At 71.9% G+C, this 56,451-nt stretch carries 53 protein-coding genes and 2 pseudogenes (1 of these 55 cut by a window edge); 39 read left to right on the forward strand and 16 right to left on the reverse strand.

Annotated elements, in window-relative coordinates:
- Positions 1-239 precede the first annotated feature (239 nt).
- The 8 genes from infA to truA all read left to right on the forward strand — a co-directional run bounded on the left by infA (position 240) and on the right by truA (position 5,413).
- Positions 240-461: a translation initiation factor IF-1 gene (gene infA, locus ACRX5S_RS14340; protein ID WP_018382544.1), complete on the forward strand. Its 222-nt coding sequence runs from the start codon at positions 240-242 to the stop codon at positions 459-461.
- 99 nt (positions 462-560) lie between these two features.
- Positions 561-674, forward strand: a complete 114-nt coding sequence (rpmJ, locus tag ACRX5S_RS14345) for a 50S ribosomal protein L36 (RefSeq protein ID WP_009740505.1) — start codon at positions 561-563, stop codon at positions 672-674.
- Positions 675-885: 211 nt separating this feature from the next.
- Complete coding sequence (gene rpsM / locus ACRX5S_RS14350; protein WP_436773283.1) at positions 886-1,266, forward strand: 30S ribosomal protein S13; 381 nt, start codon at positions 886-888, stop codon at positions 1,264-1,266.
- A gap of 65 nt (positions 1,267-1,331) precedes the next feature.
- Entirely contained in the window at positions 1,332-1,733 is a 402-nt protein-coding gene (gene rpsK / locus ACRX5S_RS14355) for a 30S ribosomal protein S11 (protein WP_235054792.1), read from the forward strand.
- Between the two features lie 28 nt (positions 1,734-1,761).
- On the forward strand, positions 1,762-2,388 hold the full coding sequence (gene rpsD / locus ACRX5S_RS14360) for a 30S ribosomal protein S4 (protein ID WP_358360782.1): 627 nt from the start codon (positions 1,762-1,764) through the stop codon (positions 2,386-2,388).
- Between the two features lie 116 nt (positions 2,389-2,504).
- On the forward strand, positions 2,505-3,521 hold the full coding sequence (locus ACRX5S_RS14365; protein WP_235054790.1) for a DNA-directed RNA polymerase subunit alpha: 1,017 nt from the start codon (positions 2,505-2,507) through the stop codon (positions 3,519-3,521).
- Between the two features lie 240 nt (positions 3,522-3,761).
- A complete protein-coding gene (gene rplQ, locus ACRX5S_RS14370; protein ID WP_436773284.1) occupies positions 3,762-4,301 on the forward strand; it encodes a 50S ribosomal protein L17 in 540 nt (179 codons plus the stop codon).
- 230 nt (positions 4,302-4,531) lie between these two features.
- The gene (truA, locus tag ACRX5S_RS14375) at positions 4,532-5,413 is read left to right on the forward strand and encodes a tRNA pseudouridine(38-40) synthase TruA (protein WP_436773635.1); all 882 of its coding nucleotides are present in this window, start codon (positions 4,532-4,534) and stop codon (positions 5,411-5,413) included.
- 99 nt (positions 5,414-5,512) lie between these two features.
- On the opposite strand, the gene ACRX5S_RS14380 is transcribed toward truA, so the two are convergent.
- The gene (locus ACRX5S_RS14380) at positions 5,513-6,628 is read right to left on the reverse strand and encodes a hypothetical protein (RefSeq protein ID WP_436773285.1); all 1,116 of its coding nucleotides are present in this window, start codon (positions 6,626-6,628) and stop codon (positions 5,513-5,515) included.
- A 449-nt stretch (positions 6,629-7,077) separates the two neighbouring features.
- Here ACRX5S_RS14380 and rplM point away from each other — a divergent pair, with 449 nt between their 5' ends.
- The 3 genes from rplM to glmM all read left to right on the forward strand — a co-directional run bounded on the left by rplM (position 7,078) and on the right by glmM (position 9,688).
- A complete protein-coding gene (gene rplM / locus ACRX5S_RS14385) occupies positions 7,078-7,521 on the forward strand; it encodes a 50S ribosomal protein L13 (RefSeq protein WP_436773286.1) in 444 nt (147 codons plus the stop codon).
- A 54-nt stretch (positions 7,522-7,575) separates the two neighbouring features.
- Positions 7,576-8,064, forward strand: a complete 489-nt coding sequence (gene rpsI / locus ACRX5S_RS14390; protein ID WP_436773287.1) for a 30S ribosomal protein S9 — start codon at positions 7,576-7,578, stop codon at positions 8,062-8,064.
- Positions 8,065-8,335: 271 nt separating this feature from the next.
- A complete protein-coding gene (glmM, locus tag ACRX5S_RS14395) occupies positions 8,336-9,688 on the forward strand; it encodes a phosphoglucosamine mutase (RefSeq protein WP_436773288.1) in 1,353 nt (450 codons plus the stop codon).
- Between the two features lie 122 nt (positions 9,689-9,810).
- Here glmM and ACRX5S_RS14400 read toward each other — a convergent pair whose 3' ends face one another.
- On the reverse strand, positions 9,811-10,770 hold the full coding sequence (locus ACRX5S_RS14400; RefSeq protein WP_436773289.1) for a DUF389 domain-containing protein: 960 nt from the start codon (positions 10,768-10,770) through the stop codon (positions 9,811-9,813).
- 16 nt (positions 10,771-10,786) lie between these two features.
- The gene (coaA, locus tag ACRX5S_RS14405) at positions 10,787-11,764 is read right to left on the reverse strand and encodes a type I pantothenate kinase (RefSeq protein WP_436773290.1); all 978 of its coding nucleotides are present in this window, start codon (positions 11,762-11,764) and stop codon (positions 10,787-10,789) included.
- 77 nt (positions 11,765-11,841) lie between these two features.
- On the opposite strand from coaA, the gene glmS reads away from it, so the two are divergent.
- Together glmS and ACRX5S_RS14415 are read left to right on the forward strand one after the other, a co-directional pair.
- Complete coding sequence (gene glmS / locus ACRX5S_RS14410) at positions 11,842-13,692, forward strand: glutamine--fructose-6-phosphate transaminase (isomerizing) (protein ID WP_436773291.1); 1,851 nt, start codon at positions 11,842-11,844, stop codon at positions 13,690-13,692.
- A 68-nt stretch (positions 13,693-13,760) separates the two neighbouring features.
- Positions 13,761-14,324: a GNAT family N-acetyltransferase gene (locus ACRX5S_RS14415; RefSeq protein ID WP_436773292.1), complete on the forward strand. Its 564-nt coding sequence runs from the start codon at positions 13,761-13,763 to the stop codon at positions 14,322-14,324.
- A gap of 115 nt (positions 14,325-14,439) precedes the next feature.
- Here the strand turns inward: ACRX5S_RS14415 and ACRX5S_RS14420 are convergent, their stop codons facing one another.
- Positions 14,440-14,997 (reverse strand): MarR family winged helix-turn-helix transcriptional regulator, encoded by a 558-nt coding sequence (locus ACRX5S_RS14420; RefSeq protein ID WP_436773293.1) that lies wholly within the window; start codon positions 14,995-14,997, stop codon positions 14,440-14,442.
- Positions 14,998-15,184: 187 nt separating this feature from the next.
- Here ACRX5S_RS14420 and ACRX5S_RS14425 point away from each other — a divergent pair, with 187 nt between their 5' ends.
- The 6 genes from ACRX5S_RS14425 (at position 15,185) to tsaE (ending at position 21,542) form a co-directional block, all read left to right on the forward strand.
- A complete protein-coding gene (locus tag ACRX5S_RS14425; RefSeq protein WP_436773294.1) occupies positions 15,185-16,195 on the forward strand; it encodes an EamA family transporter in 1,011 nt (336 codons plus the stop codon).
- 124 nt (positions 16,196-16,319) lie between these two features.
- On the forward strand, positions 16,320-16,688 hold the full coding sequence (locus ACRX5S_RS14430) for a holo-ACP synthase (protein ID WP_436773295.1): 369 nt from the start codon (positions 16,320-16,322) through the stop codon (positions 16,686-16,688).
- 65 nt (positions 16,689-16,753) lie between these two features.
- Entirely contained in the window at positions 16,754-18,241 is a 1,488-nt protein-coding gene (locus ACRX5S_RS14435) for an NAD(P)H-hydrate dehydratase (protein WP_436773296.1), read from the forward strand.
- 260 nt (positions 18,242-18,501) lie between these two features.
- A complete protein-coding gene (gene alr, locus ACRX5S_RS14440) occupies positions 18,502-19,629 on the forward strand; it encodes an alanine racemase (RefSeq protein WP_436773297.1) in 1,128 nt (375 codons plus the stop codon).
- Positions 19,626-20,813, forward strand: a complete 1,188-nt coding sequence (locus tag ACRX5S_RS14445; protein ID WP_436773298.1) for an alpha/beta fold hydrolase — start codon at positions 19,626-19,628, stop codon at positions 20,811-20,813. Before alr ends, ACRX5S_RS14445 begins: the two co-directional genes overlap by 4 nt.
- A 129-nt stretch (positions 20,814-20,942) precedes the next feature.
- On the forward strand, positions 20,943-21,542 hold the full coding sequence (gene tsaE / locus ACRX5S_RS14450; protein WP_436773299.1) for a tRNA (adenosine(37)-N6)-threonylcarbamoyltransferase complex ATPase subunit type 1 TsaE: 600 nt from the start codon (positions 20,943-20,945) through the stop codon (positions 21,540-21,542).
- 15 nt (positions 21,543-21,557) lie between these two features.
- Here the strand turns inward: tsaE and ACRX5S_RS14455 are convergent, their stop codons facing one another.
- Entirely contained in the window at positions 21,558-23,981 is a 2,424-nt protein-coding gene (locus ACRX5S_RS14455) for a transglycosylase domain-containing protein (RefSeq protein WP_436773300.1), read from the reverse strand.
- A 270-nt stretch (positions 23,982-24,251) separates the two neighbouring features.
- Positions 24,252-24,911 carry a hypothetical protein gene (locus ACRX5S_RS14460; protein WP_436773301.1) on the reverse strand — a complete coding sequence of 220 codons (660 nt, stop codon included), beginning with the start codon at positions 24,909-24,911 and terminating at the stop codon, positions 24,252-24,254.
- Between the two features lie 245 nt (positions 24,912-25,156).
- Between ACRX5S_RS14460 and tsaB the strand changes: the two genes are divergently transcribed.
- Complete coding sequence (tsaB, locus tag ACRX5S_RS14465) at positions 25,157-25,810, forward strand: tRNA (adenosine(37)-N6)-threonylcarbamoyltransferase complex dimerization subunit type 1 TsaB (RefSeq protein WP_436773302.1); 654 nt, start codon at positions 25,157-25,159, stop codon at positions 25,808-25,810.
- A gap of 45 nt (positions 25,811-25,855) precedes the next feature.
- Here tsaB and ACRX5S_RS14470 read toward each other — a convergent pair whose 3' ends face one another.
- Positions 25,856-26,140: a hypothetical protein gene (locus tag ACRX5S_RS14470; protein ID WP_436773303.1), complete on the reverse strand. Its 285-nt coding sequence runs from the start codon at positions 26,138-26,140 to the stop codon at positions 25,856-25,858.
- A gap of 86 nt (positions 26,141-26,226) precedes the next feature.
- On the opposite strand from ACRX5S_RS14470, the pseudogene ACRX5S_RS14475 reads away from it, so the two are divergent.
- Positions 26,227-26,400, forward strand: a pseudogene (locus tag ACRX5S_RS14475) (ABC transporter permease); the annotation flags it as partial.
- 3 nt (positions 26,401-26,403) lie between these two features.
- Here ACRX5S_RS14475 and ACRX5S_RS14480 read toward each other — a convergent pair.
- The gene (locus ACRX5S_RS14480; RefSeq protein WP_436773304.1) at positions 26,404-28,902 is read right to left on the reverse strand and encodes an endonuclease/exonuclease/phosphatase family protein; all 2,499 of its coding nucleotides are present in this window, start codon (positions 28,900-28,902) and stop codon (positions 26,404-26,406) included.
- Between the two features lie 387 nt (positions 28,903-29,289).
- Between ACRX5S_RS14480 and rimI the strand changes: the two genes are divergently transcribed.
- From rimI to ACRX5S_RS14500, 4 genes are all read left to right on the forward strand, one after another.
- The gene (rimI, locus tag ACRX5S_RS14485; protein WP_436773305.1) at positions 29,290-29,880 is read left to right on the forward strand and encodes a ribosomal protein S18-alanine N-acetyltransferase; all 591 of its coding nucleotides are present in this window, start codon (positions 29,290-29,292) and stop codon (positions 29,878-29,880) included.
- Complete coding sequence (gene tsaD / locus ACRX5S_RS14490) at positions 29,870-30,910, forward strand: tRNA (adenosine(37)-N6)-threonylcarbamoyltransferase complex transferase subunit TsaD (RefSeq protein WP_436773306.1); 1,041 nt, start codon at positions 29,870-29,872, stop codon at positions 30,908-30,910. The genes rimI and tsaD overlap by 11 nt, the downstream gene beginning before the upstream one ends.
- Positions 30,911-31,000: 90 nt before the next feature.
- On the forward strand, positions 31,001-31,267 hold the full coding sequence (locus ACRX5S_RS14495) for a hypothetical protein (protein ID WP_436773307.1): 267 nt from the start codon (positions 31,001-31,003) through the stop codon (positions 31,265-31,267).
- Positions 31,268-31,846: 579 nt separating this feature from the next.
- Positions 31,847-32,806, forward strand: a complete 960-nt coding sequence (locus ACRX5S_RS14500; protein WP_436773308.1) for a polysaccharide deacetylase family protein — start codon at positions 31,847-31,849, stop codon at positions 32,804-32,806.
- On the opposite strand, the gene ACRX5S_RS14505 is transcribed toward ACRX5S_RS14500, so the two are convergent.
- The 3 genes from ACRX5S_RS14505 to ACRX5S_RS14515 form a co-directional block, all read right to left on the reverse strand.
- Complete coding sequence (locus ACRX5S_RS14505) at positions 32,797-34,071, reverse strand: class I SAM-dependent methyltransferase (RefSeq protein ID WP_436773309.1); 1,275 nt, start codon at positions 34,069-34,071, stop codon at positions 32,797-32,799. The genes ACRX5S_RS14500 and ACRX5S_RS14505 overlap by 10 nt on opposite strands.
- 1,273 nt (positions 34,072-35,344) lie before the next feature.
- The gene (locus tag ACRX5S_RS14510) at positions 35,345-35,908 is read right to left on the reverse strand and encodes a GIY-YIG nuclease family protein (RefSeq protein WP_436773310.1); all 564 of its coding nucleotides are present in this window, start codon (positions 35,906-35,908) and stop codon (positions 35,345-35,347) included.
- A 645-nt stretch (positions 35,909-36,553) separates the two neighbouring features.
- The gene (locus ACRX5S_RS14515) at positions 36,554-36,934 is read right to left on the reverse strand and encodes a hypothetical protein (protein WP_436773311.1); all 381 of its coding nucleotides are present in this window, start codon (positions 36,932-36,934) and stop codon (positions 36,554-36,556) included.
- Between the two features lie 438 nt (positions 36,935-37,372).
- Between ACRX5S_RS14515 and ACRX5S_RS14520 the strand changes: the two genes are divergently transcribed.
- The gene (locus tag ACRX5S_RS14520) at positions 37,373-37,789 is read left to right on the forward strand and encodes a hypothetical protein (RefSeq protein ID WP_436773312.1); all 417 of its coding nucleotides are present in this window, start codon (positions 37,373-37,375) and stop codon (positions 37,787-37,789) included.
- Positions 37,790-37,825: 36 nt separating this feature from the next.
- On the opposite strand, the gene ACRX5S_RS14525 is transcribed toward ACRX5S_RS14520, so the two are convergent.
- Together ACRX5S_RS14525 and ACRX5S_RS14530 are read right to left on the reverse strand one after the other, a co-directional pair.
- On the reverse strand, positions 37,826-38,305 hold the full coding sequence (locus tag ACRX5S_RS14525) for a hypothetical protein (protein ID WP_436773313.1): 480 nt from the start codon (positions 38,303-38,305) through the stop codon (positions 37,826-37,828).
- 354 nt (positions 38,306-38,659) lie between these two features.
- Positions 38,660-38,815 carry a hypothetical protein gene (locus ACRX5S_RS14530; protein WP_436773314.1) on the reverse strand — a complete coding sequence of 52 codons (156 nt, stop codon included), beginning with the start codon at positions 38,813-38,815 and terminating at the stop codon, positions 38,660-38,662.
- Between ACRX5S_RS14530 and ACRX5S_RS14535 the strand changes: the two genes are divergently transcribed.
- The 4 genes from ACRX5S_RS14535 to ACRX5S_RS14550 all read left to right on the forward strand — a co-directional run bounded on the left by ACRX5S_RS14535 (position 38,814) and on the right by ACRX5S_RS14550 (position 42,860).
- A complete protein-coding gene (locus tag ACRX5S_RS14535; RefSeq protein WP_436773315.1) occupies positions 38,814-39,545 on the forward strand; it encodes a tyrosine-type recombinase/integrase in 732 nt (243 codons plus the stop codon). The genes ACRX5S_RS14530 and ACRX5S_RS14535 overlap by 2 nt on opposite strands.
- 216 nt (positions 39,546-39,761) lie before the next feature.
- Positions 39,762-40,070 (forward strand): co-chaperone GroES, encoded by a 309-nt coding sequence (gene groES, locus ACRX5S_RS14540; protein WP_235054761.1) that lies wholly within the window; start codon positions 39,762-39,764, stop codon positions 40,068-40,070.
- Between the two features lie 161 nt (positions 40,071-40,231).
- Positions 40,232-41,866: a chaperonin GroEL gene (gene groL / locus ACRX5S_RS14545; protein ID WP_436773316.1), complete on the forward strand. Its 1,635-nt coding sequence runs from the start codon at positions 40,232-40,234 to the stop codon at positions 41,864-41,866.
- Positions 41,867-42,050: 184 nt separating this feature from the next.
- Positions 42,051-42,860: an SDR family oxidoreductase gene (locus tag ACRX5S_RS14550; RefSeq protein ID WP_436773317.1), complete on the forward strand. Its 810-nt coding sequence runs from the start codon at positions 42,051-42,053 to the stop codon at positions 42,858-42,860.
- Positions 42,861-43,065: 205 nt separating this feature from the next.
- Here ACRX5S_RS14550 and ACRX5S_RS14555 read toward each other — a convergent pair whose 3' ends face one another.
- Positions 43,066-43,377, reverse strand: a complete 312-nt coding sequence (locus ACRX5S_RS14555) for a WhiB family transcriptional regulator (protein ID WP_281468958.1) — start codon at positions 43,375-43,377, stop codon at positions 43,066-43,068.
- Between the two features lie 55 nt (positions 43,378-43,432).
- On the opposite strand from ACRX5S_RS14555, the gene ACRX5S_RS14560 reads away from it, so the two are divergent.
- From ACRX5S_RS14560 to ACRX5S_RS14585, 6 genes are all read left to right on the forward strand, one after another.
- Entirely contained in the window at positions 43,433-43,564 is a 132-nt protein-coding gene (locus ACRX5S_RS14560) for a hypothetical protein (protein WP_436773318.1), read from the forward strand.
- Positions 43,565-43,978: 414 nt separating this feature from the next.
- Positions 43,979-44,590: a response regulator transcription factor gene (locus ACRX5S_RS14565; RefSeq protein ID WP_231779541.1), complete on the forward strand. Its 612-nt coding sequence runs from the start codon at positions 43,979-43,981 to the stop codon at positions 44,588-44,590.
- A 106-nt stretch (positions 44,591-44,696) separates the two neighbouring features.
- Positions 44,697-45,290: an RNA polymerase sigma factor ShbA gene (gene shbA, locus ACRX5S_RS14570; protein ID WP_436773636.1), complete on the forward strand. Its 594-nt coding sequence runs from the start codon at positions 44,697-44,699 to the stop codon at positions 45,288-45,290.
- Positions 45,287-45,511 (forward strand): hypothetical protein, encoded by a 225-nt coding sequence (locus ACRX5S_RS14575; RefSeq protein WP_436773319.1) that lies wholly within the window; start codon positions 45,287-45,289, stop codon positions 45,509-45,511. The genes shbA and ACRX5S_RS14575 overlap by 4 nt, the downstream gene beginning before the upstream one ends.
- Positions 45,512-45,859: 348 nt before the next feature.
- Positions 45,860-47,362 carry an IMP dehydrogenase gene (guaB, locus tag ACRX5S_RS14580; RefSeq protein ID WP_436773320.1) on the forward strand — a complete coding sequence of 501 codons (1,503 nt, stop codon included), beginning with the start codon at positions 45,860-45,862 and terminating at the stop codon, positions 47,360-47,362.
- A gap of 258 nt (positions 47,363-47,620) precedes the next feature.
- The gene (locus ACRX5S_RS14585) at positions 47,621-48,736 is read left to right on the forward strand and encodes a GuaB3 family IMP dehydrogenase-related protein (RefSeq protein ID WP_436773321.1); all 1,116 of its coding nucleotides are present in this window, start codon (positions 47,621-47,623) and stop codon (positions 48,734-48,736) included.
- Between the two features lie 373 nt (positions 48,737-49,109).
- Here ACRX5S_RS14585 and ACRX5S_RS14590 read toward each other — a convergent pair whose 3' ends face one another.
- Positions 49,110-50,918: a serine/threonine-protein kinase gene (locus ACRX5S_RS14590; RefSeq protein ID WP_436773322.1), complete on the reverse strand. Its 1,809-nt coding sequence runs from the start codon at positions 50,916-50,918 to the stop codon at positions 49,110-49,112.
- Between the two features lie 248 nt (positions 50,919-51,166).
- On the reverse strand, positions 51,167-52,096 hold the full coding sequence (locus tag ACRX5S_RS14595; protein WP_436773323.1) for an HAD family hydrolase: 930 nt from the start codon (positions 52,094-52,096) through the stop codon (positions 51,167-51,169).
- Between the two features lie 236 nt (positions 52,097-52,332).
- Here ACRX5S_RS14595 and ACRX5S_RS14600 point away from each other — a divergent pair, with 236 nt between their 5' ends.
- The 3 genes and pseudogenes from ACRX5S_RS14600 to ACRX5S_RS14610 form a co-directional block, all read left to right on the forward strand.
- Positions 52,333-54,042: a glycerol-3-phosphate dehydrogenase/oxidase gene (locus ACRX5S_RS14600; RefSeq protein ID WP_436773324.1), complete on the forward strand. Its 1,710-nt coding sequence runs from the start codon at positions 52,333-52,335 to the stop codon at positions 54,040-54,042.
- Between the two features lie 228 nt (positions 54,043-54,270).
- Complete coding sequence (locus ACRX5S_RS14605; RefSeq protein ID WP_436773325.1) at positions 54,271-56,298, forward strand: serine/threonine-protein kinase; 2,028 nt, start codon at positions 54,271-54,273, stop codon at positions 56,296-56,298.
- 3 nt (positions 56,299-56,301) lie between these two features.
- A pseudogene (locus ACRX5S_RS14610) lies at positions 56,302-56,451 on the forward strand (protein kinase domain-containing protein); its annotated part runs 123 nt beyond the window's last position; the annotation flags it as partial.

The following is a 56,451-nucleotide window of genomic DNA, read 5'->3' on the forward strand; positions in this document are numbered from 1 at the left end:
CCGGACGGCGCGCGGCGGGGGCGTACTATTGACCGCTGAAGCCAGTTCATGCGGTAGGGTCCCCCGCCCCGGTTTCCCATCGGGTGGGTGCGTGCCTTAGACTGACTCGTCGGCTTATCTGTAGCCGTTTTTTGTCACGTCTCCGACTGACCGGTCACTTGTGGCCGTTGCGCGAGCGTGGCCGCGGTGACGCAGACAGCCGACGGTAGATGATCCCGAGTAGATGAAACGCGGAGGACATGCCCAAGAAGCAAGGGGCCATTGAGATCGAGGGCACTGTCATCGAGTCTCTCCCCAACGCCATGTTTCGCGTCGAGCTGCAAAACGGGCACAAGGTTCTCGCGCACATCAGCGGGAAGATGCGGATGCACTACATCCGGATCCTTCCGGACGACCGGGTTGTCGTCGAGCTGAGCCCGTACGACCTGACCCGCGGCCGAATCGTCTACCGCTACAAGTAGGCGAGCCCCGCGTCCACCGCGGACGAGTGGGCGAACCGATAACCGCCTCGGCGATGAGGGTGCCTCCGGGCGCCCTCGTCAGCACGTACCGGAGAGATCATGAAGGTCAAGCCGAGCGTCAAGAAGATCTGTGACAAGTGCAAGGTGATCCGCCGTCACGGCCGGGTCATGGTGATCTGCGAGAACCTGCGCCACAAGCAGCGCCAGGGCTGAGCCCCGGCCGCCGCCCACGGGCAGGCAGAGCACCGCGCACGCGGCACGAGATCGTCGCGCGACGCACCACGTAAGAGTCGTAGCACCCGACCCCCGCAGCGGAACACGCGGGACGCCACCCCCGGTTGGAGGCTGGGGACCGAAGGATCCAAGAGAGGGCCTTCCGGACCGGTGCTGCGCATGACCTCCGACGAACCCAGGAGCCACATACATGGCACGCCTTGTCGGCGTAGACCTGCCCCGTGAAAAGCGGGTCGAGGTCGCACTCACCTACATCTTCGGCGTCGGTCGCACCCGCGCGCTGGAGACCCTGAGCAACACCGGCGTCAACCCGGACACCCGCGTCCGCGACCTGACCGAGGACGAGCTCGTCAAGCTGCGCGACTGGATCGACGGCAACTACCGCGTCGAGGGCGACCTGCGCCGCGAGGTCCAGGCCGACATCCGCCGCAAGGTCGAGATCGGCTGCTACGAGGGTCTGCGGCACCGCCGCGGCCTTCCGGTCCGTGGCCAGCGCACGCACACCAACGCGCGTACCCGCAAGGGCCCGCGCCGCGCCATCGCCGGCAAGAAGAAGCCGGGCAAGAAGTAGTCCGCCGAGCCGGATCATGACGGTCCCCGCTCAGCCGGACCGACGACCTCAGGAGTTTCCAGCAGATGCCTCCCAAGAGCCGTACCGGCGCCAAGAAGGTGCGCCGCAAGGAAAAGAAGAACGTCGCTCACGGGCACGCCCACATCAAGAGCACGTTCAACAATACGATCGTGTCGATCACCGACCCGAACGGCAACGTGATCTCGTGGGCCTCCGCGGGCCACGTGGGCTTCAAGGGTTCGCGCAAGTCGACCCCGTTCGCCGCGCAGATGGCCGCCGAGTCGGCCGCCCGCCGTGCCCAGGAGCACGGCATGCGCAAGGTCGACGTCTTCGTCAAGGGCCCGGGTTCCGGTCGTGAGACCGCCATCCGCTCGCTCCAGGCGACCGGCCTTGAGGTGGGTTCCATCCAGGACGTCACCCCCGTGCCGCACAACGGCTGCCGCCCCCCCAAGCGCCGCCGCGTCTGACCTGAAGCCGAGTAGGAGTTAAAGAACCATGGCGCGTTACACCGGCGCTGACTGCAAGCGCTGCCGTCGCGAGAAGATGAAGCTGTTCCTCAAGGGCAGCAAGTGCGAAGGGCCGAAGTGCCCGATCGAGATCCGCCCGTACCCGCCGGGTGAGCACGGCCGCGGCCGTACCAAGGACAGCGAGTACCTGCTCCAGATGCGCGAGAAGCAGAAGTGCGCGCGCATCTACGGCGTCCTGGAGAAGCAGTTCCGCGGCTACTACGAGGAGGCGAACCGCAAGCAGGGCAAGACCGGCGAGAACCTGCTGCGCATCCTCGAGTCGCGTCTCGACAACGTGGTCTACCGCGCGGGCTTCGCCAAGTCGCGTGACCACGCCCGTCAGCTTGTCCGCCACGGCCACATCCAGGTCAACGGCGTCAAGACCGACATCCCGTCGGCTCGCGTCAGCGAGAACGACATCATCGAGGTCCGCAAGGACTCCGTCGAGCTGACCCCGTTCGTGGTCGCCCGCGCCGAGGCCGGCGAGCGCCCGGTTCCGGCCTGGCTGGAGGTCATCCCCGGCAAGATGCGGATCCTCGTGCACTCCCTGCCCGCGCGTCAGGTCATCGACACGCAGGTGCAGGAGCAGCTCATCGTCGAGCTCTACTCCAAGTAATTCCGGGGTAGCACGACAAATTGGGTCGGGCGGGGCGGTTTCCTACCGTTCCGCCCGTACCCTTGCCATAGCCGTCGGTGTCATATAGCGGGCACCGAAGACATGGAGGACAACCCATGCTGATCGCACAGCGTCCCACTCTGACCGAGGACGTCGTCGACGAATTCCGGTCCCGGTTCGTGATCGAGCCGCTGGAGCCGGGCTTCGGCTACACCCTCGGCAACTCGCTGCGCCGTACGCTCCTCTCCTCGATCCCGGGTGCCGCCGTCACGAGCATCCGCATCGACGGTGTCCTGCACGAGTTCACCACCGTGCCGGGCGTCAAGGAGGACGTCACCGACCTCATCCTGAACATCAAGCAGCTCGTGGTCTCCTCGGAGCACGACGAGCCGGTCGTGATGTACCTGCGCAAGCAGGGCCCGGGTGTGGTCACCGCCGGCGACATCGCGCCCCCGGCCGGTGTCGAGGTGCACAACCCCGAGCTGGTCCTGGCGACGCTGAACGCCAAGGGCAAGCTGGAGATGGAGCTGACCGTCGAGCGCGGTCGCGGCTACGTCTCCGCGGTGCAGAACAAGCAGGCGGGCCAGGAGATCGGCCGCATCCCGGTCGACTCGATCTACTCGCCGGTCATGAAGGTCACGTACAAGGTCGAGGCCACCCGTGTCGAGCAGCGCACGGACTTCGACAAGCTGATCGTGGACGTCGAGACCAAGCCGTCGATGCGTCCCCGCGACGCGATGGCCTCGGCGGGCAAGACCCTGGTCGAGCTGTTCGGCCTGGCGCGCGAGCTCAACGTCGACGCCGAGGGCATCGACATGGGCCCGTCGCCGACGGACGCCGCGCTCGCCGCCGATCTGGCGCTGCCGATCGAGGAGCTTGAGCTCACCGTCCGCTCGTACAACTGCCTCAAGCGCGAGGGCATCCACACCGTGGGCGAGCTGGTCGCGCGCAGCGAGGCGGACCTGCTGGACATCCGCAACTTCGGTGCGAAGTCCATCGACGAGGTCAAGGCGAAGCTGGCCGGCATGGGCCTCGCGCTCAAGGACAGCCCGCCCGGATTCGACCCGACCGCCGCCGCGGACAGCTTCGGCGACGAGGACGACCACGGGTTCGCGGAGACCGAGCAGTACTGAGCCGACTGCTCAGACGGGAGAAATCCCGAGGATCGCAACGCCGAGACCGAGCAGTACTGAGTCGCCCTTCCGCGCTGCGGGGGTCAGTACCGATCCACAGCACGTCGTGCGGGGGCCTTCGGGCCCTCGTACGGACCGCCCCCGGCGATCGCGCCGGGGGCTCGCGTCCGGGCCGACCGGCCCGGGCGGACTGACACCGGTACCTGACACGGCCGGTGCAGGGATACCAAGGAGAAAGCAATGCCCCGTCCCGCAAAGGGCGCCCGCCTCGGCGGCGGCCCGTCCCACGAGCGCCTGCTTCTTTCGGGCCTCGCGACGGCGCTGTTCGAGCACGGTCGGATCACCACGACCGAGGCGAAGGCCCGCCGGCTCCGTCCGGTCGCGGAGAAGCTGATCACCAAGGCGAAGCGCGGCGACCTGCACGCGCGCCGCCAGGTGCTCACCGTCATCCGCGACAAGGGCGTCGTGCACACGCTCTTCGAGGAGATCGGTCCCCGGTACGAGAACCGTCCCGGCGGCTACACCCGCATCACCAAGATCGGGAACCGCAAGGGCGACAACGCGCCGATGGCCGTGATCGAGCTGGTCGAGGCCCTGACGGTCGCGCAGACCGCCGTGGGTGAGGCCGAGGCCGCCACCAAGCGCTCCGTCAAGGAGCAGGCGGCGAAGGCGGACGAGACCAAGGTCGACACCAAGAAGGCCGACGCCGAGGACGCCGACGTCGAGGAGGCCCCCGAGGCCGCCGCCGACGACGCGGACAAGGTCGACACGGAGAAGTGATCCGTCCCCGCGCAAGCGGGGGTGATGCGGACACGTCGACTTCGTCGACATCTTCGTACGACGTGTGCGGGCCCGTTCACCACCTCCAGGGTGGCGAGCGGGCCCGTCCCTTTTGGCTCCCCGGGTCCGCCCCGGGCAGTCGATGACGGACATGCGGAGTGGGGAACAGCAGCGTGAGCACCGAGATCCCGGCGCCGGGAGGCGGTCCCGAGCGTGCGGCTGACGCCGTCGTGCACGGCCCCGAGGGCGCCGCCGCGGCGGCCGAGCCGATCCGGCTGCGGATCGATCTGGCGTACGACGGAACGGACTTCTCCGGCTGGGCCCGTCAGCCCGGCCTGCGGACCGTGCAGGGCACGCTGGAGCAGGCCCTGACGACCGTTCTGCGGCTGCCGGAGCCCGCGCAGCTCACCGTGGCCGGGCGGACCGACGCGGGCGTGCACGCGCGCGGCCAGGTGGCGCACGTGGACATCCCGGCGGAGACGTGGACGATGGACGGCCGCCAGCTCGTCCGGCGGTTGTCCGGAACGCTGCCGCGCGACGTCCGGATCCGCGAAGTCTCGTTCGCCCCCGAGGGGTTCGACGCGCGTTTCGCGGCCGAGTGGCGCCGGTACGCGTACCGCATCAGCGATGCTCCCGGCGGCGTCGACCCGCTGCGCCGCACGCACGTGGTGTGGCAGGACCGCCCGCTCGACGTCGGGCTGATGAACGAGGCCGCCGGCCTTCTGCTCGGCGACCACGACTTCGCCGCGTACTGCAAGCGTCGCGAGGGCGCGTCGACGGTGCGCTGCCTCAAGGAGTTCCGCTGGGCGCGCGAGACGCCGGGCGAGGCGGACGCCGGTCCCGGTTTCACGCCGCTGGTGATCGCCTCGGTGCGTGCCGACGCGTTCTGCCACAACATGGTCCGCTCGCTGGTCGGTGCGATGATCGCGGTCGGTACGGGGCGGCGGCCGGTGCGGTGGCCGGCGGAGGTGCTGGCGCGCGGCGTACGCGACTCGTCGGTGCATGTCGCACCGGCGCACGGGCTGGTGCTGGAGGAAGTGGCGTACCCCTCCGACGAGCGCCTCGCCGAACGAGCCGCCCGCGCCAAGCGGCCCCGCCTCGACATCGTCTAGGACGCCGCGTCGACGCCGTCGCGGGCGCCCCTCAGCCCCGCCGGGGCCGTCACGCCGAGGCCGTCACGCTGCCCGGGCCGTCCAGCCGCCTCACCCGCGCTACTTCCCTTCGAGGGCCTTCTCGGCCTCCGCCTTGGCCTGGTCGTAGATGGCCTGGGAGCGTTCCTCGCCGCGCTGCGTGAGCGCGTCGCGGACGATCTGGTCCAGGTCGTCGCCGGTCTGCTCGACCTTGGGGTCGCCCTTGGCCGGGTCGATGCGGTTGTCCGCGCCGGGATAGCCGCCCACCAGGAACAGGCCGTAGCGGCCCACGGAGTTGGTCTGGCGTATACACGTGACACCCGGCTTCTCCGGGGTGCTCTGCGGGCACAGTTCCTTGACCGCGCCGCCGGGCAGACCCAGCAGCGAGGCCTCGCGGTTGCCGTTGCCCTCGGCCGCGGCGCTCCTGGCGTCGTCCGCCGAATTGAACGCGGCGACCGCGACGGTGGCCGCGGTCCCGTCCGGCCCCGTGACGGTGGCGCGGATGAGCTGGACGCAGCCCTTGCCCCGCAGGATGCCGCCCAGAACGGGGTTGCCGGCGTCCGCGCAGGTGGTGTCGAGGCGCTTGGCGACGACGTTGTAGACGCGGCCGTCGACGCCGAGCCGTGCGGTGGGGAAGAGCGCTTCCGGCGTGAAGGGCCCGGTGTCGAGCTGCGGGTCGGCGAGGACGGCCTTGCTGCCGGGCGCCGGGGGCACGGTCGGCGCGGGCCGGAACGTGGGCTTGGCCCCGCCCGAGTCCGCCGGGTTCTCGGCGCCCTGGGTGGGCGCGGTCTGCGCCGCCGGGCCGGAGTCGTCGTCCGACGAGGCGGTCAGCCAGGCGGCGGTGACACCGACCGCGGCCAGGACGGTGAGCGCGGCGCCGATGCGCAATTTGAAGGTACGGGCCCGCTGACGCCGCCGGGCCTCGCGGTCGGCGAGCGCGCTCCAGTCCGGCGTCGCGGCGGATGTGTCCGGCGTCCCGCGGCCGGACCGCGCCCGGCGGGCGGCGGCTCGGCCCCCGGCTCGGCCCGGTCTGCCGCCGCCGGTGCCCGCGGGGCCGGACTGCGTTGCCCCGTAAGGGTCTTGGTGCTGCTCCCCGGTGTCGTCCAGGGGTGTTCCGGGTCGTATGGTCCACGGCGCCGGTTCGGCCGAGCCCGGGTGATCCCGGCCTCGCCCGTCGCCGTTGGTGTCCGCGCTCACCGCAGCCTCCCACCGATTTCCCGCGGCTTGGTCGGGCGCCGGGCCCGTGCCGGCCCGGTCCGGGCCTCGCTGCCAGGCCCCCGCCATGGGCCCGCAGCATACTGTCGGCCGGACGTGGTGCCCGCACGTGGTGCTGGTAGGCGGTCGGTACGTGGTCGGAAGCGCTCGTGCGGGCGGATACCATGGGACGGCAGGGGAGGGGGCTCGGGGAGCACAGTCCCCCGAGGCTCGTTTTGACCGGCGCCGCGTAAACCCGGTATTCTGCCGGTTCGTTGTGCGTATTGGCTTGCTTGAGTGAAGTCGGTACGCCGGGCGCCGCAAGAGACCCCCGGCAGCACCCCGCATGCTCTGAGATCGAGATCTGAGATCGACATCGCGTGGGAGCCGTCGGGCCCAGCCAAGCGCCATCCCGTCAGCACACACTCACGAAGAAGCGAAGGCTATCGACCGTGCGCACGTACAGCCCTAAGCCCGGCGACGTCCAGCGTCAGTGGCACGTCATCGACGCGACCGATGTCGTGCTCGGCCGTCTGTCCACCCAGGCCGCTGCCCTGCTCCGGGGCAAGCACAAGCCGGTGTACGCGCCGCACGTCGACACCGGCGATTTCGTCATCATTGTGAACGCGGACAAGGTTCACCTGTCCGGCAACAAGCGGACCCAGAAGATGGCGTACCGCCACTCTGGTCACCCGGGTGGTCTCCGCGCGGTCCGCTACGACGACCTTCTCTCCAAGAACCCGGAGAAGGCGGTCGAGAAGGCCATCAAGGGAATGCTCCCCAAGAACTCCCTGGGCCGGCAGATGCTGTCGAAGCTCAAGGTGTACGCGGGTCCGGAGCACCCGCACCAGGCGCAGCAGCCGGTGCCGTTCGAGATCACCCAGGTCGCGCAGTAGTCACGGCCACAACACAGCCGCGATGAGCGGTTGAGGATCGCAAAGAGGAGAATCGTGGCCGAGACCACCGCTGAGGCCCCCATCGAGGAGACGACCGAAGAGGTCACCCTCGAAAGCTACACGTCGGAGTCCCTGGCCGGTCGCTTCAGCGACCCGCAGCCGGGCGCCGCCACCGGCCGCCGCAAGGAGGCCATCGCCCGCGTCCGCATCGTGCCGGGCACCGGCAAGTGGAAGATCAACGGGCGCACGCTCGAGGTCTACTTCCCGAACAAGGTGCACCAGCAGCTCGTCAACGAGCCGTTCAAGATCCTTGAGCTGGACGAGAAGTACGACGTCATCGCCCGCATCTCGGGCGGCGGCGTCTCCGGCCAGGCCGGCGCGCTGCGCCTGGGCGTGGCCCGTGCGCTCAACGAGGCGGACGTCGAGCTGAACCGTCCGGCGCTCAAGAAGGCCGGCTTCCTGACCCGTGACGCGCGCGCCACCGAGCGCAAGAAGCCGGGTCTGAAGAAGGCCCGCAAGGCTCCGCAGTACAGCAAGCGCTAAATCCGGCGCGGGCAGCCTGCATTTTGCATCGGGGCCCGGGGCACAGAGTCTGTGCCCCGGGGCCCGATGCTTTTCCGGCATTACCGGTGGCCGCGCTCGACGCGCGCTTTTGCCTGGCGCGTTCGATGCGTGTTTAGTCCATGTGTCCGGTACTTGTGTTTGCTCCACGTCTTGTGCTCCACGTCTTGTGCTCAATGTCTTGTGATCCATGTCTGATGTGTCGACAGTTTCGACGGCCGCGTGCTCGCGGTGTGATGCGGGAGGTCCGAAGGTGGGACGACTCTTCGGTACGGACGGGGTTCGCGGTCTGGCCAACGGCCGGCTGACCGCCGAGCTGGCGTTGGACCTGGCGGTCTGCGCCGCCCGGGTACTGGGCTCGCAGGGCCGCGCCGCGGGCCACGGACGGCGCCCGTTCGCCGTGGTGGGCCGCGACCCGCGGGCCTCGGGCGAGTTCCTGGAGGCCGCCGTGGTCGCGGGCCTTGCGGGCGCCGGGGTGGACGTCTACCGGGCCGGTGTCCTGCCGACTCCCGCGGTCGCGCACCTGACCGGGCTGCTCGGCGCCGACCTGGGCGTCATGCTGTCGGCGAGCCACAACGCGATGCCGGACAACGGCGTCAAGTTCTTCGCGCGCGGCGGGCACAAGCTGCCCGACGAGGTCGAGAACAACATCGAGGCGCTGCTCGGCACCGAGTGGGACCGCCCGACCGGAGCGTCGGTCGGGCGCGTACAGGACCATCCGGAGGGCCACGCGCGATACGTCGACCATCTGCTCGCCACGCTGCCGCACCGGCTCGACGGCCTCAAGGTCGTGCTCGACTGCGCGAACGGCGCGTCGTCGCGGGTCGCCCCCGACGCGCTGCGCCAGGCGGGCGCCGAGGTGGTCACGATCCACGCGGAGCCGAACGGCCTCAACATCAACGAGGGCTGCGGCTCGACGCACCTGGACGACGTGAAGGCGGCCGTCGTCGAGCACGGCGCCGACGCCGGCATCGCGCACGACGGCGACGCGGACCGCTGCCTCGCGGTGGACGCGAACGGCGACGAGGTCGACGGCGACCAGATCCTCGCGGTGCTCGCGCTGGCGATGCGCGACGCGGGGACGTTGCGTGAGGACACCCTGGTCGCGACGGTGATGTCCAATCTCGGGCTCAAACTGGCGATGCAGTCGGCCGGCATCAAGATCGTCGAGACGGCGGTCGGCGACCGCTACGTCCTGGAGGCCATGCAGGCCGGCGGTCTGACGCTGGGCGGCGAGCAGTCCGGCCACGTGGTCATGCTGGACCACGCGACGACCGGCGACGGCACACTGACCGCGCTGCACCTGCTGTCGCGCGTCGCGCAGACCGGCCGCCCGCTGCACGAGCTGGCCGCGGTCATGACGCGCCTGCCGCAGGTGCTGATCAACGTGTCGGGGGTGGACCGGACGCGCGTGCAGGCGTCGGCCGGGCTGGCCGCGGCCGTCGCGGAGGCGGAGGCACGACTGGGCGGCGGCGGCCGGGTGCTGCTGCGTCCGTCGGGCACCGAGCCGCTGGTGCGGGTGATGGTCGAGGCGCAGACGCACGAGCAGGCCGAGCGGGAGGCCGGGACGCTCGCGGACGTCGTGCGCGCGGAGCTGGCGGTCTGACCGCAGGCCCGGTCCGGCGGTCCGGCCGTCGGGCCTGACCGCACGCCGTCCGATCGCCCGGCCCGGGCCCGGCGGCCCGGAGCGGCGGCGTGTCCCGGTCCCGGCGGCCAGGCCACCTGGGCTCAGCCGCGCTTCAGGCCGGGGACGCCGGGACGGTGCTTGCCGTGCGTGCGGTTCCAGGCGTACCGCTGGAGGAGCAGGGTGCTGGTCCCCGCCACCACGATGGCGACCAGGTTCAGGCCGAGCTGGCCGAGTGAGCCCCCGGCCTGGGTCAGGTCGCCGTACGCCAACGCCACCGCCGCGTTGGCCCCGGCCGGCACGGTGGTGACCGAGATCAGCACGCCGATCAGCGCCCCGGACTTCGACGACGTCAGCGACAGGATGCCCGCGACCCCGGCGAGGACGGCCACCCAGAAGGACAGCCAGTCCGGCTGGTAGATGAACGAGGTCTGCGGGCGGTCCGCCTCCAGCATGTCCTTGCTGAACTCCCCCGACCAGGTGAGCAGCCAGGTGAAGGCCATCGTGACCACCATCGCGATGGGGAAGCCCGCGACCAGGGCGAACGCGGACCGGGCGGCGAGGCCCCGGCGGCGCTGCACAGTGGCCACGCACAGCCCGGCCAGCGGCCCGAACTCCGGTCCCACGACCATCGCCCCGACGATCAGGATCGGGTTGTCGAGCAGCACGCCGCATGCGGCGATCATGCTGGCGATCGCCAGGAACGCGAGGAAGGTGACGGTGAACGTCGACTCCTCGGACGTGGCCTCGGTGATCTGCTCCCACACCACGGCGTCGGCGCCCTCGCCCGGCGCGTCCAACTCCGCCTCGCGGGCCGAGCGGGACAGCGCGACGTCGAGGTTCTCCAGCGCGATCGAGCCGTCCTCGTCGATGCCGAGCGCGCGCAGGTCGTCGAGCACGAGGTTCGCCGACTCGCGGGCGATGTCGCACGCGATCACGTCGCCGGGCGGCGACACGGCGACTCCCGGCCACACGACCAGATGGGTGACGCCCGGCTCCGCTTCGAGGAGGCGGCGCACGGCACCGGACTTCTCGCGCGGCACGATGGCCCTCAGATGCAGCATGCCCGGACGGTAAGCGTCAGAGCTTGCGCAGGCGCAGCCGACTCACCGTGTGGTCCGTGTCCTTGCGCAGAACGAGAGTTGCCCGGCCGCGCGTCGGCAGGACGTTCTGCACGAGGTTGAGCTCGTTGATGTCGCGCCAGATGTTCTCCGCGTAGGCGACGGCCTCGTCCTCGGTCATCGCGGCATAGCGGCGGAAGTACGAGGCAGGGTCGCGGAACGCGGTCTGCCGCAGCTTCAGGAACCGGTTCAGGTACCAGCGGCGGATGTCCGAGGTCCGGGCGTCGACGTACACGCTGAAGTCGAAGAAGTCCGAGACCGCCAGGCGCGGCCGCCCGTCCGCGCCGACGCGGGCGGGCTGGAGGACGTTGAGCCCTTCGACGATGAGGATGTCCGGCTGACGCACCACGAGGCGTTCGTCCGGGACGATGTCGTACGTCAGGTGCGAGTAGACCGGCGCGCCGACCTCCGGCTTCCCGGCCTTGACGTCGGCGACGAAGCGCACCAGGGCGCGCTGGTCGTACGACTCGGGGAAGCCCTTGCGGTGCATGATCCCGCGCCGCTCCAACTCGGCGTTGGGGTACAGGAATCCGTCGGTGGTCAGCAGGGCCACGTGGGGGTGGTCGGGCCAGCGGGCCAGCAGCTCGCGCAGGATGCGGGCCGTGGTGCTCTTGCCGACCGCGACACTCCCGGCGACGCCTATGACGAACGGCGTGGTGCGGCGCTCGTCGTTGCCGAGGAACGTGGTGAGGGCGGAGTTGAGGCCGCGCGTGGCGGCCACGTAGAGGTTGAGGAGTCGGGACAGGGGGAGGTAGACGTCGGTCACCTCGTCGAGGTCGACGACGTCGCCGAGGCCCCGCAACCGCTCCAGTTCGTCGGCGGTCAGGGGCAGCGGTGTATTTGCCCGGAGCCGGCTCCACGCCTCGCGGTCGAGTTCGACGTACGGGGACAGGTCGCGTGCCGTGCCGGGCGTCACGATGGTGTGCACACCACACATTGTCCCCGGGACCCCCGCGCGACCGCGCCCCGGGCTGCTCCGCACGGCGCCCGGGACGACCGTTTAAGCTGACCCCCATGTGCGGCATTGTTGGATACGCAGGTGGTCAGTCGGCGTTGGACGTCGTCATCGAGGGGCTGCGCCGCCTCGAATACCGGGGCTACGACTCCGCGGGCGTGGCAGTGCTCGCGGACGGCGTCCTGGTCAGCGACAAGAAGGCCGGCAAGCTGGCCAACCTGGAGAAGTCGCTGACGGAATCGCCGCTCGCGGTCGGTCCGACCGGCATCGGGCACACCCGATGGGCGACGCACGGCGCGCCCACCGACGCCAACGCGCACCCACACCTGGACAACGCCGACAAGGTCGCGGTCGTCCACAACGGCATCATCGAGAACTTCGCGGTGCTGCGTGCCGAGTTGGCCGAGCGCGGCCACACGCTGCTGTCCGAGACGGACACCGAGGTGGTCACGCACCTGCTGGCCGAGCAGTTCGAGCCGTCGGGCCGCGACCTGGCCGAGGCGATGCGCCGCGTGTGCCGCATGCTGGAGGGCGCGTTCACCCTCGTGGCCGTGCACGCGGACGCACCCGGCGTGGTGGTCGGCGCGCGCCGCAACTCGCCGCTGGTGGTCGGGCGCGGCGAGGGCGAGAACTTCCTCGCGTCGGACGTCGCGGCGTTCATCTCGCACACGCGCGAGGCGGTCGAGCTGGGCCAGGACCAGGTGGTCGAACTGCGCGCCGACGCCGTCACGATCACCGACTTCGAGGGCAACCCGGGCACGTTCCGCGAGTACCACGTGGACTGGGACGCGTCGGCCGCCGAGAAGGACGGCTACGACTACTTCATGCTCAAGGAGATCGCCGAGCAGCCCAAGGCGGTCGCCGACACGCTGCTGGGCCGGATCGGCACCGACGGGCGCCTGCGCCTGGACGAGGTGCGCATCCCGGACCAGGTGCTGCGCGAGGTCGACAAGGTCGTCATCATCGCGTGCGGCACGTCCTTCCACGCCGCGATGATCGCCAAGTACGCGATCGAGCACTGGACGCGCGTGCCCTGCGAAGTGGAGCTGGCCAGCGAGTTCCGCTACCGCGACCCGATCCTGGACCGGCAGACGCTGGTGATAACGATCTCGCAGTCCGGCGAGACCATGGACACCCTGATGGCGCAGCGCCACGCGCGCGAGCAGGGCGCCAAGGTGCTGGCCATCTGCAACACCAACGGCTCGACGATGCCGCGTGAGGCCGACGCCGTGCTCTACACGCACGCGGGCCCCGAGGTCGCGGTCGCCTCCACGAAGGCGTTCCTGACCCAGCTGGTCGCGTGCTACCTGGTCGCGCTGTACCTGGGCCAGGTGCGCGGCACCAAGTGGGGCGACGAGATCACCGAGGTGATCGAGCAGCTCGCCGCGATGCCGGAGCAGGTCGAGAAGGTCCTCGACACCATGGAGCCGGTACGCGACCTCGCGCGCTCGCTGCGGGAGGCCACCTCGGTGCTGTTCCTGGGCCGCCACGTCGGCTTCCCGGTGGCGCTGGAGGGTGCGCTGAAGCTCAAGGAGCTGGCGTACATGCACGCCGAGGGCTTCGCGGCCGGCGAGCTCAAGCACGGCCCGATCGCGCTGATCGAGGACGGCCTGCCGGTCGTGGTGGTCGTGCCGTCGCCGCGCGGGCGCAGCGTGCTGCACGACAAGATCGTGTCCAACATCCAGGAGATCCGGGCGCGCGGCGCGCGGACGATCGTGATCGCCGAGGAGGGCGACGAGGCGGTCGTGCCGTACGCCGACCACCTCATCCGCATCCCGGCCACACCGGTGCTGCTCCAGCCGCTGGTGGCGACGGTGCCGTTGCAGGTGTTCGCGTGCGAACTGGCGACGGCCAAGGGCCACGAGGTGGACCAGCCGCGCAACCTGGCCAAGTCGGTCACCGTCGAGTGACGGCAGGCACCTGACGGGTGCCCCGGGAGCGGCGTGTGCGGCTTCCGGGGCCCGGGGTTCCCGAGCTCATGGCACGGACATCATCACGCGCAGCGGCGCGGACATCGTGGGGCGTCGACCTGGTCGACCTGACGGTCGCGGACGCCGATGCAGAGGCTGAGCCGGGTGTCGCCCGGTTCCGGGACGCGGTGCGCGCCCTCGCGCCGCGGGCCGACCAGGAGGAGTTCTCCGGCCGGGCGGCGGACACGCTGCCGATCGCGGACCGGGATCCGTTCCGTACGCCGTATGCGGTGGTGCACGACGGCACGGCGGTCGGGTTCGGCGTCCTGGACGTGCAGGGGTACCTCGACGAGATCGCCGACGAGCCGGGGCGCGCGGTGCTGCTGCGCGGGTTCTACATCGGTGCGGAGTGGCAGCGGCGCGGGTTCGGCGGCGCGGCGATCCGCGCGCTGCCGGAGACCGCGCTGAAGCTCGCGCCGTGGGCGGAGGTGCTGCTGCTCACGGTGAACGTGCGGAACGCGGGCGCGGTACGGGCGTACCTGGCCGGCGGGTTCGTGGACGACGGGCGGCGCTACTACGGCGGCGATGCGGGGCCGCAGCACATATTGCGTTTGGAACTGGCGGCGTACTGAGGGGGCCAGGGGCGGCCCGGCGGGCACGGCTCGGCCCCGCTCGGCTCGGCCCCGCTCGGCTCGGCCCCGCTCGGCCCGGCCCCGCTCGGCCCGGCTCAGCCCCGCTCGGCCCGGCTCAGCTCGGTGAGCCCTCCTTCGCGATGAGCAGCTTGCGCAGGATGCCGTCGAGTTGGGTACGTTCCTCGTCGGTGAGCACGTCGACCATGCGCGCCTCGTTGGCCACGTGGCCCATCACGATGCCGTCGATGAGCTCCTTGCCGGCCGGGGTCAGCCGGATCATGACGGCGCGGCGGTCGGTGGCACAGGGATGGCGTTCGACCAGGCCCTTGCCGGAGAGCTTGTCCACGCGGTTGGTGATCGCGCCCGAGGTGACCATCGCGGACTTCAGGAGCGCGCGGGCGTTGAGTTCGTACGGTGCGCCCGAACGCCGCAGCGTGGCGAGCACGTCGAACTCGGAGAAGTCCAGGCCGTGTTGGGCGAAGTACTCGCGCAGGCCCGCCTCGACGTGTGCGTGGAACCGGTTGTAGCGGCCGACGAGGGCCATCGGAGCCAGGTCCATTTCGGGGCGCTCCCGGGCCCACTGGTCGACGATGTCGTCCACGGCGTCACGCTCCTCGGGCCGCAGAGGCGTCTGGGTGTACTGCTGCTGCTGTGCCGGCTGCTGCTCGGGCATGCGTTCCGCCTTCTACATGTCAGTGGTGTGGCGTGTATTTGGTCGTGTGCGGGGTGCTGCGGGTGAGGTGTTCCCCGGAAGTTCTACCAGCCTTCATTATCTCAACGTTCATATACTTGACGTTCTCGCTTTGACAGCGTACAACTTATCTCAGCGTTCAGATAGTCAACGTTGAGGGGATGGGGTCATGGGCGGCGTCATGGCAGGCAAGGGTTCGGCGGGGCGGATCGGCGTCGCGGCGGCGGCCGCGCTCGCACCGGCGGCGTGGGGCACGACGTACCTGGTGACGACGGAGCTGCTGCCGGACGGACGCCCGATGCTCCTCGCGGCGCTGCGCGCGCTGCCCGCCGGCCTGCTGCTGCTCCTGCTCGGTCGCAAGCTGCCGAGGGGCAGGTGGTGGGGGCGGGCCGCGATCCTCGGCATGCTCAACATCGGGTTCTTCTTCCCGCTGATCTTCGTCGGGGCGTACCACCTGCCCGGCGGCGTGGCCGCGACCATCGGGGCGATCCAGCCGCTGCTGGTGATCGGCTTCTCGGCGATGATCCTGGGCGCCCGGCCCAGCCGCCGTGCGGTGATCGCCGGTCTCGTGGGTGTCGTCGGCGTCGGGCTGCTGGTGCTCAAGGGCAGTGCGAAGCTCGACGGCGTCGGCATCGCGGCCATGCTGACCGCGATCGTGATCATGGCGCTGGGCACCGTGCTGACCCGCAAGTGGGGCAAGCCCGAAGGCGTCACCATGCTTGACCTGACGGCCTGGCAGCTCACCGCGGGCGGACTGTTCCTGGCGCCGCTGGCCCTGGTCACCGAGGGTGCGCCCCCGGCGTTCACCGGCGAGAACTGGATCGGGTTCGTGTACCTGGGCCTGTTCGGCACGGCGCTGGCGTACGTCCTGTGGTTCCGCGGCATCGACCGCCTCGGCGCCGGGCCGGTGTCGTTCCTGGCGCTGGTCAACCCGGCGGTCGCGACGATCGGCGGCATCGTGGTGCTGGACCAGACCCTGACGGTGTGGCAGGTCCTGGGCCTGCTGCTGGCGCTCGGCGCGATGTTCGCGGGCCAGGCGCCCGCCAGGCCGAAGGGTGAGCCGAGCACGGTCGTGCGGCAGGGCGGCACGGCGGTCGAGGGCGACGGCGTCGAAGGCGAGCGCGTTGAAGCCGAGGAGGCGGACGGTGCGCCCCGCGAGCCGGTGGCGGCCCGCGGCTGAGCCCGGGTGAGGGAAGACGGGGGAAGGCGACGCACTGCCCGAAGGCGGGGTCCACCGGACCCCGCCTTCGCCGTGTGCGGGGACGTGCGGACGGCGGCGGGCGAGGGCGTGCCATGCTGGCGCGGTGATTGTGGGTGTGGGGATCGACGTCGCAGACATCGGGCGGTTCGGGCTGTCGCTGGAGCGTACGCCGGGGCTCGCCGACCGCCTGTTCACCGAGGCGGAGCGGTACGTCCGGCCCGGGCAGGAGCGCGGGGTCGCCTCGCTCGCCGCGCGCTTCGCGGCCAAGGAGGCGCTGGCGAAGGCGCTCGGCGCACCGAGCGGATTGCAGTGGCAGGACGCGGAGATCCGCACCGAGGACTCCGGGCGCCCGGTGCTCACCGTCCGCGGCACGGTCGCCGAGCGGGCGGCCGAACTCGGGGTCACCGGCTGGCATGTGTCGCTGAGCCACGACGCGGGCATCGCTTCGGCTGTCGTGATCGCGGAGGGCTGAGAGGTGTCCGCCGCCGCCAGTACTGCCGGATCCGCCAGACACGAGACAGCCGGGAGGGCAGTCGGGTGCGCGAAGCCCACAGCGTCGAACAGGTCCGGGCGGCCGAGGCCGCGCTCATGGCCGTCCTGCCGGACGGAACGCTCATGCAGCGTGCCGCCGCCGGTCTCGCGGCGACGTGCGCGGGCCTCCTCGGCCGCGTCTACGGGAGTCGCGTCGTACTGCTCGTCGGCAGCGGCGACAACGGCGGCGACGCGCTCTACGCCGGGGCCAGGCTGGCCCGCCGCGGCGCACGCGTCGACGCCCTCCTGCTGAGCCCGCAGAAGGCGCACACGGGGGGTCTGGCGGCCTTGCGAGCCGCCGGGGGGCGGGTGGCGCCCCCCGACGACACGGCGGGCTTTGCGGCGGCCGCAGAGCGCCTCGTCGCCGCGGCCGACCTCGTCATGGACGGCATCGTCGGAATCGGCGGCCGAGGCGGCCTGCGGCCGCCCGCCGCCGAACTCGCCCGGGCCGTCGGAGCGAGCCGCGCGGTCGTGGTCGCGGTCGACCTGCCGAGCGGCGTCGACGCCGACACCGGCGGCGTACCCGCGTCGGCCGACGGCCTCCCGGCGGCTCTGCGCGCGGACGTGACCGTCACGTTCGGCACCCACAAGCCGGGGCTGCTGGTCGACCCGGGCGCGGGCCACGCCGGGGTCGTGGAACTGGTCGACATCGGCCTCGACCCGCCCGAGCCGGTGCTGCGTGCCGCGCAACACGCCGACGTCGCGCGGCTGTTGCCGCGGCCCGCCCGCGAGACCGACAAGTACGCGCGCGGCGTCCTCGGTCTGGCCGCCGGGTCCGAGCGCTACCCGGGCGCCGCGGTGCTCGCGACCGGCGCGGCCCTGCACGGCGGCGCGGGCGCGTTGCGCTACCTCGGCCCGCGCGCGGTCGGCGACGCCGTCCTGGCCGCCCACCCGGAAGTGATGGTGGGTCCGGGCCGCGTCCAGGCGTACGCCGTCGGCCCGGGCATCGACACGGACGACGAGGCCCGCGAGCGCCTGGCGACGGCCTTGGCCTCCGAAGTCCCGGTTCTGGTCGACGCCGACGGGCTCACCCTTCTGGCGCAATCGGGTCCGAAGGCGTTGCGCGGCACCCCGGGCGCACTGCTCACCCCGCACGCCGGGGAGGCGGTCCGTCTCCTCGCCGGACTAGGCGAGGAGGCGGCGCGCGACCAGGTCGAGACGGACCGGATCGCGTACGCCCGGCGGCTCGCGTCCGGCTACGGCGCCACCGTGCTGCTCAAGGGCAGCACGACGGTGATCGCCGACCCCGGCGGCACCGTATGGGTGAACCCGACCGGCACGCCCTACCTGGCCACGGCCGGGAGCGGCGACGTGCTGACCGGCCTGTCCGGCGCGCTGCTGGCCGCCGGGCTGTCGCCCACGGACGCGGCGGTGTGCGGGGCGTACCTGCACGGTCTGGCGGGACGTCTCGCGGCCGAGGACGGCGGGCCGTGCGCGGCGTCCGACGTCCTGCGGGCCCTGCCGGACGCGTGGCGGGAGGTGTGCGGGGGCTGACCGGCACCGGGTCCGACCTGCGCCGAGACGCGCCGCCTGGGGGATCCGGCGGAACCGCGCGGGCGTGCGGGCGCGTGTCGTGTTCCGTCTCGCGGGCGTCCGCGCGCCCGCCGCGCGCTCCCGGGCTTCAACCGGTCGGTCGGGCGGCCGCGTCCCCGCCAGCGTGATCCATGCGGGCCTGCCACACTGGGATACCGATCGCCGCCGGCATCGGGTGCCGATCAGCAGTCCGACCGCCGAACGAGGGGATCCACCGCCCTATGCGTGCCGAAGCCCGGATCGACCTCGACGCGCTCCGGCACAACGTCGCCGCGGTGCGCGAGCGGGTCGGGTCGGCGCAGGTCATGGCCGTGGTGAAGGCCGACGCGTACGGCCACGGCATGGTCCAGTGCGCGCGCGCCGCCCGGCAGGCCGGGGCCGCGTGGCTGGGCACCGCGCTGCCGACCGAGGGTCTGGAGCTGCGCCGGACGGGGGACACCGGGCGGGTGCTGAGCTGGCTGTGGGTGCCCGGCGACCCGTTCGAGGAGGCGGTCGCGGCGGACATCGACATCTCCGTGAGCGGCCTGTGGGCGCTGGCCGAGGTCGAGGAGGCGGCGCGCGCGACCGGGCGTACCGCACGCGTGCACCTGAAGGCCGACACCGGCCTGGGCCGCAACGGGTGCCAGCCGCACGACTGGGACGCCCTGGTCGAGGCCGCCCTGAAGGCGCAGGCCGACGAGCTGGTGCAGGTCGTGGGGCTGTGGTCGCACTTCGCATGCGCCGACGAGCCCGGACACCCGTCGATCGCCGCCCAGTTGGCGGTGTTCCGGGACGCCGTCGCGGCCGCCGAGCAGTGCGGGGTCACGCCCGAGGTGCGGCACATCGCCAACTCCCCGGCGACGCTGACGCTGCCCGAGTCGCACTTCGACCTCGTGCGGAGCGGGTTGGCGACGTACGGCCTCTCGCCGGTGCCCGACGTGTCCGACTCTGCCGCCCTCGGGCTGCGGCCGGTGATGACGCTCGCCGCGTCGGTGGCCTCGGTCAAGCGGGTGCCGGACGGGCACGGGGTCAGCTACGGGCACACGTGGCACGCCGAGGGCGACACCGCGCTCGCGCTCGTCCCTCTGGGGTACGCCGACGGCGTCCCGCGGCATGCCGGCGGCGCGGGCCCGGTGCTGGTCGGCGGGGCCCGGCGCACCGTCGTGGGCCGCGTCGCGATGGACCAGTTCGTCGTGGACCTCGGCGACGACGAGGCGGTCGCGCCGGGCGACGAGGTGCTGCTGTTCGGCCCCGGCGACGGCGGCGAGCCGACCGCGGAGGACTGGGCCCGGGCGGCCGGGACCATCGCGTACGAGATCGTCACGCGGATCGGGTCGCGCGTGCCGCGGGTGTTCCTGGGGGCCCGATGAGCGACCCGACGGGAGTGCCGGCCACCGAGGTGGCGGCGATTGTGGCCGGCGGTTCGAGCGTCGGCAAGCGCGCCGGGATCTTCGGGGCCGCAGTCGGCGTGCTCGCGGTAGGCGCCGCGGCCGGGGTCGCCATCGAGCGCATGACCGTGGGCCGGGTGCGGCGGCGCGCCGAGGCGGAGATGGACGCGATCGCGGAGTACGGCACGCTGCGCGGCGCACCGCACATCGTGACCGCCGCCGACGGCGTCGAACTGTTCGCCGAGGTCGACGAAGCCGCGGACGCGCCGCTGACGGTGGTGCTGTGCCACGGATACACGCTCAACATGGACTGCTGGCACTTCCAGCGGGCCGAACTGCGCGGCGAACACCGTCTGGTGCTGTTCGACCAGCGCAGCCACGGCCGGTCCGGGCGCGGCGCGCCGGAGACATCCACCATCGACCAGCTCGGGGACGACCTGTACGCCGTCATCCAGGAGCTGGCGCCGCGCGGGCCGATCGTGCTGCTGGGTCACTCCATGGGCGGCATGACGATCATGGCGCTCGCCGACCGGCATCCCGAGCTGTTCGGCAAGCGGATCGTCGGCGTGGGCCTGCTCAACACGTCGGCCGGCAAGTGGGCGACCGTCACGCTGGGCATCCCGGCGGCGGGTGCGCGGCTCGTGCACCGGATCGCCCCGGGCGTCATGCGCACGCTCGGGCGGCGGGCCGCGATCGTCGAGGCGGGCCGCCGCGCCGCGCGCGACCTGGTCTACATGTTCACCGAGCGGTACGCCTTCGACTCCGACGTGGACCCGGTCCTCGTGCGGTTCACCGACCGGATGATCTCGGCGACGCCGATCGATGTCATCGCGGAGTTCTTCCCGGCGTTCGAGACGCACGACAAGCTGGCCGCGCTGCCGGTCATCGACCGCGTGCCTACCCTGGTGGTGGGCGGCCAGGGGGATCTGATGACCCCGGCGTCGCACAGCGAGGCGATCCACGAGGCGCTGTCGGGTTCGGAGTTGGTCGTCGTCCCGGAGTCGGGCCACCTGACGCCGCTGGAGCATCCGGAGGTGGTCAATGCGGCGCTGCGCGGGCTCCTCGCGCGTGCCGCGCGCGAACCGTCCCGGCGCGGCGGCGCGCCCGGTGGCTCGCGGCGAAACGGATCGTTGGGCTCCGGCGCCGGACGTGACGCGGCGGGTTAGCGCGTCGTTGGACGTAGGTTCGGGGCGCGGGGGCGCGGTGCCCCGGGCGGCGGCCGGTGCCGCCGGGGCAGCGGGAGCCGGAGCGGAGACAGCTGGATCGGCGCGGCGGATCGGCCGCCGGGTTTGGGGATGGCGTACGTGCAGGGGCAGGAAGCGGTGAACGGGACAGTGCCGGAAGCCCGCGTGGTGGTGGCCACCGGCGGGGAGATGCGCGACCTCGGGCGGCGGCTCGCGGCACTGCTGCGCGGCGGCGACCTGCTGGTGCTGTCCGGCGGGCTGGGCGCGGGCAAGACCACGATGACGCAGGGCCTGGGCTCGGGCCTCGGGGTGCGCGGGGCGGTGACGTCGCCGACGTTCGTGATCGCGCGCGTGCACCCGTCGCTGGTGGGCGGGCCCGCGCTCGTGCACGTGGACGCGTACCGCCTGGGCGCCACCGACGACGTCGCGGGCGAGGTCGACGACCTGGACCTGGACGCCTCGCTGGACGAGTCGGTCACGGTCGTGGAGTGGGGCGAGGGCAAGGTCGAGGACCTGACCGAGGACCGGCTCGCGGTGTTCATCGAACGGGCGGAAGGCGGCGCGGAGGCCGGTCCCGGGCCGGGGGCCGAGTTTGCGGACGCCGGCGCCGAGTCGGTGGAAGAGGTCGGCGACGACCCGCGCGTGGTGACCGTGCGCGCGTTCGGGGAACGCTGGGCGGGCGTCGACCTCACGGCCGCGCTGAAGGCGTAGCCGGTAGGCGGCGCCTCAGTGGGCGGCGGTTTCCCTGGGCGCGCCCGTTCGGGCGGCGGCGTTGTCGCGGGGTGGGGGAACGGTGGTTCCTCCGGTGCCGCCGCCTGTGTTGTCGCCGCCCGTGCTGCCGTCTGAGTCGTCGCCGCCGGTGCTTCCGCCGGTTGTCCCGTCGTCGTCGCCCTCGGTGGGCGGCTGCGAGGTCGTGGGCCCGGGGCCGGATGAGCCGCCGGTGGACGGGGTGCCCGACGTCGGCGGGCCGCTCGACGTCGCGGGTGGGGGAGACGTCGTGCCCGGCGCCGGCGTCCCCGTGCCCGTGCTCGGCGGGGGCGTGGTGGGCGTGCCGGTCGTGGGAGCGGGGACCTCGTCCGAGTTGTCGTCGGCCGGGAGCCGGAAGTCCACGACGGGCTGCCCGGCCGTCGCCGACCGCATGTACGTCGTCCACATCCGCGTCGGCAGGTTGCCGCCGTCGACGCGCGCGAGGCCCGCCGTTCCGTACATGTCCTCGAACTCGTGGCTCGTCGGGTTCTGCCGGAACATCCCGATCGCCGTCGACAACTGCGGCGTGTAGCCCACGAACCAGGCCGACTTGTTGTCGTCGGTCGTGCCCGTCTTGCCCGCGGCCGGCCGTCCCAGTGCCTGTGCGCGCGTCGCCGTGCCCGACTCCACGACCGACTGGAGCACCTGGTTGACGTTGTCCGCCTGGCCCTCGGTGTAGACCTGCTCGTGGTCGTGGTCGGGCAGCCCGACGTGGTCGCCGTTGTGCGTCAGCTCCTCGACCGAGTACGCGTCCACGTGCGACCCGCGCCCCGCGAAGCTCGCGTAGGAGTTGGCCATGTCCAGCGCGCTCGGCGTCGCCGTGCCCAGAGCCAGCGACGGATTGGGCTCCAGGCCCGGGGTGTCGGGTGCGAGGCCGCTGCGGATCGAGTCCTCGACCACCTTGTCGGGGCCGACGTCCATGTTGAGCTGCGCGTACACCGTGTTCGCGGAGACGTCCATGGCCCGCGACAGCGTGATCGTGCCGAAGTCGCGGCCGTCCTCGTTGCCCGGCTGCCACGGCTTGCCGTTCTCCATGACCGGCTTGCCGTTCGGGTACGTGATCACCACGTCGTCGTCGCCGTCGTACCGCGTCTGCGGGGTGATCGGCACGCGCTTCTTGTTCTTCTGCACCCCGTCCCGCAGCCCGGCCGCCAGCACGTACGGCTTGAACGTCGACCCGACCTGCACGTCCCGCCGCGTCGCGCTGTTCACGTACTGCTTCACGTAGTCGGGCCCGCCGTAGATCGCCACGATGCGCCCGGTGGCCACGTCCACCGACGCCCCGCCGACGCGCACGCCCACGTCCTCGGGCCGCGCGTCGGGGTCGAGGTTGTCCTTGAGCGTGTCCTGCACCGTCTTGTACATGGCCTGCGTCTTGGCCTTGTCGAAGGTCGTGCGGATTGTGTAGCCGCCCGCCGCGAGTTCCTGCTCGTCGACGACCTTGTTGTCCAGCAGGTACCGCTTGGCGGTCTCGACGAGGTAGCCGTTCATGCCCTCAAGGCCCGGCTGCGTCTTCGGGTCCAGCGGCTCGGGGAACACCATCGACGCGCGCTCGCCGGGTGTCAGCCACTTGGACTTCACCATGCCGTCGAGCACGTAGTTCCAGCGCGCGAGGGCGTTGGCCCGACCGCGCTCGGTGGTGCTCTTGACGTCGTACACCCCGGGCGCGTTGATGAGCACCGCGAGGTAGGCGCCCTGCTCGACGGTGAGCTGGGACGCGTTCACCCCGTAGTACGCCTGGGCCGCGGCCTGGATGCCGTACGCCCCGCGTCCGAAGTACACCGTGTTCAGGTAGCCCTCAAGGATGTCGTCCTTGGACTCCTCGCGGTCCATCTTGACCGCGATGATCGCCTCCTTGAACTTCCGGGAGACGGTCTGCTCCTGCGTCAGGTACAGGTTCTTGACGTACTGCTGCGTGATCGTCGAGCCGCCCTGGAGCGACGACCCGCCGCTGGTCACCGACTTGAAAAGGCCGCGCACGGTGCCGGTCAGGGAGATGCCTGAGTCGGTGTAGAAGCTGCGGTTCTCCGCGGCCAGGAAGGCTTCCTGCACCTGCTTGGGCACGTCCGACAGCGGGACGTTCTGCCGGTTCGTCGCGCCGGTCCGCACGATCTCGCTGCCGTCGCTCCACTGCCAGATGTTGCTCTGCTTGGTGGCGTCCGCGTTCGCGTGCGAGGGGATCGGGGTGAGCGCGTAGACGACGCCGACGCCGAGGAACAGCAGACCGAGGACGAACACGAACGCCGTCGCGAAGTGCTTGAAGGAGGGGATCCAGCGCCGCACGCCGGACTTGTTCGAGCGCGGGTAGTCGACGAAGCGGCGTCGGCGCGGGACCGTGACCGCGGGCGCGGAGGGCGGCGGGCCGCCGGCGTGCGCGCCGGGGCGGGGGTTGTGCGTCGCCACTCGTCACCACTTCCGCTGTACCCGGTGTCCCGGACCCGAAGCACCGGTCGACCTGCCGTCACTCTGAGGGTGATGGTATGTCGACAAATCGGAAAAAGTGACGTCGCGGTGGTGCGAACACGCGTGCCGAGATGCCGTACGGCCTGGTCACTGAGCCGTACGGGGCATGCCGGGGAGAGCTACTTCACAACATCCGCGGCGCGGCACGGCGGGGTCGGGACCTCGGGGCACGACGACCACGAGCGTGCCGATGAGGTGCGGTGCGGGGCGTCAGGGCACGACGACCACGAGCGTGCCGATGTCGACGAACTCGAACAGGGCCTTGCCGTCCGCGGGCGTCTCGCGCACCCCCGCGTTCTTCGGCCGCGCCGTCGCCGTGGGGCTCTTGGTCGCGGTCGCCCGCCCGGTCGGTCTGCGCGTCGTCGTGGCCGACGGGCTCGACGGCGGCACGCTCCCCGCCGCGACCTGGTCCAGCGGCGTGTCGGTCGCGCTGAAGCCCAGCGTCATCCCGTTGAAGCTCCCAATGGCCACGGTGTTCTCGATCCGCAGCCCGTCGCCGCCGCGCTGCGGGCCCACCGTCTTGCCCTTGACCCGGTACTCGTCCGGTGGTGTCAGCACCGAGCCCGCGACCACGGGGTACGTGCGCAGCGCCTCTTCCTTGCCGTTCACGGTGTCGATCAGCCACACCCGGCTCTGACCGACCGAGTAGACGACGCGCTTGCCACTGCCCGAGTTCGCCGGAATCGCCGCCGGGGGCGGCTCCTGCACCGGCGCCTGCGAGGAACCCGGCGACGCGACCGGCGCGGTCGAACTCGTCACGTCGGCCTTGCGGTCCTTCGGTGCGGTGTCCGCGGCCTTCCAGGCCAGCGCCCCCACGCCGACCAGCGCCACGAGCGTGATGCCCGCGACCGTCGTCCCCGGATTCGCCATGACTTCGCCTCTCGCCCGACCGCTCTGCCCACCCGAACCACGCGTACCGACGGGGCACACCGCACCTCGTGCCGCGCACCCGCCGGCGCCGCCTGCCGCACAGCCGCCACGCGGCCCGCCGTCCCCGACGCGGCCTCGCGCGCAACGCGGCGGCGCGGTACCCCACGGCACACATCGTGCCAGCACCGCGGGCGCGTCCGTGCGAGGCGGTCGGCCGCGCCACGCCGTGGGGATAGCCTTGGGCGGTGCTTCTGCTCGCTTTCGACACCGCCACCCCCGCCGTGACCGTCGCACTCCACGACGGGTCCCGGGTCGTATCCGGTTGCACGCAGATCGACGCGCGACGGCACGGCGAACTGCTGGTCCCCGGAATCGTGGCCGCGCTCGCCGACGCCGGCCGCGGCCGCGCGGAGCTGACCGACATCGCCGTGGGGGTCGGCCCGGGGCCGTACACCGGCCTGCGCGTCGGCCTGATGACTGCCCGGGCTCTCGGCGACGCCCTCGGCATCCCCGTGCACGGCATCTGCACGCTGGACGCGCTGGCGTACGCGGCGGGCGGCGAGACGCCTTTCGTCGCGGCGACCGACGCCCGGCGCAAGGAGGTCTACTGGGCGCGGTACGCGGATGCCCGCACGCGCATCGAGGGCCCGTCCGTCGACCGCGCCGCCGACATCGCCGCCTCGGTCGCGGGGCTGCCGGCCGTCGGTGCGGGCGCCGCGCTGTACGCCGACGCGTTCACGTCCGTGGGCGGCCCCGAGCACGTCGACGCCGCCGCCCTGGCCCGCCTCGCCGTCGAGCGCCTCAAGGACGGCGGCGAACTGCTCCCGCCCGAACCCCTCTACCTGCGCCGCCCCGACGCGAAGGTCCCGGCGAACTACAAGCCGGTCACGCCGTCCTGACCGGGCCCGAAGGCCGAAGGACGGACGGCGTGACCGGCTGCCCGGTCAGACCTGCGGGGTGATTTCCTCCGCGACGCGCATGCTCGTGTCGATGGCCTTGCGGACCTCTTCGAGCTTCTCGGAGTTCGCCTCGATCTCCCGCTTCTGGTAAGCGGATTCGACCGCGAACCAGACACCGGCCACGTTGTTCGCGGCCATGCACTCGGTGTCCGCGACCGCGGTGGCGATCTCCTCGGGGCTCGCGGCCTCCGCCGCCTCCCACCGGGGTTGTCGGCCGGTGGCCTTCCCGCCCGACGCCGACGCACGCGTCGCCGGGCTCCACGGCGTCACCGCCGCCGAGCTGAACTGGGGGCCGCCCGACCCCGGGGCCCGGGCGGCGATGCTCGCCTCGACGGGATGGGCGCCGCACAGCAGACCTCGGCACGGCGACGGTGGTGGCCACCGCCGCCGCCCGGGACTGGACGCCGATCGTCCATCCGCTGATGGTCTTCGCGGCGCCGCTCGTCGGTCTGGTCACCGGCCTGGTGGCCGGCCTCTACCCGTCCTGGCGCGCCGCCCGCATCGAACCGGTCGAGGCGTTGCGGCGCTGAGCGCTACTGCCGGTCGAGCCACGGTTCCAGCAACTGGTCGAGCCAGTCGAGGAGATCGCTGCCGGTGCTCGGCCGGACGCGCAGCACCTGCGGGTCGTGGTCGCTCGCCTGGTCCGCGAACTCCGCGTTGACGTGCACGATGTCGTACTCGAAGCGGGTGATCCGCGGGCTGGTGAGGATGTGGTCGAGCATCTGGCTGTTGCCGTTGAAGACGTAGCCGTACTGCTCGTTCGCGGGCAGTGTCTCGACCAGGGCGCGCAGCGAGCCGTCGCCGGTGAGCGTCTTCAGGGTCGGCGAGAAGGCGAAGTCGTTCAGGTCGCCGAGCACGACCACGTTGGCGCGCGGGTCGGCCTTGAGGATGTCGCCCACGAACCCGTGCAGCACGGCGGCCTGCTTGAGGCGCTGGACCTCGGACGTCCGGTTCGGCGGCTGTGTGCGGCTGTCCAGGGCCTGGTCGCCGCCCTTCGACGCGAAGTGGTTCGCGACCACGAACACCGTGCGCCCGCGGAAGCGGAACTCGGCGGCGAGCGGCTTGCGGCTGTCCTCCCACGCCTCGTCGGTCGGGGCCACCCGGCCCGGGGACAGCGTCAGTTGCGCCTGCCCGAGCCACGTCTTGCGGACGCCGACCGGCGTCGTCGCGTCGCCGCCCGAACGGTCGACGAACTGCACGCGCGCCGGGTCGAACAGGAAGGCGTTGCGGATGTTGCCGCCGGGCTGACCGCCGTCCGCGCCGTCCTGCGGGTCGATCGTGCGCCATTGGTAGCGCGGCCCGCCCGCGGCGGCGACGGCGTCCACGAGCCTGGTGAGCGTCTGGTCGGACGCCACCGTGCCGTCGTTCACCGGGCCGTTGTTGTCCTGGATCTCCTCCAGCGCCACGATGTCCGGCGTCGCGAGGGCGGTGACGATGCCGCGCGCGAGGCGGTCGAACTTGGCCTGCGCGTCTACCGGGGACAGGTTCTCGACGTTGTACGTCGCGACCGCGAGCTCGGTGTTCTTCTGGTCCCGCGTCGCCTCCGGAGTGCGGCCGGACGAGGTGAGCGCGCCCAGGGTCGTGGCGGCGACGCCGTACCCGCCGAAGCTGTCGTACGTCATCGGGCCGGACGTCGGGCCGGTGAGGGTGTCGCCGACATTCGCCTCGGGGAACGGGCGTTCGGCGAACGGGATCAGCGAGGAGACCTTGACGCGGCCGCCGTTCTGCGCCTCGTACGAGCCGTAGAGCGTGCCGCCGGCGGCCGTCGGGTTCCGGGTCGGCTCGACGGTCACCCACAGCTCGTTGAAGTTGTTGGTGGCGCCGACCACGCGGGTGTCGGCGACCTGCACGCGCTGGCTCTCGACCGACTCGTACAGGTCGAGGGCGTAGGCGTCCGGTTGCAGGGGCCGGGTCTCCAGGTTGCCGTTCGCGGTGTACGCGTCGGGCACGGTGGCGGCGTCGAGCGTGACCGGGGCCGGGAGTGCGTTGCCGGACGAGGCGACCGTCCAGGTGGCGCCGGTGAGTTCGGTCAGCGACTGGCCGTTGGTGTCGGCGTTGCCCGGGTAGAACTCCTCGACCTTGCCGCTGACGGTCACCGCGTCGCCGATCGCGACGCCCTGCGGCGTGGTGGACCCGGTGAAGACGAACAGGCCCTCGGAGGTGCGGGGGTCGGCGTCGGGCTGGGCGTCCTGGAACCAGAAGCCGCGGGCGGAGCCGAAGGCGCGGATCGCGGTGACGACGCCGGGGACGGCCGACACCTGCTGCCCGTTCCTGGGGGAGAGCCGCCCGGTGCCCTGGATCTCGTGGATGCGCGCGGGGGACCCCGGGTTGGTGCCCGGGTCGCGCGGACCCTCGCCGAGCGAGTTCAGGGGCGTCGGGGTGCCGGCCGCGAAGTCGGCGGCGTTGTCGTCGGTGTCGGCGAGCGCCGAACCGCGCGCCACGCCCGCGGTGTTGGATGCGCCGGGGACGGGCGAGCCCTCGCGTACCGCGGCGCTGCCGTAGCCGACGAGGTCCCGGATGCGGTCGTCCGCGGCGCAGTCGGCCGCGGTCAGGCAGGTGAGCGCCTCGGTCGAGGCCACCAGCGCGATCGTGCCGCCGGTCGCGGACATGGCGATGGTGCCGGTGGCGTCCGGCGTCGGCAGTGCGAGTGTGCCGCCGGCGCCCTTGGCCTCCGCCACGACGTAGCGGCCGTCCGGGGCGAGGCTCCCGGTCAGGGGAGTGACCTGCCAGCGGCTGGTCGGGCTCGGCACCGCGGGCAGGTACTGGACGGACCATCCGGCGAGGGAGACGGCGTCCGCGGCGCGGTTGCCGAGTTCGACGAAGTCCTGTTGGAGCGTGGCGCCGGAGTTGCCGCCGCCTCCGTAGACCTCGGCGATGACCGCGCTCGGCGACGGGGCGGCCGCGGCGGTCGCGGGCGCGAGCAGCGCGGGTGTCGCGGCGACAACGGCGGCGACCGTGGCCGCGACGGCGCCGGACGTACGCCGGACCCGCCGGGTGCGCGGCGGCAGCGGCGACAACTGACGTGGTGTCACCCGAGACCTCCTGGTGTGGACTGGTGTGGGGGAATCCTGCGGACCGCCGGTGAACGCCGCTCGTCGCGCGGGAGTCCTGCGGTGTGTGGGCGGCGGAACAGCTTGCGGCGGCCGGTGGGCGCGGCGGGCGTTCGCCGGACGGCGCGGGGCTTTTCGGCGGCGTCGGGCACGGGGCGACGTCGGGCACGGGGCGGCGTCGGACCGGGCGATGGACCGGGCGATGGACCTGGGCGTCGGAGCGGGTGTGGGGGCGGATCTTCGCGCGTAGAACCGTTGCGCAGACAGTAGGGCGTCCGCGGCGTCCGGCGGAAGTGGCGCACCGGAGACGGGCGCGCGGTCCTGCGGCGCATTTCGGGCGCATCCGGCGGTTGGCCCTACACTCGCGGCATGACGAGCGCCCCGGTGGTTCGCGCGCTGCGCTGGTGGGACATCGAGCAACTGCTCGCGCTGGAACACGACCTGTTCGCCGAAGACGCCTGGTCGCCGGGCATGTTCTGGTCCGAGCTCGCCGATCCGGAGACGCGGCACTACGTCGTCGCGGAGGACGCCGCGGGAGCCATCGCCGGGTACGCAGGGCTCGCGTGCGCGGGCGGCGAGGGCGACGTACAGACCATCGGCGTACGCCGCGACCAGTGGGGCACCGGCCTCGGCGCCACGCTGCTCACCGACCTGCTGGACGAGGCCCGCCGGCGCGGCTGCCACCACGTCCTGCTGGAGGTGCGCGTCGACAACACGCGCGCGCAACGGCTGTACGAGCGCTTCGGGTTCGTCCCGCTGGGCGTGCGCCGCGGCTACTACCAGCCCGCCAACGTCGACGCCCTGGTGATGCGCTGCGACCTCACGCGCGGGGTGTCGTCCGGTGAGGTGTCACTCGCAGAAGCGTCACCCGCAGAAGCGTCACTCGCAGAAGCGTCACCCGCAGAAGCGTCACCCGCGGCGGCGCTGCCCGTAGAGGAGGCCGGTCGCCGTGACCGCTGACGAACCGCTCGTCCTCGGCATCGAGACCTCGTGCGACGAGACCGGTATCGGCATCGTCCGCGGCACCACGCTGCTCGCCGACGCGGTGGCGTCGAGCGTGGACGAACACGCGCGCTACGGCGGCGTCGTCCCCGAAGTCGCCAGCCGGGCGCACCTGGAGGCCATGGTCCCGACCGTGCACCGCGCGCTGAAGGACGCGGGCGTGGCGATGTCCGACATCGACGCCATCGCCGTCACCTCCGGACCCGGCCTCGCGGGCGCGCTGCTCGTCGGCGTCGCGGCGGCCAAGGGCTATGCGATGGCCCTCGACAAGCCGGTGTACGGCGTCAACCACCTCGCCGCGCACGTCTGCGTCGACCAGCTCGAACACGGCCGCCTCCCGGAGCCGTGCATGGCCCTGCTGGTGTCCGGCGGGCACTCGTCGCTGCTGATGGTGCCCGATGTGACCAGCGACGTACGGCCGTTGGGGGCGACGATCGACGACGCCGCGGGCGAGGCGTTCGACAAGGTCGCGCGCGTGCTGGGGCTTGGCTTCCCGGGCGGGCCGGTGATCGACCGGCGGGCGCGCGAGGGCGACGCGGACGCGATCGCGTTCCCGCGTGGGCTCACGGGGCCGCGCGACGCGGCGTACGACTTCTCCTTCTCGGGCCTCAAGACGGCGGTCGCGCGCTGGGTCGAGGCGCGCGGGCGCGACGGTCGGCCGGTGCCGGTCGCGGACGTCGCGGCGTCCTTCCAGGAGGCCGTGGTCGACGTCCTGACCCGCAAGGCCGTGCGCGCGTGCCGCGAGAACGGCGTCGAGCACCTGCTGATCGGCGGCGGCGTCGCGGCCAATTCGCGGCTGCGGGCAATGGCGGCGGAACGGTGTGCGGCGGCGGGCATCACGCTGCGCGTACCGCGGCCGGGCCTGTGCACCGACAACGGCGCGATGGTCGCGGCGCTGGGTGCGGAGATGGTGCGCCGCGACCGGCCGCCGTCGACACTCGGCATCCCGGCGGATTCGTCGATGCCGGTGACGGTGACGCAGGCTTGATCCGTGGTGGTCCGTGTCCCGGGTCGGCGTGCGAGCGGCGGCGTGGGTGCGGGTGAACGTACCGACCGGAACGACAGGGAGGGGCGGTCCATGACCGCGCGCATCACGGCCGCGATGTGGGAGGCCAAGGCGAACCCGGGCAGCGGCGACGCGCTGGTGGACTGGGTGTACGCGACGGCCCTGCCGTCCCTGGAAGGGGTCCCGGGCCTGGAGCGGGTCGAGGTCTTCCGCAGCGCGGACAGCAGGGTGGTGGTCGTGAGCCTGTGGACGGGCGAGCCGTCGGGCCTGCCCGACCCGCCCCGCGAACTGGTCGCGCGGCCGCCGCACGAATGGGACTTCGAGCAGGTGCAGCGCTGAGGCGCCGCCGACCCCGCGCCCCGTCGTTGGGCGCGGGGTGTCCTCGTCTTCCCGTGGTGCCGTGAAGGTGGTCGGCGGCCGCCGCACTTGGCGGGGTCGGTCCGGAATCCCGGACTCCGGCCCGCCCCCGGCGAGGAGGCCGAATCACAAGCCGGGAGCGGGACGGCCGCACTCATGGCATCGCGCCGCCGCACGAGCCATGCCTTCAGGACTTGAGTCTGCCCCGGTCACCCCGTTGTTTACACCCGTATCGACATTCCCGTGCCTGTCATATGGGTGATGGTGTATGCGCGTCGCGTAGCTTAAGGCGGCATCTTTCGGACGGATCGCCGCAAGCGGGTGCGGCGGTCGAGGCAACCGAAGCGCGGGCGGGGCGCGTACCGAGTGTGTGCGCCGGAGCGTGCGCGGGGCTTCAGGTGCGCGGCGGGAGTGCGGCGGGAGTGCGGCAGGCGTGCTGCGGGTGTGCTGCGGGTGTGCCGCGGGTGTGCAGGGTGGTCGGAGCGGCCGCCGGGACGACGGAAGGGCGCGGGAACGGTGGCGGTGCGTACAGGAGTTCGGTCGGACGGTCGGGCCGGCGGCTTGGCGGGTGGTCGGTCGGACGGCCGCGACGGGGGGCGTACGCGAGGCCGCGCAGCGTCCGGGGCCGCGGGACGGATCGGCGTCCGGCGTACGGCCGCGGTCCTGGCCGTCGCGTCCGCTCTCCTGCTCTCCGCGTGCGGTGGCGGGTCGGGGGAGCGGAAGCCGTTCGGGCCGGACGGGGCCGCGCCCGGCCCGGGCACCGGCGGCGGTACGACCCAGGCCGCACCCGTCCCGGGCCCGCAGGGCACGCAGGCCGCCGTACCGCCTGCTCCCGGCGACGCCGCCGCGAAGGCCGCCCGCTGGGGCCTCCAGCCGCTCCTGCCCGCCCCCGCGCCGCCCGCCGTCAAGCCGGTCAAGGCGAACCCCGCCGCCCCGCCGGTGATCAAGAGCGTGCCGACCGACCAGAAGATCGTCTTCATCACGATCGACGACGGCGCCGAGAAGGACCCGAAGTTCCTGGAGATGGCACGGGACATGAACGTGCCGTTCACGATGTTCCTGAACGACAGCTACGTTCGCGAGGACCCGGAGTACTTCCGGAAGTTGCAGGACATGGGCCACAGCGTGCAGAACCACACGCTCGACCACCCGAACCTCAGGACGCTCGACGCCGAGGCGCAGCGGCGCGAGATCTGCGGGAACCAGGACCGCATCGAGCAGGAGTACGGCGTGCGCCCGTACCTGTTCCGCCCGCCGTTCGGCAACTACAACGCGACCACCGAGCAGGTCGCGGGCCAGTGCGGGGTCGGCGCGATCGTGCTGTGGCGCGAGTCGATGCAGATCGCCGACATGCAGTACCTCGACGCCGACAAGAAGCTGAAGCCCGGCGACATCATTCTCGCGCACTTCCGCGGGCCGTCGGATCTCAAGGGCAAGACGATGACGCAGATGATGGCCAACCTGCTCCGCAAGATCCAGGAGCAGGGCTTCGCTGTGGCGCGCCTGGAGAACTACGTCTGATCGTGCGGCGCTGCGGGCTGCGTCTGATCGTGCGGCGCTGCGGGCTGCGTCCGACCGTAACGTGCCGCGGGTTGCGTCAGACCGTCCCGCGCCGCCGGTTGCCCGACCAGCATGGTCGGCGCCCCGGCGACGCGCGTCAGGAACACCGTTGCGGAGCCGGGGCCGCTCGGCTTCACGCGCTTGCGCACCTCCTCCGGCTCCACGGCCGAACCGCGCTTCTTGACGGTGAGGTTGCCGATCCCGCGCTCGCGCACGAGGGCCTTGAGCCGCTTGAGGTTGAACGGCATGACGTCGGTCAGCTCGTACGCGGTCGCGAACGGCGTCGACACCAGCTTGTCGGCGGTGATGTACGCGATGGTCGGGTCGACCAGCGTTCCGCCGACCTCCTCCGCGACCTCGGCGACGAGGTGGGCGCGGATGACGGCGCCGTCCGGCTCGTACAGATAGCGCCCGACGGGCCCGTCAGGCGCCTGGCGGGCGGCGTCCGCGGCGAGGGAGGCACCGCCCGGAAGCAGGGTCGCGCGCAGCCGCCCGAGGCCGTCCGCGAGCCCGCGGCCCCACCACAGCACCGCTTCCTTCACATCGCCGCCGTACGAGACCCACTCGGCGGCCATCCCGTCCGGCACCACCTCGTGCGGGATGCCGGGCGCGACCTTCGCCGCCCCGTACGGCACGCGCGCGGCCAACTCGTCCAGGAACGAAAGCGGCGGCGAGTACGCCTCCGGGTCGAACACCCGCCCCCGCGCGGTCCGCCGGGCGGGATCCAGGAACGCCGCGTCGAATCCGTCCAGTTCGACCCCCGTGACGTCCGCGCACCGCACCTCGACCAGCTCGGCCAGCCCCAGCGCATCCGCATTGGCCCGCGCCACCGCGCACGTCAGCGGATCGATGTCCACCGCGACAACACGCACCCCGGCCCTCGCCAACGCCAGGGCGTCCCCGCCGATCCCGCAGCACAGATCAGCCGCCCGCGTGACCCCCGTGTCCGCGATCCGCGCCGCCCGGTGCGCCGCGACCTCCGCGCGCGTGGACTGCTCCACCCCGTTCGGCGTGAAGAACATCCGCGCCGCGTCGTCCCCGAACTTCGCCCGTGCCCGCTGCCGCAGCCGAGCCTGCGTCAACGCCGCGGCGACCAACTCCGGCGCGTGCTCCCGCCGCAGCCGGGTCGCCCAGGCCAACTCGTCGGCGACCCGGTACTCCGCCAGCGCCTCAAGCAGCCCGCGTCCCTCGGCCGACCGCAACCGCGCAAATCCCTCGACGTCCACCCGCACATTCTCCGCACCCCGCCCCCGGGGACCCAACCGTCAGAACTGGTCCCTCCACCACGGAAGGTCCATCGACGGCGCGGGAACGGTCATCGCACGCGACAGGATCTTCTCGTCGAGCCGCCGGACCATGGCCCGCAACTCCCGTGCCGCATCCCGCGGCAGGGCATGGAGTACCTCCTCCAGCCGATCCCGAGAGTGCCCGGGGTCGCAGCCGCACTCGGCGATGCCACACCGTGTAGCCGTGTTCCGCGGGTGCAGCCACGCGACGGGTCCATGCGCGAGCCTGGCCCACTGGGCAAGGCTCGCCTCCACCGCCCCGGGCCAGAACCGCACCCGCTCAAGCCGCTCCACCGCATCCTGCGACTTCCGCGACAACCCGGGAACCTCACGCACCCCTCTCCCGGACCGCCCGCCCCCGACCCCGCCCCGCACAGCCGCCGGCGCCCTACGCCCCATAGCCCTTCCGCACCCAAGTCATCCCACAACCCTGCCAGCCCCGCGGCGATGGGGACAGCAGAGGCGGGGGTGGCGGCGGGCGCGGCACCAGGTTCGGGGCCGGGTGCGGCGAGGAGGCGAGCGCGGGACCGTGGTCCGGCGGGACCCCCACCACCAGCCAATACCCCGGGCAGGCAGGACGCGCAGGTCCTCCGACTCCCAGGCAAATCCCACGGCGGCCGCACCCACTCAGACGAGCCAAACCCCCAGCAGTCGCACACCCAGAAGTTCCCCCATAGGAAGGACCAAGACGGCAAGCGTTGGCACTCTAAGTTGACGGAGCGTTAGATCCCCGGTTCCCCCACCTGCACCGGAACCCCCGCCCCACCCCCTGACCTGTGCAAACGCAGTCAACGCCTGTCAGCCCCTGTCGCCCCGACCAACCTCCCACGACCCAGAGACGGCCCAGGATCGATCACCCTCTCGGGACGTCTCCGCACGCCCAAGCCTCGGCAACCACCCCGGGACCGCAACGCACCACGCCCAAGTTCTCGGCAACGCCACCCGCCAGCGGCTCGCCACTCCGACCCGGTCCACGCCATGCCGGGGACCGGGTGGCATGCCGTGGGTCCGCGCGCAGGGCAGCGCAACCCCACCCCAAATCGAGCCACACAGAACGCACGCCAACGGACCCCACTGACCCCAACCCCCACCCCGCTGGAACAAGCGCGCCCCGGCCGCGACCAACGGTCGCGCGGCCGTCCCCAGGCGCCTCGCAGCGCAGCTGCGACCTTCAGAAACACCGGCCGCATGGCCCTGGAAGATGGGCGCTACTTCACAGGACCGGCAGCTCGCGTGCGCTTTTGCGCGCATCCGCCCGCAGTTTCGTCAGCCGTGCGTAGAACGGGTGGTCTTGGTTGTGCTGCAAGTTCAGGGGGAGGTCGAGCTGCTTGATCAACTCAGGTTCCGGAACCCACGGTTCGGTGTGCTCGACCCAACACACACGGGCATTTTCCGCCATCCAGGCGCTGAGTTTGCCCTCACCGGTCGGTCCGAAGTGCTCTCTTTCGCTGACTCCGAAGCGCCGTAGCTCCAGTCCAAGGAGGCAGCCGAGGGTTCGCCGGAGCGTCGAGCCGGAGGCGTTGCCGCGGAAGTGGGTGCTTATCCGCGTCCGCAGGTTCTGAGTGCTGGTTGTCCGGCTTGGCGCAATGCCTACGTAGAGGAGTTGCCCCGACGGCAGTTTGGCGTCTGGAGCGACCTTGAAGTGCCAACCGTAGATGCCGGGCGCAGCCGGAACGGGACTGGGGCGCACGAGTATTTCGCTGGCAGACCGCAGGTTTTCGGGGGAGACGAGCGCTGTGCTCTCGGCGGATGGCTCTTGCGCTTCATCGGTCGTCATGGCCGCACAAGCTACTGGACGGAGACGACATGGCCCGCTGTGTATGTGGTCGACCGCCGTGTAGGACGGGCCACGTCGGGACCTACGGTCGTGCCGAATTCCTGACGGGCCTCTATTACAGCTGGTCGTCGCGGTAGCCTGCGGTGCCGCGGCAGAGTGCTTGGGAAGAGGCGGCTCGTGTTCGTTGCGAAGAGCCAAGCGCCTAAATGCAGTTGCTGCCCACGTGGCCGACCGTCCTAGCACCATCACTGCCGGTGTCGCGAATGGCACCTGACGGAGTCGAGCAGATATCCGTGCACCTGTACCACGGTCGGTGAGGTTGTCGATGATCTGGCTGTCGCCGAGTTGGACGAGGCAGGAACCGCGCCAGCGTGCGAGATGCACGAGGTTGAGCGCTAGGTAGGGGAGATCGGGATCCTCGGGGTCTGCTGGGAGCGCGGAGGCTGCCAGGCCCATGCAGCGGAGTGAGTCGAGTTCCTGGCCGAGTGCGGCGTGTGTCGCGGCCTCGGCGGCGTGCAGCCAGCTGTGCATGAGCTGGGGAGGCTGCTTCGGTTCGCTCCGTGGGCGAACTCGATGAGCTGGAGGGCGCTTTCGGTCTGGAGCACGTACGCCTATTCCGCGGTGGCGAAAGGCTGAATTCTTGGGTCATTGGCTAATCAAGGCGGCGGCCTTGGCGCGTTCGAAGTGCTCCCAGGATTGGTGGAGCGCGCCGGTGTCGATGCCTTGCCACCCTGCGAGGGCGGAGGCGTCGGCCAGGACGTGGGCGAGTCCGGCCCGTTGGGTGGGCGGCATCGCGTGTTTGAGGAGTTGGTCTATCTGGCCGATGTGGGCTGGCATTTCGTCGGCGACGGTGGCGGCTCCGAGCCGGCGGACCTTGAGGCGGATGGCGTTCGTCTGGAAGCGGAAGACGTCCAACAGTTCGTCGTCGAGTTCGCGGGCGCTGTCGAGGCGCGACATGAGTTCGAAGAACTTGGGGGTCTGGCGTGCCCCAGGCCGGTTCGTCCGGTGTGTTGAAGCCCAAGTCATCGGGGTCCCTCGTCGTGGGAAAGGGACGTCGCTTCGACGTCGTCGCGCTGCCCATAGATCCTTGGCCTGGCGGTGCTTGACCGGATGCAGCGGGACGAGCGCTGCATGGTCGGATCCGTCGTGGTGAGCCTGCTACCTCGTGGGCCCTGGGTCGGCGCCCGTCTGCGCGGACTGCGTGTCTGATGCGGGCGGGGGAATCTCGGGGACCGGGTGTTCGGCAGGGGCGGATAACTGCTGGCTCCGGGCCCCTCGGCCACGTCGGAGGCCCAAGCCTGGTGGCAGCGCGGTCCTGCCGACGACCCCGACGACCCCGACGACCTGACCACCCTGACAAGCCTCGCTGATGCGTTGGCGGCGGTCGGCCGTCGTTCGGACTTGAACATCGCCGCCCTGATGTCGGTCGTCGGCATTTCTGGCGGACGTTGAGGTGCAGGGGACATGGCGGATAAGGATCCCGAGCGTTCTCACGCGGCGGACGGCGATGCCTGGCACGACGCGCGGCAGGCCGTAGTGGAGCTGCGTGACGTGCTGATCGCGGCGGGGATGGAGACGGAGTTCAAGACCCTGACCACGGATGTGGATGCGTTCGGGCGCGGCATCGTCAGCCTCGGCAAGGTCATGGTTGGCATGGCTGCTTGGTTCGCGGATGCGCTTGCTCTGGGGCCATGCGTGGAGATCGCCGAATTGCCCTGCGTGGACCAGTCTGCCCCCGAGCGATCAGCGCGGTTCTGGCTGGAGTCTTGGGCGTCGGCCAGTGGCAAACCTGCTGGGCCGGAACGGCGGACCCCACCTCGACCGCCATCGAGATGGGGTCCGTCTGCGCGAGAGGGCTGGTTGTTTTATCGGGTGAAGTAGAGCCATCTCCGGTTCATCGGGGAGCCGACCGATGGTTCAGTGCTGGAGAGCACAGTCATCCGCTGCGAGGTGCAGGCGACGAAGGGTTTCCAGTTCAGTGGTGGGGAAGGCGTGCAGGCGCCACTTGTGGAGATAGCCGTCCTCGCCGTGGATCCGCAGCACCTGCTCGGCAGCTGCCAGGACCGCGTGAGCCAGAGAAGCGCGAGGACGCGTGGACGTCCACACGGGGGTGCCCTTCCCGTCCGGTGTGTCGACGCTCGTCGACATGTCCGGGAAGCGACGGATCGTGATGTGCACGTCGCTGTTGCGGCGACGAAGAATCCACCGTGCCTCTGCTGGTTCGAGATCGAACGAGAACCGCTGGACGTCATCGGGGCCATAGAGGCCCGTCACGCCTTTCAGCAAGTCGGCGAGCGCGTTCGTGCAGTAGCTGACGATGTCCCGGTGCTTCGTCGAACCGTCCCAGATTTTGCACGTCGCCCAGCCGGAGCCGCTCAGCTCCCAGCTGAAGTGCAAGGACCTCGACACTGAATCCCCCCGGTCGTTTATGGAGGACGTTATAGCGGTGCTGTAGACGTGTGACAGCCGGGCACGCCACTGAGTCGGAGGGCTCTCGCTTCGCGAGGAGCGGGCCCTGGCTACGACACGTCAGGGACGCGACCCGGGCCCGCGACCACGCGGTACCGACGACACCGCCGCGGTCTCTTCGGACACTCCCGCCCAGCCTGCCGGGTCACCCGACCGGTGGCCCCCGAACTCGCTGAGGAACACCCCGCCACGGTCGAGGGCGTCGCCAACACGAACGGCCTACGCGTGGCTCCCATTCACGCAGAAATATTGGCTCTCATACGACCGACAAAATCAGGCTGATCATCCACTGACGGCGTAGGGGATCGCCAGGTCGTCCCCAGGGATCTTGAACTCCTCCAATACGAGGGGGCGTTCGTTCTGGTCGAGGGTGACCGGCAGGACTTGGAACAACGGGACCCCTTCGGCGAGACGCAATGTCGTTGCCTCGTCAGGCATGGGTATGAGGGTACGGACGTGCACGACCAAGCGGTTCGTGCCCTGGACCCCCGAGCGGGTGTTCGCCGTACGCGCAGGGCTGCCCGAGCGCTATCAGGCCATGCCCGATGTGGGCGCCGGGTGCGGGCTGCGGCAAGGCGAGATCTTCGGGCTCGGTCCTGACGGCTTCGACTTCGACACGGACACGCTCCACGTGATTCGGCAAATCAAGCTCGTCAAGAACGTCCCTGTGTTCGCTCCGCCGAAGGCCGGCAAGCTGCGCGACGTGCCGTTGCCGCGGGCGGTGGCCAACTCGGCGAAGATCCACATGGAGACGTTCACGCCAGTGAAGATCACCCTGCCGTGGCTGGAGCCGGGCGGGAAGCTCGTGACTCACGAGGTGCTGTTCACGACCGGCGAAGGTACGGCCGTCCGGCGCGAGAACTTCAACGTCTATGCCTGGAAACCGGCCCTCGTCAGTGCCGGTGTCATCCCGCCCAGGCAGCGCGGGCAGCGACACACCGCGTCGCGCGAGGACGGGATGCACGCGCTGAGGCACTTCTACGCGTCGTTGCTGCTGCACGCGGGGGAGTCGATCAAGGCGGTCAGTGAGTATCTCGGACACGCGGATCCGGGGTTCACTTTGCGGGTGTACGCGCACCTCATGCCGCAGAGTAGGGAGCGTACGAGCCGGGCCGTGGACGAGCTGTTCGCCCATGATCACGGCCCAGGGACGGCCCAGGCGGCGTGAACCGGGGGAGGGGTCCGGTTCCCCCGCAGGTGGGATTGGGGTGGCGCGCGTTGGCACTCTAGTTGACGGAGTGCTAAGCGAACCTTAGGGTCTGCATTGGCACTCTCCCTATGAGTGTGCCAATGCGACGGGCAGGTCCGGCACCCGCGACGACGGGCTTACCTGGTCGCCACCTGACAATTACCCCGTGAGATCTCCGAAGGGGGAGGTCGGATCGTGACGACCGCCAGCACCAAGGTTGCCATCAAGCCGCTTGAGGACCGCATCGTGGTCCAGACGCTCGAGGCCGAGCAGACCACGGCCTCGGGCCTGGTCATCCCGGACACGGCGAAGGAGAAGCCCCAGGAGGGCGTCGTCCTGGCCGTGGGCCCCGGCCGCTTCGAGGACGGGCAGCGCCTGCCGCTCGACGTGAAGGTCGGCGATGTCGTCCTGTACAGCAAGTACGGCGGCACCGAGGTGAAGTACAACGGCGAGGAGTACCTCGTCCTCTCGGCGCGCGACGTTCTCGCGATCATCGAGAAGTGACATCGCGGCCCAGGTACGGACGTGCCCAGGCACTGACGTAGGGCCGCCGATTCATCGACCCGCCCCGGGTACCCCGACTGGGGCGCCCGGGGCGGTGTCGTTGATCGCATCTGTTAGGCGTCTAGGCGTCGAGGACGAAGGAACAAGAGGACTCACATCCCATGGCCAAGATTCTTCAGTTTGACGAGCACGCCCGCCGTTCGCTGGAGCGCGGCGTCAACGCGCTCGCGGACGCGGTCAAGGTGACGATCGGCCCCAAGGGCCGCAACGTCGTCATCGACAAGAAGTTCGGTGCGCCGACCATCACCAACGACGGCGTGACCATCGCCCGCGAGGTGGAGCTCGACGACCCGTACGAGAACCTCGGCGCCCAGCTCGCGAAGGAGGTGGCGACCAAGACCAACGACATCGCGGGTGACGGCACCACCACCGCGACGGTGCTGGCCCAGGCGCTGGTACGCGAGGGCCTGCGCAACGTCGCCGCCGGCGCCGCGCCGATGGACCTCAAGAAGGGCATCGACGCCGCGGTCAAGGCCGTGTCGGACGAGCTGCTCGGCACCGCCCGCGCGATCGACGGCAAGGAGGACATCGCCAACGTCGCCGCGCTGTCCGCGCAGGACCGCCAGATCGGCGAGCTGATCGCCGAGGCCATGGACAAGGTCGGCAAGGACGGTGTCATCACCGTCGAAGAGTCGAACACCATGGGCCTGGAGCTGGAGTTCACCGAGGGCCTCCAGTTCGACAAGGGCTACCTGTCGCCGTACATGGTGACCGACCAGGAGCGTATGGAAGCGGTCCTGGAGGACCCGTACATCCTGATCAACCAGGGCAAGATCTCGGCCATCGCCGAGCTGCTGCCGATCCTGGAGAAGGTCATCCAGGCGGGCGGCAACAAGCCGCTGCTGATCGTCGCGGAGGACATCGAGGGCGAGGCCCTGTCCACGCTGGTCGTCAACAAGATCCGCGGCACGTTCAACGCCGTCGCGGTCAAGGCCCCCGGCTTCGGCGACCGCCGCAAGGCGATGCTGGAGGACATGGCCATCCTGACCGGCGGCCAGGTCATCGCCCCCGAGGTCGGCCTCAAGCTGGACCAGGCGGGCCTGGAGGTCCTCGGCACGGCGCGCCGCGTCACCATCACCAAGGACGCCACCACGGTCGTCGACGGTGCGGGCGACTCGGCGGCGATCGCGGACCGCGTCCGCCAGATCAAGGCCGAGATCGAGAACACCGACTCCGACTGGGACCGCGAGAAGCTCCAGGAGCGCCTCGCGAAGCTGGCCGGCGGCGTGTGCGTGATCCGCGTGGGTGCGGCCACCGAGGTCGAGCTCAAGGAGAAGAAGCACCGCCTGGAGGACGCGGTCTCCGCGACCCGCGCGGCCATCGAGGAGGGCATCGTCGCGGGCGGCGGCGCCGCCCTCGTGCACGCCGCCTCGGTGCTCGGCGACAACCTGGGCCTGTCCGGCGACGTGGCCACCGGTGTCGCGGTCGTGCGCCGCGCGACCGTCGAGCCGCTGCGCTGGATCGCGGAGAACGCGGGCCTTGAGGGCTACGTCATCGTCAACAAGGTGCAGGAGCTCAAGGTCGGCCACGGCTTCAACGCGGCCACCGGCGAGTACGGCGACCTGCTCAAGGCCGGCGTCATCGACCCGGTCAAGGTGACCCGCTCCGCGCTCCAGAACGCCGCGTCCATCGCGTCGCTGCTGCTCACCACCGAGTCGCTGGTCGTCGAGAAGCCGGCCGAGCCGGAGGCGGCGGGCCACGGCCACAGCCACGGCGGGCACGGCCACAGCCACTGACGCCAGGCGGCGGTACGGCGGCACCCGCGCAGAACCGCCGCAGGTGAGTCGAAGGCCCCGGCAACGCCACACGGCGTTGCCGGGGCCTTCGGCCTTATGCGCCGACGGATGATCTGGAAGAGTGCGCAGTGCACGAGATCTGACATACCGTCAGGCCAGGACAGAGCAGGACAGAGGGAGAACCATGGGTACGTACGCGATCACCGGTGCGGCATCCGGCCTCGGTGCCGCCACCAAGGCCCGCCTGGAGGCGGACGGCCACCGCGTCATCGGTGTCGACCTGCGCGACAGCGACGTCAACGTGGACCTGTCCACGCCCGAGGGCCGCGCCGAGGCGGTCGCGCGCGTCACCGAACTGGCCGGCGACTCCCTCGACGGCTTCGCGCCCTTCGCGGGCCTCGCGGCGGCGACCGGGCGTTCCGGCTCGCTGATCGTGTCGGTCAACTACTTCGGCGCGGTCGAGGTGCTGGAGGGCCTGCGCCCGCTCCTGGCCAAGGCGGACAAGCCCGCCGTCGTGATGGTCAGCTCCAACTCGACCACGTGCCAGCCCAACTGGGACACCGCGCTTGCGGAACTGTGCCTGGCCGGCGACGAGGCGGGCGCCCGCGAGGCCGCGGACAAGGACATGATGGGCTCCTACCCGGCGTCCAAGGCGGCCCTCGCGTACTACGTGCGCGCCAAGGCGGTCTCAGACGAATGGATCGGCGCGGGCATCCGCCTCAACGCGATCGCGCCGGGCCTCATCGAGACCCCGATGACGGCCGCCGGCAAGGTGGACCCGCTGACCGCCGAGGGCATGAAGATGTTCCCGCTGCCGGTCGGCCGCGGCGGCAGGCCCGAGGAGATCGCCGCGCTGACCGCGTTCCTGCTGGGCCCGGAGTCGACGTTCTTCGTCGGCTCCGTCGTCTTCTGCGACGGCGGTACGGACGCCCTCCTGCGCGGCAAGGACTGGCCCGCGGTGTGGGAGCTGGACATGTCCGCCTTCGGCATGTGAGCCGACCGGCACCTCAGCCGACGCCCGGCGGCGCATCCCGCACGACGACGGCGCTGGCACCCGCACGACAACGGCGCCGGCACCCCGCACGACAACGACGGTGGCTCCGTCCCGAAGCACTACGGGACGGGGCCACCGCCGTTGTCGGGCCGCAGCATGTCCACCGGAACCCGGCCGGAGTCCCTCGCCCGGCCGGCACCCGGTGTCAGCCGGCCGTGGTCACGTCGGTCCGGTTGAGCATCCGGCGCCGACCGTCCATTTCGACGCGGTCGTCCTCGGTGAGCCCGCCCCAGACGCCGTACGGTTCGCGCACCGCGAGCGCATGTTGCGCACACTGCACACGGACCGGGCAACGCTGGCACACCTCCTTGGCCGCGGCTTCCCGTGCGACCCTCGCCGCGCCGCGTTCGCCCTCCGGGTGGAAGAACAGCGCGCTGTCCACGCCTCGACAGGCGGCGGACAACTGCCAGTCCCACAGATCGGCGTTCGGGCCGGGGAGCCGTGAGAAATCAGCCATGAGAGTCGTCCCTCGTGTTCAGGGGCAAATGCAGGGTCGTTCTGTCCTGCTTCCGGTGCCGCTGGTGATGCCGGTTCTGGTGCCTCTTGCTGGGTGTCTCTTGCTGGTGCCGCTGGTGCCGCTGGTGCTGTCGCTGCTGCTGTCGCCACGGTCACTGGTGCGGATGACTCCGCAAGAGGTGGCCTGACCATGCGATCAAACGATGGTGCGAAAGTGCCACAGAATGATCAGTTCCATGCATATATCGGTCTTATGCGCGAAAACCAGTAAAAAATGTGTGCTCCGGCCGACGGGTGTGCCCTGCCACGGGCGGGTGAGGCGGTGTCGCCCGGAATGGTCACCGCGTCGGCGTGCCCTCGGATGGGGTCGGCTCGTTGTGGTAGCGGCGGGCCCCACGGCCCCCGAAGTACCCGCGACCCCAGCCCGTAACCCTTTCGGGTGACGGTCGTTGGTGATGGGTGAGGCGGTCGGCGATTCGCACCCCGTGCGCACTACGCGCGGGGACAGACTCTGGGACACCGGGTGATCACCGATCGCGTAGGCAACGGAACGTACAGGCGTGGAGGCTCAACGTGACGCGGATCTGCTGCGGAGGCCGGCGATGACGACCGTCCTGGTCTGCGACGATTCCCCGCTGGTGCGGGAGACCCTTCGGCGTGCGGTGGCCACGGTCCCCGGCGTCGAACGGGTGACCACGGCCACGAGCGGTGAGGAGGTGCTGCGCCGCTGGGGCGCGGAGCGCTCCGACCTGGTGCTCATGGACGTGCGCATGCCCGGACTCGGCGGTGTCGAGGCGGTGCGCCGGCTGCTGACCGGCGACCCCGGTGCCAGGGTGATCATGCTGACGATGGCCGAGGACCTCGACGGCGTGGCCCTCGCGGTCGCCGCGGGTGCCCGCGGATACCTGCACAAGGACGCGTCGCGCGCCGAACTGCGCGCGACCGTCTCCCAGGCGCTCGCCGACCCGACGTGGCGCCTCGCGCCGCGCCGTCTGCGCTCCGCGGACATGGGTGTGGCGCCGACCCTGACGGCACGCGAGATCCAGGTGCTGGAGGGGATGAGCCACGGCCGCAGCAATGCGGAGATCGGGCGCGAGCTCTTCCTGTCCGAGGACACCGTCAAGACGCACGCGCGCCGGCTGTTCAAGAAGCTCGGTGCGTCGGACCGCGCGCACGCGGTCGCGCTCGGCTTCCGCTGGGGCCTCGTGCGGTGATCGGAGTGGTTCCGGGGCCCTGCGGAGGACCGTTCCCGACACCTGGGGCGAACCGCAGGGTCCGCGGACCGGCATACTGAATCTCATGGGCGGGATCGCCGAGCGCATGCCGGACAGACCGGACAGGGCCGACAGCCGGGTGGATGACGGCCTGCGTGCCGTGGTTGTTCGGGCTGTCCAGGGGGACCTCCAGGCCACCGACGAACTGCTGGCGTACGTGCGCCCCTTGGTGCTCAGGTACTGCCGGGCGAGACTCGGCCGGGTGCCCGGGGCCGAGCACGCCGCGGACGACGCGGCGCAGGAGGTGTGCCTCGCGGTGCTGTCCGCGCTGCCGCGGTACCGCGACGAGGGCCGCCCGTTCGAGGCCTTCGTGTTCGGCATCGCGGCGCACAAGGTCGTCGACGTGCAGCGGGCCGCGGTCCGGGCCGCCGTGCCGACCTGCGACCTGCCCGAGGCGATCGACGACTACCCCGGCCCCGAGGACCAGGTCGTACGCCGCAGCGATGCCGCGCAGGCCCGGGCGCTGCTCGGCCGACTGCCCGACAACCTGCGCGAACTCCTCGTGCTGCGGGTCGCGGTCGGCCTCTCCGCGGAGGAGACCGGCCGGGCGATGGGCATGTCCCCCGGTGCGGTACGCGTCGCGCAGCACCGTGCGCTGTCCCGACTGCGCGCGCTCGCGGAGGAGGAGATGACGGCGTGAACGCGGGGATCCCGGGGACGCGCCCGGTGCGGGTCGGCACCCCGACCCCCCGTGCACTCGCGGACCTCGGACTCCTGCGCAGCGACGACGAACTGGTGGAGACCCTGCGGCTGCGCAACGGCCGTCCGCACGGTGACCGGCTCGCGCGCCTCTTCCACGCCCTCCTCGCCGAGGTCGACGCCGTGCCGGCGGTGCGGCGGGCGGTGACGGACCGCTGCTGACGCGCTCGGCGGAACAGTGCGCCGAACGGCGTGGTTGAAGAGTGTGCCGAACGGTGCGGGTGAACCGTGCACTTGAACAGTGCGGTTGAACAGTGCGGTTGAACGGTGCGGCGGTCGGATCGGACGCTCCGGAACCGGCTGCCGTCGGACCCGAGTAGCATTGGTCCCCATCCCACCGGCACACCACCGGGACGGCCGTACCCGCGTGCGCGGCGGTCGACCCCGGCGGAGCCGTCGTTTTTCCCGCGGCCACGGCGGCGGAGGCGCACGGCGGTGCCGGTCGGCTCGATCGGGTCGCTCCAGTCGAACCGCCCAGTCGATCACTTCCAACCGGAACCGGAAGGTGTCATGAGTCTCACGGCCGACGGCGTACCCGAGAAGTTCGCGATGCTCGGGCTGACCTACGACGACGTCCTGCTGCTGCCCGGGGCGTCGGATGTCGTGCCGAGCGAGGTCGACACCACGTCCCGCGTGACGCGCAACATCAGCGTGCGCATCCCCCTGCTCTCGTCCGCGATGGACACCGTCACCGAGTCGCGCATGGCGATCGCGATGGCCCGTCAGGGCGGCGTCGGCGTCCTGCACCGCAACCTGTCGATCGAGGACCAGGCCAACCAGGTCGACCTGGTGAAGCGCTCCGAGGCCGGCATGGTGATCGACCCGATCACGATCGGTCCGGACGCGACACTGCGCGAAGCCGACGAGCTGTGCGCGCGCTACCGCATCAGCGGCGTCCCGGTCACCGACGAGAACGGCCGCCTGCTCGGCATCGTCACCAACCGCGACCTGCGCTTCGAGGTGGACCACGCGCGCCGGGTCCGCGAGGTCATGACGCCGATGCCGCTGGTCACCGGTCCGGTCGGGATCAGCGGCGAGGACGCCATGGAGCTGCTGCGCCGCCACAAGGTGGAGAAGCTGCCGCTCATCGACGACGCGGGCCGGCTGCGGGGGCTCATCACCGTCAAGGACTTCGTCAAGAGCGAGAAGTACCCGTACGCCACCAAGGACGCCGACGGTCGCCTCGTCGTCGGCGCCGCGGTCGGCACCGGGGACGACGGCTTCCGCCGCGTGCAGGCGCTGGTCGAGGCGGGCGTCGACTTCATCGTCGTGGACAGCGCGCACGGCCACTCGCGCGGCGTGCTCGACATGATCGCCAAGGTCAAGGCCAACACCAAGGTCGACGTCGTGGGCGGCAACATCGCCACGCGCGACGGTGCCCAGGCACTCGTCGACGCGGGCGTGGACGGCGTCAAGGTCGGTGTCGGACCGGGCTCGATCTGCACCACGCGCGTCGTCGCGGGCGTCGGCGCCCCGCAGGTCACCGCCATCTACGAGGCCGCGCGGGCGTGCGGCCCGGCGGGCGTCCCGGTCATCGGGGACGGCGGCCTCCAGTACTCCGGCGACATCGCGAAGGCCGTCGCGGCCGGCGCGGACACCGTGATGCTCGGCAGCCTGCTCGCGGGCTGCGAGGAGAGCCCGGGCGAGCTGATCTTCATCAACGGCAAGCAGTTCAAGAGCTACCGGGGCATGGGCTCGCTGGGCGCCATGCAGTCGCGCGGCCAGGCCAAGTCGTTCTCCAAGGACCGCTACTTCCAGGACGACGTGCTGTCCGAGGACAAGCTAGTCCCCGAGGGCATCGAGGGCCAGGTGCCGTACCGCGGCCCGCTGGCGGCCGTCGCGCACCAGCTCATCGGCGGGCTGCGCGCGTCGATGGGGTACGCGGGCGCGGCCACGGTCCCCGACCTCAAGGTGCGCGGCCGGTTCGTCCGGATCACCGCCGCCGGGCTGCGCGAGTCGCACCCGCACGACATCAACATGACGGTCGAGGCGCCGAACTACTCGTCGCGCTGAACCGGGTCTCCGCTCGGGGCGGTCGGGGACCCGAGGTTCCGGGCGGTCGGGAACCGGAGGTTCCGGGCCGCCCCGTACGCTTGTCCGCGGGCAGGTCCCACGACCACCGCCCGACCACCCGGATGCACCGGTCCGCGGGACGTGCCACGCCACGTGCCGGGACAAACCCGGCGATATCCGAAACCATTCAGACACACCGTGCAGAGAACACGTGAACGTGAACACTGTTCGACGGTCAGACGGCAGGAGAGGCGCAACGTGACTGAGGTCGAGATCGGTCGAGGCAAGCGGGGCCGCCGCGCCTTCCACTTCGACGACGTCGCCATCGTCCCGAGCCGGCGTACGCGCGACCCCGAAGAGGTCTCGATCGCCTGGCAGATCGACGCGTACCGGTTCGAGCTGCCGTTCCTGACCGCGCCGATGGACAGCGTGGTGTCGCCGGACACCGCCATCGCGGTGGGCCGCATGGGCGGCCTCGGGGTGCTCAACCTCGAAGGCCTGTGGACGCGCTACGAGGACCCGAGCGCGCTGCTCGCCGAGATCGGCACCCTCGACGAGGCCACCGCGACGAGCCGGATGCAGGAGATCTACGCCGAGCCCATCAAGGCGGAGCTGATCGGCGAGCGCATCAAGCAGATCCGCGACGCGGGCGTGGTCACCGCCGCGGCGCTGTCCCCGCAGCGCACCGCGCAGTACCACGAGGCGGTCATCGACGCGGGCGTCGACATCTTCGTCATCCGCGGTACGACGGTCTCCGCCGAGCACGTCTCCGGGCGCGCCGAGCCGCTCAACCTCAAGCAGTTCATCTACGACCTCGACGTGCCGGTGATCGTCGGCGGCTGTGCGACGTACCAGGGCGCGCTGCACCTCATGCGCACCGGCGCGGCGGGCGTGCTGGTCGGCTTCGGCGGCGGGGCGGCGCACACCACGCGCCGCGTGCTCGGCGTCGCGGTGCCGATGGCGACCGCCGTCGCGGACGTCGCCGAGGCGCGCCGCGACTACCTCGACGAGTCGGGCGGCCGCTACGTGCACGTCATCGCGGACGGCAGCGTGGGCCGCAGCGGCGACATCGCCAAGGCGGTCGCGTGCGGCGCGGACGCCGTGATGATCGGCTCCGCCCTCGCCCGCGCCACCGACGCGCCGGGCCGCGGCCACCACTGGGGCTCCGAGGCCCACCACCCCGAACTGCCGCGCGGCCGCCGCATGAACCTGGGCGCGGTCGGCACCCTGGAGGAGGTGCTGAACGGCCCGTCGCACGTCTCGGACGGCTCGATGAACCTCTTCGGCGCCCTGCGGCGCGCGATGGCGACCACGGGCTACACGGACCTGAAGAAGTTCCAGCAGGTCGAGGTGACGGTGTCACCGCAGCACTGATTCGTCCGGGACGTTTGCCCGGGCGCTGATCGCTGGAGTCGTTCGCCCGGACGGCGGCGGCGCGCGGTCGGCGCCGAACCGCCGCATGACCCGCATACTCCGTGCTCCCGTCGCCCGTGCTCCCGCCACCGCGGAGGGCCGGTCGGCGGGAGCGCGCGTTTGCGGCGCCAACGACTCTGCCCCGCAGGCGGGTTCGAGCGGGCGGCCGCCCTGCCGCTTTGCGGGCTCGGTCGACCGTCGAACCGGTCCTGGTGTTCGCGCGGCCGGACGAGGGCGCGGTCGCCCGGTCGGCGGGCGGGCACGTGCTGCTCCTGACGCGCCCGTCGCGACGGGCGCGTGGTGGTTCCGGCCCGCGCCGCCCCGGTGGGCGTGATCAGCCGGCCCGGGTGTCGCGGAAGTGCTCCAGGGCGATGCGCAGTTGCTCCTCGTACTGGGCCCATGAGGGGCCGTCGGGCACGGCTGTCCACAGGTTGTAACTGGTACCGCCGACCTGCCAGCGGACGTCCTTGATGTGCCGCGGGCCGTCGGCAGAGTTGTACGTGTACTCCCAGCTCGCGGACTTGCCGCCGCCGTGCGTGCCGCGCGCCAGCTCGATCTGCCGGTAACCGGGGTACGCCGCCGACGCCGCGGTCTCTCGGGCGGACGCGGACTGCTCGGCGTACGGGTCGGCGGTGTCGCCGCGCAGCACGCGGACGACGAGGCGGTGGTTGCCGTCGGCGGCCTCGTACGCGGTGTTCCCCGAGCTGTCCTGGGTGAGCTTCCAGCCCTCGGGAACGGCGACCTCGAACCCGTCGGAGTGTGTCTGGAGCCGGTACCCCGCGGGGAGCGGGGGTCTGGTGGGCGAGGCAGGGGGCGTGCTCGACGGCGTTGTCGGCGTCGTGGGTGTTGTCGCCTGTGAGGGTGCCGAACTGCTCGGCGGGGCGGTCTGCGGTGTGTCCGGCGCCCTCCCGGCGTTGTCGGTGGACGGCGCCGAGGTGGGTGTGCCCGAGGAGTTCGCCTGGCCTCCGGAGTCGTCGCCGCTCGCGAGGACGATGCCGACGGCGGCCCCGCCGCCCGCGAGGAGCGCGCCGACCACGGCCGCCACGATCAGACGGCGCGTCTGGCCGGATCGGGGCGGCCTGGCGACGGCGGGTACGGCGGTCGGCGTGGCGGTGACGCCGACGCTCGGAGCCGCGGTGGGGCGGGGCGGCGGTCCGGCGGTGACGGTGGGGAGTTCGTTCGGCCGGACGGTCGGAGGCTCGGCCGCGGTGGGTGCAGGGGCGGTTGGTGCGGAGTCGGTCGGTGCTAGGGCGGTCGCCGTTGCGGCGGCCGCGGCTGAGGGGGGCGAGGCGGACGGGGGCGAGGCGCCGCCGACCGTCCGCCCGGCTATCGCGGCCAGGGGGCCCGACACCTCGGCGGCGGAGGGCCGGGCTTGCGGGTCCTTGGCGAGCAACGCGTCGATCACACCGGTGAGTTGCCCGGCCCGTCGCGGCGGCGGAGGCGCGTCGTTGACGATCGCCGCGATGGTCGCCCAGTGATTGGGGCGGCGGAACGGGCTGTGGCCCTCGACGGCGACGTACAGCAGGACGCCGAGGGACCACAGGTCGGACGCGGGGGTGGGGCGTTGGCCCGCGGCGCGCTCGGGGGCTATGTACTCGATGGTCCCGGCGAAGGTGCCGGTGCCGGTGATCGTGGCCGAGCCCTCCAGCGCGGCGATGCCGAAGTCGACGAGGACGGCGCGGCCGTCGGGGCGTACCAGGACGTTTGCCGGCTTGACGTCGCGGTGGAGCACACCGGCACCGTGTGCGGCGGCCAGCGCGTCGAGGACGTCGGCGGCGATCCCGGCCGCTTCGCGCGGCGCGAGGGGCCCGTCGGCCAGCAGGGCCGCGAGGGACCGGCCGGGGACGAACTCCATGACGATCCACGGGAACGGCTCGTCGTCGACGATCTGGTGGACGGTGGCCACATGGGGGTTTTGCAGGCGGGCGAGGGCCTGTGCCTCGCGGAGGACGCGGGTGTGGAGGCGCGCGACGTCGTCGGCGGGGGTGTCGTCGTGCGCGCGGACCTCCTTGAGCGCGACCTCTCGGTCGAGGGTCTTGTCGACCGCGCGCCACACGGTGCCCATGGCCCCGCTGCCGAGCCGTTCGACCAGCTCGAACCGGCCGCCGCCGACGCGGCGGCGGCTGCCCGGATCCCCGTTCATGCGCTCCTCCGTCCGAGCGTGTTCGGTGTTGCACCGACACCTTGCCAGGTGGGGCGGGACGGGGGAGCGGGAGAACCCTCGGACTCGTTCTCGGCCGCGCCCGGCATGGCCCGGCTTGGCCCGGCTTGGGCCGGCCCGGCTTGGGCCCGGCCCGTCCCTCGGAGCTCCGGCCGGCCCGTCCCTGTGCCGACCGCCGCTCCGCTCAGGCCCGGCAGGCCGGGTAGGCCCGGCAGGGCCGGCGGCCCCGCTCAGCGCCCGCCGTCGGGCGCGTGCCTCGCCAGCAGGTACCGGGCCACGCCGTCCGCGTCGCTCGGGCCGGTCACGTCGGTGGCCAGCGCCAGGACGTCCGGGTGTGCGTTCGCGGGCACGACCCGCCGGTCCCGCGGGCCGGTCGCCACCGCGAACATCGACAGGTCGTTGAGATGGTCGCCGCACACCACCAGCGGTCCGGTGTGCCCCAGGCGGTCGCGCAGGACCCGTACGGCCGTGCCCTTGTCCGCGGTGGGCGCCGCCACGCTGAACTCGGTCCACCCGGGGCAGTAGTCGTTCCTGATCGCAAGCACGGAGGCGCGGTCCCCGCAGGCGGCGGCGATCAGGCCGGCCACGCGTTCGGCGTCCGCGTGCGGTGCGGCCAGGCGTACCAGCACGACCTGGGCGGACCTGGCGAGCGCGCGGAAGTCCGGGCAGTACCGCAGCCGCGGGTCGCCCAGCGCCGCCTTCTCGTCGTGGAACCAGCGCACGCTGTCGTTGCCGAGCGCACCGAAGTCGACGTGGTCGGCCGTCCCGTCCCAACTGGTCAGGGTCGGCTCGATGCCGGCGACCGCCAGGGCGTCGACGAGCGCGATGGTCACGTCCCGGTCGAGCGTATGGTGGACGAAGTGCTCCCCGGTGACCGCGTCGGAGATGTACGCCCCACCCAACTCCACAACGGGCAGCGGCAGTTCGACGCCCGCGAGGAGCGCGCGCACGGATGGCACGCCGCGTGCGGTGGCGATGGTCAGCGCCACCCCGGCCGAGGCCAGGCGGTTGAGCGCGCCGCGCGTGTAGGCGGACGCCGTCGCGTCGGGTCGGAGCAGTGTCCCGTCGAGGTCGCACACGATCAGGGGGCGCCCGCCGAGCGGGGCGCCGGGGTGCCGGGCCGGTTCCGGGGATCCGGCGGAGGTCGCTGCGGCGGTCACGTTTCCTCGCTCTCGGTGGCCGTCGTCCGACGGTACTTCGCGGCTCACGGGATGTTCACCCGGCCGGGGTATAGAGGACCCGCGGGGCGGGGTGCCGGCGACGCGGCGGGGGGTGCGTGCGGTGCCGCCTCCGCGCGGCGGAGGCGCGCTCGGGTGATGATCGGGGACATGCGCCACCGGCGCGGCACGCGCCCGGCGGGTGCGCACGGCGACGAACGGGAGCGGGTGACGACGCGTTGAGGACGACGGCGTTGGGGTTGCGGGCGCGCGAGGACGCGCTGGACCGGATGGCCGAGGGCGAATTGGACGTCGTCGTGGTCGGCGGCGGCGTGGTCGGTGCGGGGACCGCCCTCGACGCCGTCACGCGCGGCCTGAACGTGGGCCTGGTGGAGGCGCGCGACTGGGCCTCGGGCACCTCCAGCCGCTCCAGCAAGCTCATCCACGGTGGCCTGCGCTACCTGGAGATGCTCGACTTCGCCCTGGTACGGGAGGCGCTGCGCGAGCGCGGGCTGATGGTCCAGCGCCTGGCGCCGCACCTGGTCCGCCCGGTGCCGTTCCTGTACCCGCTCCAGCACCACGCGTGGGAGCGGGCGTACGTCGGCTCGGGCGTCGCGCTCTACGACACGATGGGCATGTCCGCGGGCCACACCCGCGGCCTCCCCGGCCACCGGCACCTGTCCCGGCGGCGCGCGCTGCGCCTGGCCCCGGCGCTGCGCAAGGACGCCCTGGTCGGTGCCGTGCAGTACTACGACGCGCAGGTGGACGACGCCCGGCACACCATGACGCTCGTGCGGACCGCGGCCGGGTACGGCGCGCACGTGGCGTCGCGCGCCACCGTGACGGGGTTCCTGCGGGAGGGCGAGCGGGTGGTCGGCGTGCAGGTGCGGGACGTCGAGCAGGGCCGCTCGTACGACATCCGCGCCCGGCAGGTGGTCAACGCGACCGGCGTGTGGACGGACGAGACACAGGCGATGGTCGGCGAACGCGGGCAGTTCCACGTGCGGGCCTCGAAGGGCATCCACCTGGTGGTGCCCAAGGACCGGATCCACTCCTCGACCGGGCTGATCCTGCGCACCGAGAAGTCCGTGCTGTTCGTGATCCCGTGGGGGCGGCACTGGATCATCGGCACCACCGACACCGACTGGGACCTCGACAAGTCGCACCCGGCGGCGAGCCGCACGGACATCGAATACCTGCTGGAGCGCGTCAACGCGGTCCTCGCGGTGCCGCTGAGCCGCGAGGACGTCGAGGGCGTGTACGCCGGGCTGCGGCCGCTCCTGCGCGGCGAGTCGGACGCGACGAGCAGCCTGTCGCGCGAGCACACGGTGGCGCACCCGGTGCCGGGGCTGGTGGTCGTGGCGGGCGGCAAGTACACGACGTACCGCGTGATGGCGGCCGACGCGGTCGACGCGGCGGTGCACGGGCTGGACCGCAAGGTCGCGGCCAGTTGCACCGAGACGGTGCCGCTGGCGGGGGCGGAGGGCTACCACGCGCTGTGGAACGCGCGTACCGCGATCGCCGCGCGCAGCGGCCTGCACGTGGCCCGCGTCGAGCACCTGCTGAACCGGTACGGCTCGCTCGTCGACGAGGTCCTCGCGATCGTCGACGGCGACGCGGCACTGGGCCGCCCTTTGGACGGCGCCGACGACTACCTGTGCGCCGAGGTCGTCTACGCCTGCACCCACGAGGGCGCCCTGCACCTGGACGACGTCCTGGACCGCCGCACCCGCATCTCCATCGAGACCTTCGACCGCGGCGTCCGCGTGGCCGACCAGTGCGCCCGCCTGATGGCCCCCGCGCTCGGCTGGACCGAGGAGCAGGTGCGCCGCGAGGTCGACTACTACCTCAAGCGCGTGGAGGCCGAACGAGAGTCCCAGGAACAACCGGACGACCGCACGGCGGATGCGGTGCGGCTGGGAGCGGAGGAGGTAGTCCCCCTCGCCTGACCTGCCTGACCTGCCTGACCTGCCTGACCTGCCTGACCTGCCTGACCTGCCTGATCCGCGGCCGTCTTCTCCCTTCCGTCCGTTCCGTTGATCTCTGCGGCTGTTCGGGGGTGTTGACCTGACGAACTGTCAGGGGTTTTGGCGGGAATTGCGGGTGAGGGCGGGCCGCCAACGGTGCGTGGGGGTGGTTGACTGGAAGGGCCGCGCACACCAGCTCAGGAGACGCGCATGACCGATCCCGAGTCCGACGGGCGCCTGCTCGCGGGCCGGTACCGGCTGCGGGAGCGCCTCGGACGCGGCGGCATGGGCACCGTGTGGAGTGCGCTCGACGAGGTCCTCGACCGGCACGTCGCGGTCAAGGAACTCCGGGTCCCGGCCCACGTCGACGACGACGAGCGCGGCACCCTGTGCGCCCGCATGCTGCGCGAGGCGCGGGCCGCAGCGCGCATCGACCACCCCAATGTCGTCACGATCTTCGACGTCGTCGAGGAGGACGGCCGCCCCTGGATCGTCATGGAGCTGGTCCGCGGCCTGTCCCTCGCCCAGGAGATCGAGAAGGACGGCCCGCTGCCGCCCGGCCAGGTCGCCGAGATGGGGCTGCGCCTGCTGTCCGCGCTCGACGCCGCCCACGAGGCCGGTGTGCTGCACCGCGACGTCAAGCCCGCCAACGTGCTGCTGGCCCGCAACGGACGTGTGGTGCTCACCGACTTCGGCGTCGCCTCGGTCGAGGACAGCGCGACCCTCACCCAGGTCGGCGCCCTCGTCGGCTCGCCCGAATACCTGGCCCCCGAGCAGGTCGACGGCCAATTGCCGGGGCCCGCGGCCGATCTGTGGTCGCTCGGGGTGACGCTGTACGAGGCGGTCGAGGGGCGCCCCGCGTACCGCCGCGCCACGCACGCCGCCACCCTCGCCGCGGTCGCCTCCGCCCGCTTCCCCGACCTGGACAACGCCGGGGTGCTGATGCCCGCGCTGCGGTCGGTCCTCGTGCAGGACCCGACCGCCCGCGCCTCGGCGCCCGTGCTGCGCGAGCGCCTGATCGAGGCGGCGGAGGCCGCCCCCGCCGGAGCGTCCGGGGGCGCCCGCACCTTCCCGGGGCGGGCCCGCCACCCCGCCGCCCGGCGACACGCCCTGCACCCCGGCGCGGGACGGGACACCGGTGGGACGGGCGTAAGGCATTCCGTGAACGACCCCGGCGCGCCCAGGCGCGGGCACGCCACCGGGCGCACCGGCCGGGGCGGCACCCCCGGAACCGTCCCCGGAGCCACCCCCAAAACCGGCGCCGGAACGGCGAACCGCGCGGAATCGGCGCAGGACACCCCCCGCGCCGACCTGACCCAGACGAACCTGCGCGTCCAGCGCACCCGGACCGGCGAGACCGTGCCCACCGCCGACGCCCCCGGCTCCGGGGCCACCGCGCCGGAGCGCAAGCCGGGGCGCCGCGCCCGCGCCCGCGCACGACGCGGCGGCGGCTTCCGCGCCCGCTACCGCCGCTGGCCCCGCTGGTGGATCCGGCACTGGGCGACGGTCCTGGTCATCGTCGCGATCGTCAGCGCAGCGATGGCCAAGTGGCTGGCCAACTACGGCACATGGGCCGGGATGTACACCATCTCGCTGCTCGCGGCGCTGCTCGGCGTGTGGCTCGTCCTGCCACACCGCAGGCTGTCCAGATCGGTCCCGGCCGCGATGCTCGCGGGCGTCATCGGCGGCGGGGCCCTGCAACTGCTCGACATCGAACCGGACCTGGTCTGGGTGCTCGCCCTGGTCGGCGGCTGCCTGGCCCTCGGCCCGCTGATCGACGGCGCGGTGCTGCGGCGGCTGCGCACCGGGTCGGGCCTCGGCTTCGCACTGCCGGTCCCCGAGGGCTGGAGCTGCACGCCGACCGAGGCCGGTTTGTCGGTGTACGACCCGGACCGCCTGATCTCGGTGACCGTCACGGTCGACCGCGGCATCGTCATGCCGCCCGAGGAGTCGGTGCTGCACCGCGAGCACGGCACGCTCGCCTCCCGCGACTACCGGGACAGCGAGGGCTACCGGCGCGTCGAGCTGGCGTCGACGGACTACCGGGGCCACGACGCCGCCGAGTGGGAGTACGTGTGGCGCGGCCCCGAGGGCGCGTCCTTTCACGGCAAGGACCTCGTCGTCCGGACGGCCGACGGCGTGCGCTACTGGATGACGGTGCGCTGCCGCGAGGAGCTGTGGCCGACCGCGGGCGCGTACTTCGAGCACGCCAAGGAGAACCTCTCGATCGTGCGCTGACCGATTGCCGCGCGTCGGCGCCGGACCCTCGCGGACGACCTCGACGAAGGGCGCCTGCCGGTGCGCGACGCCGCCCACATCGCGCGCCAGCTCCTCGAAGCGCTCCGGGCCGTGCACGCCGCGTCCGTCGTGCACCGCGACGTCAAGCCCGGC

Source organism: Yinghuangia sp. YIM S09857 (assembly GCF_051388915.1).
Classification (GTDB): Bacteria; Actinomycetota; Actinomycetes; order Streptomycetales; family Streptomycetaceae; genus Yinghuangia.

Bases quoted from the DNA above. Each gene is read 5' to 3' on its own strand.
- ACRX5S_RS14495 (WP_436773307.1), top strand. From the start codon at position 31,001: ATGACCGCGCGCATCACGGCCGCGATGTGGGAGGCCAAGGCGAACCCG.
- rpmJ (WP_009740505.1), top strand. From the start codon at position 561: ATGAAGGTCAAGCCGAGCGTCAAGAAGATCTGTGACAAGTGCAAGGTG.
- tsaE (WP_436773299.1), top strand. From the start codon at position 20,943: ATGGCGTACGTGCAGGGGCAGGAAGCGGTGAACGGGACAGTGCCGGAA.
- rpsM (WP_436773283.1), top strand. From the start codon at position 886: ATGGCACGCCTTGTCGGCGTAGACCTGCCCCGTGAAAAGCGGGTCGAG.
- glmS (WP_436773291.1), top strand. From the start codon at position 11,842: ATGTGCGGCATTGTTGGATACGCAGGTGGTCAGTCGGCGTTGGACGTC.
- rpsD (WP_358360782.1), top strand. From the start codon at position 1,762: ATGGCGCGTTACACCGGCGCTGACTGCAAGCGCTGCCGTCGCGAGAAG.
- ACRX5S_RS14530 (WP_436773314.1), bottom strand. From the start codon at position 38,815: ATGCCTGACGAGGCAACGACATTGCGTCTCGCCGAAGGGGTCCCGTTG.
- groL (WP_436773316.1), top strand. From the start codon at position 40,232: ATGGCCAAGATTCTTCAGTTTGACGAGCACGCCCGCCGTTCGCTGGAG.
- ACRX5S_RS14400 (WP_436773289.1), bottom strand. From the start codon at position 10,770: ATGCTGCATCTGAGGGCCATCGTGCCGCGCGAGAAGTCCGGTGCCGTG.
- ACRX5S_RS14425 (WP_436773294.1), top strand. From the start codon at position 15,185: ATGGGCGGCGTCATGGCAGGCAAGGGTTCGGCGGGGCGGATCGGCGTC.
- guaB (WP_436773320.1), top strand. From the start codon at position 45,860: ATGAGTCTCACGGCCGACGGCGTACCCGAGAAGTTCGCGATGCTCGGG.
- infA (WP_018382544.1), top strand. From the start codon at position 240: ATGCCCAAGAAGCAAGGGGCCATTGAGATCGAGGGCACTGTCATCGAG.
- rimI (WP_436773305.1), top strand. From the start codon at position 29,290: ATGACGAGCGCCCCGGTGGTTCGCGCGCTGCGCTGGTGGGACATCGAG.
- ACRX5S_RS14605 (WP_436773325.1), top strand. From the start codon at position 54,271: ATGACCGATCCCGAGTCCGACGGGCGCCTGCTCGCGGGCCGGTACCGG.
- coaA (WP_436773290.1), bottom strand. From the start codon at position 11,764: ATGTGTGGTGTGCACACCATCGTGACGCCCGGCACGGCACGCGACCTG.
- ACRX5S_RS14415 (WP_436773292.1), top strand. From the start codon at position 13,761: ATGGCACGGACATCATCACGCGCAGCGGCGCGGACATCGTGGGGCGTC.
- ACRX5S_RS14520 (WP_436773312.1), top strand. From the start codon at position 37,373: ATGGCGGATAAGGATCCCGAGCGTTCTCACGCGGCGGACGGCGATGCC.
- ACRX5S_RS14365 (WP_235054790.1), top strand. From the start codon at position 2,505: ATGCTGATCGCACAGCGTCCCACTCTGACCGAGGACGTCGTCGACGAA.
- rpsK (WP_235054792.1), top strand. From the start codon at position 1,332: ATGCCTCCCAAGAGCCGTACCGGCGCCAAGAAGGTGCGCCGCAAGGAA.
- alr (WP_436773297.1), top strand. From the start codon at position 18,502: ATGCGTGCCGAAGCCCGGATCGACCTCGACGCGCTCCGGCACAACGTC.
- ACRX5S_RS14590 (WP_436773322.1), bottom strand. From the start codon at position 50,918: ATGAACGGGGATCCGGGCAGCCGCCGCCGCGTCGGCGGCGGCCGGTTC.
- rplQ (WP_436773284.1), top strand. From the start codon at position 3,762: ATGCCCCGTCCCGCAAAGGGCGCCCGCCTCGGCGGCGGCCCGTCCCAC.
- ACRX5S_RS14555 (WP_281468958.1), bottom strand. From the start codon at position 43,377: ATGGCTGATTTCTCACGGCTCCCCGGCCCGAACGCCGATCTGTGGGAC.
- ACRX5S_RS14420 (WP_436773293.1), bottom strand. From the start codon at position 14,997: ATGCCCGAGCAGCAGCCGGCACAGCAGCAGCAGTACACCCAGACGCCT.
- ACRX5S_RS14550 (WP_436773317.1), top strand. From the start codon at position 42,051: ATGGGTACGTACGCGATCACCGGTGCGGCATCCGGCCTCGGTGCCGCC.
- ACRX5S_RS14565 (WP_231779541.1), top strand. From the start codon at position 43,979: ATGACGACCGTCCTGGTCTGCGACGATTCCCCGCTGGTGCGGGAGACC.
- ACRX5S_RS14445 (WP_436773298.1), top strand. From the start codon at position 19,626: ATGAGCGACCCGACGGGAGTGCCGGCCACCGAGGTGGCGGCGATTGTG.
- ACRX5S_RS14510 (WP_436773310.1), bottom strand. From the start codon at position 35,908: ATGACGACCGATGAAGCGCAAGAGCCATCCGCCGAGAGCACAGCGCTC.
- ACRX5S_RS14460 (WP_436773301.1), bottom strand. From the start codon at position 24,911: ATGGCGAATCCGGGGACGACGGTCGCGGGCATCACGCTCGTGGCGCTG.
- ACRX5S_RS14515 (WP_436773311.1), bottom strand. From the start codon at position 36,934: ATGACTTGGGCTTCAACACACCGGACGAACCGGCCTGGGGCACGCCAG.
- shbA (WP_436773636.1), top strand. From the start codon at position 44,697: ATGCCGGACAGACCGGACAGGGCCGACAGCCGGGTGGATGACGGCCTG.
- ACRX5S_RS14535 (WP_436773315.1), top strand. From the start codon at position 38,814: ATGGGTATGAGGGTACGGACGTGCACGACCAAGCGGTTCGTGCCCTGG.